The organism is Sporotomaculum syntrophicum, assembly GCF_009932395.1.
Taxonomy (GTDB): domain Bacteria; phylum Bacillota; class Desulfotomaculia; order Desulfotomaculales; family Desulfallaceae; genus Sporotomaculum; species Sporotomaculum syntrophicum.
On record NZ_LSRS01000003.1, the window covers coordinates 899,484 to 957,154 of the forward strand.

At 44.4% G+C, this 57,671-nt stretch carries 54 protein-coding genes and 2 tRNA genes (1 of these 56 only partly in view); 16 read left to right on the forward strand and 40 right to left on the reverse strand.

Annotated elements, in window-relative coordinates:
• Nucleotides 1-55: 55 nt before the first annotated feature.
• A complete protein-coding gene (locus tag SPSYN_RS09235; protein ID WP_161822152.1) occupies nucleotides 56-739 on the forward strand; it encodes a manganese catalase family protein in 684 nt (227 codons plus the stop codon).
• Nucleotides 740-800: 61 nt separating this feature from the next.
• Here SPSYN_RS09235 and SPSYN_RS09240 read toward each other — a convergent pair whose 3' ends face one another.
• From SPSYN_RS09240 to galU, 7 genes are all read right to left on the reverse strand, one after another.
• On the reverse strand, nucleotides 801-2,723 hold the full coding sequence (locus tag SPSYN_RS09240) for an aconitate hydratase (protein WP_161822153.1): 1,923 nt from the start codon (nucleotides 2,721-2,723) through the stop codon (nucleotides 801-803).
• Nucleotides 2,724-3,017: 294 nt separating this feature from the next.
• A complete protein-coding gene (gene spoVT, locus SPSYN_RS09245; protein WP_161822154.1) occupies nucleotides 3,018-3,551 on the reverse strand; it encodes a stage V sporulation protein T in 534 nt (177 codons plus the stop codon).
• Nucleotides 3,552-4,056: 505 nt separating this feature from the next.
• Entirely contained in the window at nucleotides 4,057-4,803 is a 747-nt protein-coding gene (locus SPSYN_RS09250; protein ID WP_161822155.1) for an NYN domain-containing protein, read from the reverse strand.
• Nucleotides 4,804-4,823: 20 nt separating this feature from the next.
• On the reverse strand, nucleotides 4,824-5,750 hold the full coding sequence (locus SPSYN_RS09255; protein WP_161822156.1) for an LCP family protein: 927 nt from the start codon (nucleotides 5,748-5,750) through the stop codon (nucleotides 4,824-4,826).
• Nucleotides 5,751-5,779: 29 nt separating this feature from the next.
• Nucleotides 5,780-6,823 (reverse strand): GDP-mannose 4,6-dehydratase, encoded by a 1,044-nt coding sequence (locus SPSYN_RS09260; RefSeq protein ID WP_161822157.1) that lies wholly within the window; start codon nucleotides 6,821-6,823, stop codon nucleotides 5,780-5,782.
• Nucleotides 6,824-6,867: 44 nt separating this feature from the next.
• Entirely contained in the window at nucleotides 6,868-8,256 is a 1,389-nt protein-coding gene (locus tag SPSYN_RS09265; RefSeq protein ID WP_161822158.1) for a UDP-glucose dehydrogenase family protein, read from the reverse strand.
• 141 nt (nucleotides 8,257-8,397) lie between these two features.
• A complete protein-coding gene (gene galU, locus SPSYN_RS09270) occupies nucleotides 8,398-9,345 on the reverse strand; it encodes a UTP--glucose-1-phosphate uridylyltransferase GalU (RefSeq protein ID WP_161822159.1) in 948 nt (315 codons plus the stop codon).
• A 519-nt stretch (nucleotides 9,346-9,864) separates the two neighbouring features.
• On the opposite strand from galU, the gene SPSYN_RS09275 reads away from it, so the two are divergent.
• Complete coding sequence (locus tag SPSYN_RS09275) at nucleotides 9,865-10,269, forward strand: 4Fe-4S binding protein (RefSeq protein ID WP_161822160.1); 405 nt, start codon at nucleotides 9,865-9,867, stop codon at nucleotides 10,267-10,269.
• Nucleotides 10,270-10,295: 26 nt separating this feature from the next.
• A complete protein-coding gene (locus SPSYN_RS09280) occupies nucleotides 10,296-12,035 on the forward strand; it encodes an aldehyde ferredoxin oxidoreductase N-terminal domain-containing protein (RefSeq protein ID WP_161822161.1) in 1,740 nt (579 codons plus the stop codon).
• Nucleotides 12,036-12,111: 76 nt separating this feature from the next.
• Here the strand turns inward: SPSYN_RS09280 and SPSYN_RS09285 are convergent, their stop codons facing one another.
• Nucleotides 12,112-12,594 carry a ferritin-like domain-containing protein gene (locus tag SPSYN_RS09285; protein WP_161822162.1) on the reverse strand — a complete coding sequence of 161 codons (483 nt, stop codon included), beginning with the start codon at nucleotides 12,592-12,594 and terminating at the stop codon, nucleotides 12,112-12,114.
• A gap of 61 nt (nucleotides 12,595-12,655) precedes the next feature.
• Nucleotides 12,656-13,648, reverse strand: coding sequence for a UDP-glucose 4-epimerase GalE (gene galE, locus SPSYN_RS09290; protein ID WP_161822163.1), 993 nt, complete (start codon nucleotides 13,646-13,648; stop codon nucleotides 12,656-12,658).
• Nucleotides 13,649-13,887: 239 nt separating this feature from the next.
• Here galE and SPSYN_RS09295 point away from each other — a divergent pair, with 239 nt between their 5' ends.
• Complete coding sequence (locus SPSYN_RS09295; RefSeq protein ID WP_161822164.1) at nucleotides 13,888-14,355, forward strand: (4Fe-4S)-binding protein; 468 nt, start codon at nucleotides 13,888-13,890, stop codon at nucleotides 14,353-14,355.
• Nucleotides 14,356-14,567: 212 nt separating this feature from the next.
• On the opposite strand, the gene cysQ is transcribed toward SPSYN_RS09295, so the two are convergent.
• From cysQ to SPSYN_RS16330, 8 genes are all read right to left on the reverse strand, one after another.
• On the reverse strand, nucleotides 14,568-15,377 hold the full coding sequence (gene cysQ / locus SPSYN_RS09300) for a 3'(2'),5'-bisphosphate nucleotidase CysQ (protein WP_243152980.1): 810 nt from the start codon (nucleotides 15,375-15,377) through the stop codon (nucleotides 14,568-14,570).
• A 156-nt stretch (nucleotides 15,378-15,533) separates the two neighbouring features.
• On the reverse strand, nucleotides 15,534-15,848 hold the full coding sequence (locus tag SPSYN_RS09305) for a hypothetical protein (protein WP_161822165.1): 315 nt from the start codon (nucleotides 15,846-15,848) through the stop codon (nucleotides 15,534-15,536).
• Nucleotides 15,849-16,403: 555 nt separating this feature from the next.
• Nucleotides 16,404-17,051: an N-acetylmuramoyl-L-alanine amidase gene (locus tag SPSYN_RS09310; RefSeq protein WP_161822166.1), complete on the reverse strand. Its 648-nt coding sequence runs from the start codon at nucleotides 17,049-17,051 to the stop codon at nucleotides 16,404-16,406.
• 256 nt (nucleotides 17,052-17,307) lie between these two features.
• Entirely contained in the window at nucleotides 17,308-18,240 is a 933-nt protein-coding gene (epsC, locus tag SPSYN_RS09315) for a serine O-acetyltransferase EpsC (protein ID WP_161822167.1), read from the reverse strand.
• Nucleotides 18,241-18,314: 74 nt separating this feature from the next.
• Nucleotides 18,315-19,115, reverse strand: coding sequence for a formate dehydrogenase accessory sulfurtransferase FdhD (gene fdhD, locus SPSYN_RS09320; protein WP_161822168.1), 801 nt, complete (start codon nucleotides 19,113-19,115; stop codon nucleotides 18,315-18,317).
• A gap of 474 nt (nucleotides 19,116-19,589) precedes the next feature.
• The gene (locus tag SPSYN_RS09325) at nucleotides 19,590-20,024 is read right to left on the reverse strand and encodes an RrF2 family transcriptional regulator (RefSeq protein ID WP_161822169.1); all 435 of its coding nucleotides are present in this window, start codon (nucleotides 20,022-20,024) and stop codon (nucleotides 19,590-19,592) included.
• A gap of 163 nt (nucleotides 20,025-20,187) precedes the next feature.
• Nucleotides 20,188-20,460 carry an aminotransferase class I/II-fold pyridoxal phosphate-dependent enzyme gene (locus SPSYN_RS16325; protein ID WP_341478867.1) on the reverse strand — a complete coding sequence of 91 codons (273 nt, stop codon included), beginning with the start codon at nucleotides 20,458-20,460 and terminating at the stop codon, nucleotides 20,188-20,190.
• A complete protein-coding gene (locus SPSYN_RS16330) occupies nucleotides 20,436-20,669 on the reverse strand; it encodes a hypothetical protein (RefSeq protein WP_341478868.1) in 234 nt (77 codons plus the stop codon). Before SPSYN_RS16330 ends, SPSYN_RS16325 begins: the two co-directional genes overlap by 25 nt.
• 544 nt (nucleotides 20,670-21,213) lie before the next feature.
• Here SPSYN_RS16330 and SPSYN_RS09335 point away from each other — a divergent pair.
• Both SPSYN_RS09335 and SPSYN_RS09340 read left to right on the forward strand, forming a co-directional pair.
• Nucleotides 21,214-21,870, forward strand: coding sequence for a copper amine oxidase N-terminal domain-containing protein (locus SPSYN_RS09335; RefSeq protein ID WP_161822170.1), 657 nt, complete (start codon nucleotides 21,214-21,216; stop codon nucleotides 21,868-21,870).
• Between the two features lie 201 nt (nucleotides 21,871-22,071).
• The gene (locus tag SPSYN_RS09340; RefSeq protein WP_161822171.1) at nucleotides 22,072-22,659 is read left to right on the forward strand and encodes a DJ-1/PfpI family protein; all 588 of its coding nucleotides are present in this window, start codon (nucleotides 22,072-22,074) and stop codon (nucleotides 22,657-22,659) included.
• A 488-nt stretch (nucleotides 22,660-23,147) separates the two neighbouring features.
• On the opposite strand, the gene SPSYN_RS09345 is transcribed toward SPSYN_RS09340, so the two are convergent.
• Nucleotides 23,148-23,236 (reverse strand) — tRNA-Leu (locus SPSYN_RS09345).
• 164 nt (nucleotides 23,237-23,400) lie between these two features.
• Here SPSYN_RS09345 and SPSYN_RS09350 point away from each other — a divergent pair.
• Together SPSYN_RS09350 and murI are read left to right on the forward strand one after the other, a co-directional pair.
• Nucleotides 23,401-23,583, forward strand: a complete 183-nt coding sequence (locus SPSYN_RS09350; RefSeq protein ID WP_161822172.1) for a hypothetical protein — start codon at nucleotides 23,401-23,403, stop codon at nucleotides 23,581-23,583.
• Between the two features lie 85 nt (nucleotides 23,584-23,668).
• The gene (gene murI, locus SPSYN_RS09355; RefSeq protein ID WP_161822266.1) at nucleotides 23,669-24,469 is read left to right on the forward strand and encodes a glutamate racemase; all 801 of its coding nucleotides are present in this window, start codon (nucleotides 23,669-23,671) and stop codon (nucleotides 24,467-24,469) included.
• A 42-nt stretch (nucleotides 24,470-24,511) separates the two neighbouring features.
• Here murI and SPSYN_RS09360 read toward each other — a convergent pair whose 3' ends face one another.
• Nucleotides 24,512-25,138 carry a hypothetical protein gene (locus SPSYN_RS09360; RefSeq protein WP_161822173.1) on the reverse strand — a complete coding sequence of 209 codons (627 nt, stop codon included), beginning with the start codon at nucleotides 25,136-25,138 and terminating at the stop codon, nucleotides 24,512-24,514.
• 123 nt (nucleotides 25,139-25,261) lie between these two features.
• Between SPSYN_RS09360 and SPSYN_RS09365 the strand changes: the two genes are divergently transcribed.
• The 3 genes from SPSYN_RS09365 (at nucleotide 25,262) to SPSYN_RS09375 (ending at nucleotide 27,090) form a co-directional block, all read left to right on the forward strand.
• Nucleotides 25,262-26,209: a serine hydrolase gene (locus tag SPSYN_RS09365; protein ID WP_161822174.1), complete on the forward strand. Its 948-nt coding sequence runs from the start codon at nucleotides 25,262-25,264 to the stop codon at nucleotides 26,207-26,209.
• A 6-nt stretch (nucleotides 26,210-26,215) separates the two neighbouring features.
• Nucleotides 26,216-26,290: transfer RNA gene (locus SPSYN_RS09370), tRNA-Ala, on the forward strand.
• Nucleotides 26,291-26,544: 254 nt separating this feature from the next.
• Complete coding sequence (locus tag SPSYN_RS09375; RefSeq protein ID WP_202623773.1) at nucleotides 26,545-27,090, forward strand: pyruvate kinase alpha/beta domain-containing protein; 546 nt, start codon at nucleotides 26,545-26,547, stop codon at nucleotides 27,088-27,090.
• Between the two features lie 79 nt (nucleotides 27,091-27,169).
• Here SPSYN_RS09375 and fni read toward each other — a convergent pair whose 3' ends face one another.
• Both fni and SPSYN_RS09385 read right to left on the reverse strand, forming a co-directional pair.
• A complete protein-coding gene (gene fni / locus SPSYN_RS09380) occupies nucleotides 27,170-28,219 on the reverse strand; it encodes a type 2 isopentenyl-diphosphate Delta-isomerase (RefSeq protein ID WP_161822268.1) in 1,050 nt (349 codons plus the stop codon).
• Nucleotides 28,220-28,235: 16 nt separating this feature from the next.
• Entirely contained in the window at nucleotides 28,236-28,760 is a 525-nt protein-coding gene (locus SPSYN_RS09385) for a ferredoxin domain-containing protein (RefSeq protein ID WP_243152982.1), read from the reverse strand.
• Between the two features lie 297 nt (nucleotides 28,761-29,057).
• Here SPSYN_RS09385 and SPSYN_RS09390 point away from each other — a divergent pair, with 297 nt between their 5' ends.
• The 3 genes from SPSYN_RS09390 (at nucleotide 29,058) to SPSYN_RS09400 (ending at nucleotide 31,116) form a co-directional block, all read left to right on the forward strand.
• Nucleotides 29,058-29,663, forward strand: coding sequence for a GNAT family N-acetyltransferase (locus SPSYN_RS09390; RefSeq protein WP_161822175.1), 606 nt, complete (start codon nucleotides 29,058-29,060; stop codon nucleotides 29,661-29,663).
• Between the two features lie 412 nt (nucleotides 29,664-30,075).
• On the forward strand, nucleotides 30,076-30,351 hold the full coding sequence (locus SPSYN_RS09395) for a transcriptional regulator (protein ID WP_161822176.1): 276 nt from the start codon (nucleotides 30,076-30,078) through the stop codon (nucleotides 30,349-30,351).
• Nucleotides 30,352-30,435: 84 nt separating this feature from the next.
• Nucleotides 30,436-31,116, forward strand: a complete 681-nt coding sequence (locus SPSYN_RS09400; RefSeq protein ID WP_161822177.1) for a Crp/Fnr family transcriptional regulator — start codon at nucleotides 30,436-30,438, stop codon at nucleotides 31,114-31,116.
• 10 nt (nucleotides 31,117-31,126) lie between these two features.
• Here the strand turns inward: SPSYN_RS09400 and SPSYN_RS09405 are convergent, their stop codons facing one another.
• The 8 genes from SPSYN_RS09405 to SPSYN_RS09440 all read right to left on the reverse strand — a co-directional run bounded on the left by SPSYN_RS09405 (nucleotide 31,127) and on the right by SPSYN_RS09440 (nucleotide 39,560).
• Entirely contained in the window at nucleotides 31,127-31,753 is a 627-nt protein-coding gene (locus tag SPSYN_RS09405) for an NUDIX hydrolase (RefSeq protein ID WP_161822178.1), read from the reverse strand.
• A 257-nt stretch (nucleotides 31,754-32,010) separates the two neighbouring features.
• On the reverse strand, nucleotides 32,011-33,798 hold the full coding sequence (locus SPSYN_RS09410) for an adenine deaminase C-terminal domain-containing protein (RefSeq protein WP_243153001.1): 1,788 nt from the start codon (nucleotides 33,796-33,798) through the stop codon (nucleotides 32,011-32,013).
• Nucleotides 33,799-33,923: 125 nt separating this feature from the next.
• Complete coding sequence (gene had, locus SPSYN_RS09415) at nucleotides 33,924-35,003, reverse strand: 6-hydroxycyclohex-1-ene-1-carbonyl-CoA dehydrogenase (protein ID WP_161822180.1); 1,080 nt, start codon at nucleotides 35,001-35,003, stop codon at nucleotides 33,924-33,926.
• A gap of 32 nt (nucleotides 35,004-35,035) precedes the next feature.
• Complete coding sequence (locus tag SPSYN_RS09420) at nucleotides 35,036-35,800, reverse strand: enoyl-CoA hydratase/isomerase family protein (RefSeq protein ID WP_161822181.1); 765 nt, start codon at nucleotides 35,798-35,800, stop codon at nucleotides 35,036-35,038.
• A 142-nt stretch (nucleotides 35,801-35,942) separates the two neighbouring features.
• The gene (oah, locus tag SPSYN_RS09425) at nucleotides 35,943-37,073 is read right to left on the reverse strand and encodes a 6-oxocyclohex-1-ene-1-carbonyl-CoA hydratase (protein WP_161822182.1); all 1,131 of its coding nucleotides are present in this window, start codon (nucleotides 37,071-37,073) and stop codon (nucleotides 35,943-35,945) included.
• A 125-nt stretch (nucleotides 37,074-37,198) separates the two neighbouring features.
• A complete protein-coding gene (locus SPSYN_RS09430) occupies nucleotides 37,199-37,609 on the reverse strand; it encodes a Zn-ribbon domain-containing OB-fold protein (RefSeq protein WP_161822183.1) in 411 nt (136 codons plus the stop codon).
• 5 nt (nucleotides 37,610-37,614) lie between these two features.
• Nucleotides 37,615-38,772 (reverse strand): thiolase C-terminal domain-containing protein, encoded by a 1,158-nt coding sequence (locus SPSYN_RS09435; RefSeq protein WP_161822184.1) that lies wholly within the window; start codon nucleotides 38,770-38,772, stop codon nucleotides 37,615-37,617.
• A gap of 41 nt (nucleotides 38,773-38,813) precedes the next feature.
• Nucleotides 38,814-39,560 carry an SDR family NAD(P)-dependent oxidoreductase gene (locus SPSYN_RS09440; protein WP_161822185.1) on the reverse strand — a complete coding sequence of 249 codons (747 nt, stop codon included), beginning with the start codon at nucleotides 39,558-39,560 and terminating at the stop codon, nucleotides 38,814-38,816.
• Nucleotides 39,561-40,655: 1,095 nt separating this feature from the next.
• On the opposite strand from SPSYN_RS09440, the gene SPSYN_RS09445 reads away from it, so the two are divergent.
• Together SPSYN_RS09445 and SPSYN_RS09450 are read left to right on the forward strand one after the other, a co-directional pair.
• Entirely contained in the window at nucleotides 40,656-41,324 is a 669-nt protein-coding gene (locus tag SPSYN_RS09445; protein WP_161822186.1) for a response regulator transcription factor, read from the forward strand.
• 226 nt (nucleotides 41,325-41,550) lie between these two features.
• Nucleotides 41,551-43,347: a sigma 54-interacting transcriptional regulator gene (locus SPSYN_RS09450; RefSeq protein ID WP_243152983.1), complete on the forward strand. Its 1,797-nt coding sequence runs from the start codon at nucleotides 41,551-41,553 to the stop codon at nucleotides 43,345-43,347.
• 164 nt (nucleotides 43,348-43,511) lie between these two features.
• Here the strand turns inward: SPSYN_RS09450 and SPSYN_RS09455 are convergent, their stop codons facing one another.
• From SPSYN_RS09455 to SPSYN_RS09505, 11 genes are all read right to left on the reverse strand, one after another.
• Nucleotides 43,512-44,132, reverse strand: a complete 621-nt coding sequence (locus tag SPSYN_RS09455) for a 2Fe-2S iron-sulfur cluster-binding protein (RefSeq protein WP_161822187.1) — start codon at nucleotides 44,130-44,132, stop codon at nucleotides 43,512-43,514.
• Nucleotides 44,133-44,164: 32 nt separating this feature from the next.
• Nucleotides 44,165-45,850: a (2Fe-2S) ferredoxin domain-containing protein gene (locus SPSYN_RS09460; protein ID WP_161822188.1), complete on the reverse strand. Its 1,686-nt coding sequence runs from the start codon at nucleotides 45,848-45,850 to the stop codon at nucleotides 44,165-44,167.
• Between the two features lie 9 nt (nucleotides 45,851-45,859).
• Entirely contained in the window at nucleotides 45,860-46,312 is a 453-nt protein-coding gene (locus SPSYN_RS09465) for an NADH-quinone oxidoreductase subunit NuoE family protein (protein ID WP_161822189.1), read from the reverse strand.
• Nucleotides 46,313-46,364: 52 nt separating this feature from the next.
• A complete protein-coding gene (locus SPSYN_RS09470) occupies nucleotides 46,365-47,057 on the reverse strand; it encodes a hydrogenase iron-sulfur subunit (RefSeq protein WP_161822190.1) in 693 nt (230 codons plus the stop codon).
• 193 nt (nucleotides 47,058-47,250) lie between these two features.
• Nucleotides 47,251-50,346, reverse strand: coding sequence for a CoB--CoM heterodisulfide reductase iron-sulfur subunit A family protein (locus tag SPSYN_RS09475; protein WP_161822191.1), 3,096 nt, complete (start codon nucleotides 50,344-50,346; stop codon nucleotides 47,251-47,253).
• Nucleotides 50,347-50,400: 54 nt separating this feature from the next.
• Nucleotides 50,401-50,625 (reverse strand): formate dehydrogenase accessory sulfurtransferase FdhD, encoded by a 225-nt coding sequence (locus SPSYN_RS09480; protein ID WP_243152984.1) that lies wholly within the window; start codon nucleotides 50,623-50,625, stop codon nucleotides 50,401-50,403.
• A gap of 219 nt (nucleotides 50,626-50,844) precedes the next feature.
• Nucleotides 50,845-51,996: a (Fe-S)-binding protein gene (locus SPSYN_RS09485; RefSeq protein WP_161822192.1), complete on the reverse strand. Its 1,152-nt coding sequence runs from the start codon at nucleotides 51,994-51,996 to the stop codon at nucleotides 50,845-50,847.
• A 31-nt stretch (nucleotides 51,997-52,027) separates the two neighbouring features.
• On the reverse strand, nucleotides 52,028-52,576 hold the full coding sequence (locus SPSYN_RS09490; protein ID WP_341478869.1) for a 4Fe-4S dicluster domain-containing protein: 549 nt from the start codon (nucleotides 52,574-52,576) through the stop codon (nucleotides 52,028-52,030).
• Complete coding sequence (locus tag SPSYN_RS09495) at nucleotides 52,570-54,537, reverse strand: aldehyde ferredoxin oxidoreductase N-terminal domain-containing protein (protein WP_161822193.1); 1,968 nt, start codon at nucleotides 54,535-54,537, stop codon at nucleotides 52,570-52,572. Before SPSYN_RS09495 ends, SPSYN_RS09490 begins: the two co-directional genes overlap by 7 nt.
• A gap of 666 nt (nucleotides 54,538-55,203) precedes the next feature.
• Nucleotides 55,204-57,267: a molybdopterin-containing oxidoreductase family protein gene (locus tag SPSYN_RS09500; RefSeq protein ID WP_243152985.1), complete on the reverse strand. Its 2,064-nt coding sequence runs from the start codon at nucleotides 57,265-57,267 to the stop codon at nucleotides 55,204-55,206.
• Between the two features lie 322 nt (nucleotides 57,268-57,589).
• Nucleotides 57,590-57,671 carry the 3' end of a hypothetical protein gene (locus tag SPSYN_RS09505; protein ID WP_161822194.1) on the reverse strand. It continues 179 nt past the right edge of the window, so the window shows 82 of its 261 coding nt (coding positions 180-261); its start codon lies beyond the right edge, outside the window — the gene reads right to left on this strand; it ends in the stop codon at nucleotides 57,590-57,592.

Consider the following 57,671-nt stretch of genomic DNA (forward strand, 5'->3'; position numbering starts at 1 on the left):
TATATATCACTTGGCTATGGCATACTAAACTAAACATTATAGAGAGGTGATTGCTATGTTTAAACACGATAAAAACCTATTAGAAATGGTACGGGTAGAGCGGCCTAACCCACAATATGCCACCATGCTGCAGGAACAGCTAGGTGGTTCCAATGGCGAATTAAAAGCCGCCATGCAGTATATTTCACAAAGCTTCCGTATCAAAGACCCTGAAATCAAGGATTTATTCCTGGATATCGCCAGTGAGGAATTAAGTCATATGGAAATGGTAGCTTCATCCGTAAACCTGTTAAACGGTCACGATATTGACGCCGGTGGAAGCCAGCCAAGTGGAAACATCGAAGCCAATGTCTTAACCGGCCTGGCGCCTTATTTAACTAATGGCTCAGGGGTTCCCTTCAGCGCAGCTTATGTCAATGTAACCGGAGATTTACCGGCCGACATCTTGTCCAATATCGCCGCCGAACAGCGAGCCAAGGTGGTTTACGAATACTTACACCGGCAAATCAACGATAAGTATGTGCGGCAAATGATTGACTTCTTGTTAAACCGCGAGGAAGCCCATAACACCATGTTCCGGCAGGCCTTCCAAAAAATCCAGGCCACTGGTTCCAATAGAGACTGGGGCGTAGATGAAGATGCCCGGCTGTACTTTAACTTGTCCTCGCCGGGAGTTAATCACTTCAGCGTAAGCAACCCGCAAGCACCCAGCTTTCAAAGCTCCAATTCAACTCAATAAGCCCCAAATATGCTCAGTAAAAATCTGCACTCACGCGCCCTTCGGGGCATTTTTTTACGTTTTATACCTGCTCCTTAACGTATTTCAGCAGTCCACCGGCCAGCATAATCTCGATTTGACGCTCGGATAGGCTGTGTTTTACCGGATAAGCCTTGTCTCTGGTGAGGTTCCGTACTGTAAGCGTATTGGTGACCAGACCCTGCCGAACATCCTCAAGCAACAGCACATCACCGGGGTCAATAGTGTCATAATCCTCATCATTAACAAAGGTAAGGGGCAGCAGGCCAAAATTCACCAGATTCTGCATGTGAATCCGGGCAAAGGATTTAACCAGCACCGTCTTAATACCCAGGTACAGCGGTGCCAGCGCAGCGTGCTCCCGGCTGGAGCCCTGCCCGTAATTTAAACCGCCCACGATAATACCACCTCCGGCGGCCAGTGCCCGCTCGGCAAAAGTGGCATCCACCCGTTCGAAGGCGTGCATAGAAATAGCCGGGATGTTGGAGCGCAACGCCATAATATTAGCACCGGCAGGCATAATATGATCAGTGGTGATGTTGTCCCCAACCTTCAGCAGTACCTCGCCCTTTATTTCCCCGGGCAATGAACTGGCCACAGGCAACGGCTGGATGTTGGGTCCACGTACTATACTCACATCTTCCCTGTTAGCCGGCGGCACAATTATCATCCGGTCATCCACCGGGAACTTTTCCGGCATCTCAACCTTAATCGGCTCGCCCAGATCACGGGGGTCGGTGATGACACCGGTCAGGGCTGCTGCAGCTGCAGCTTCACAGCTCACCAGGTAGATTTTGGCGTCCACGGTACCGCTGCGCCCTTCAAAATTACGGTTGCAGGTACGCAAGGACACGCCCGCAGAACAGGGAGATTGACCCACACCAACGCACGGTCCGCAGGCACACTCTAACATCCTCGCTCCCGCAGCCACCAGGTCGGTCAGTGCACCGTTGGCCGCTAAACTCACCAGCACCTGCCGCGAGCCAGGCGCAATCACCAGGCTCACCCCGGGATGCACTGTTTTCCCTTTGAGAATAGCTGCCACGCGCATTAAATCGGTATAGGATGAGTTGGTGCAACTGCCGATAAACACCTGGTCCACTTTCCGGCCGGCCACATCGGCAATTTTAACTACATTATCCGGCATATGCGGCAGTGCAATCAACGGCTCCAGCTCACTCAGGTTAATTTCCAGCACTTCATCATACTCAGCATCCGGGTCTGGTCCCAGGGCCACAAAATCACCGGCCCGCTCCTGGGCGGCCAGGAACCTGGCGGTAACCTCATCGCTGGGGAAGATGGACGAAGTCGCCCCTAGCTCCGCGCCCATATTGGTAATCGTTGCCCTGTCAGGCACACTAAGATATGACACCCCCTCCCCAGTATACTCCATTACCTTACCCACCCCGCCTTTAACAGTGAGCAGCCTGAGCACTTCCAGGATAATATCCTTGGCGGTCACCCAGGGAGCCGGCTTACCATACAGGTGTATATTGACCACCTGGGGCATACTTACATAAAAAGGGTAACCGGCCATAGCCGTGGCCACATCCAGCCCGCCTGCCCCGATGGCCAGCATACCCAGGCCGCCGCTGGTGGGGGTATGGCTGTCCGAACCCAGCAAGGTTTTGCCCGGCACCCCAAAACGCTCCAGGTGTACCTGATGGCAAATGCCATTGCCCATGCGGGAGAATTTGACCCCGAATTTAGCGGCGGCGCTTTGTAAAAACCTATGGTCATCCGCGTTTTCATAACTCACTTGTAAGGTATTATGATCCACATAGCTGACTGAAAGCTCGGTCCGCACAGCAGGAATACCGATAGCCTCAAATTCAAGGTAAGCCATAGTTCCCGTAGCATCCTGAGTGAGGGTCTGGTCTATCTTCAACGCAATTTCCTGCCCTGGTATCATCTCACCCTCCGCCAGGTGAGCTGCAATAATTTTCCTGGTCATATTTTGGCCCATTTTGCCCACTCCCTTTCTTGTCACGCCGTATATAATCTAAAAAGCAGCACTTTAATCAATTAACATTAATTTAAAATAATTCATTCACTTAACAGCCAGCCTGGTACAATAATGCTGCTGCTAGCGACAAAGAAATATCCATATTAATGTTCCACATTGACCCTCAAAATCCTTTCGTCAGATAGCCCTTCCTTACCGGAAAAACAGGCCTACAGCAGGCATAAAAAAACATAAAAAAAACCGGGCTATGACAACCCGGCTAAGCCAAATCGCATCTCCAAATTGAAATATCATTTAATCCTTCATTTGTTTGGCCAGGAAAACCGCTGCGGTTTCAGCCAGCTTATTTTCCAGATTGCCCATTTGCACATCATCATTAGTGGTAATAATAACGGCACCAATAGCATGGTCATTCGTCACGATGGGAGCAATCACACTGCTTTTAAAAATTACCCGCTCGTCTTCAGTTAAACTGTGTTCCTCCTGCAAGGTCTTCGCTTGAGCGCTTTGGATAATATCTTCCAGTACAGTCCCGATTGGCTTCTTTAGTAAATCCTTTTTAAAACCGCCGGAAACAGCAATAATTTCATCACGGTCAGCAATACAGACAATATAACCGATGGCCTCATGCAGAGAATCGGCATATTCCTTGGCATACTGACCCAAATCGGTAATGGGTGAGTATTTTTTTAATATTACCTCCCCTTCCCTGTCTACATAGATTTCCAGTGGCTCACCGTCTTTAATCCTCATCGTGCGCCTGATTTCTTTGGGAATTACAACCCGGCCTAAGTCATCTATCCTTCTGACGATTCCAGTAGCTTTCATATTATCCTCCTTTAGATTGATATTATATATTTCGCATGACAGTAGAGTAGATTTTCCGATATAAACTTATCATTAGTAGAAAAATATGAAAGTATGTGAGTAAAAAGAATCCATTCCTTAAAATCCCATAATTAACCACCTGCTGTATATCTGTCTAACTTCCATTATACATAATTCTTCTTAATATAGGAAACTTTTAGAAAAAACGACGTTAGATGATTTCCTTCAAAGCTTCTGTTATTTACTTCTCTCCTGTGTTGATATATGATTTAAAAGGAGTATAGATTGGAAGCCAGAAAATTATTCCTGAGGGTATCAATAATTTGCATTATTCTGGTTTTCATTGTGGTTCCGATGGTCCTTTCCTGATTACCCACCCATAACCTCTTTTATAGCCGGACGGTCACTGCTATTTTTTATATAAAATATGAACATGCACAAAAGGGTTCCAGGCTTAATTTAGCCTAGAACCCTTTTGTGCATTATAATGTGCGCACCTGGCTGCCTACCTGTTCTTGATATAAGTATGCGTTATATGGGGATGACTGGACTTTCGCGACTGAATTTGAAATTGCTTTAAGGACGAGATTAGTGGGGTAAGTTTGGCAAACCCATAATTCCTGGTATCGAAATCCGGATAACGTTTATTCAACTTCTTCCCTACTTCGCCTAAAAATGCCCAGCCATTATCGTCTGAAGTTTCGGTGACAATTACCCGGATAGTTTCAATCAGTTCATCGATACTGGCCATGCCTTCTTGCACATCTTCCAATTTTTCTGCTTTCTTAACTTTAGCTTCATAAGCAGTGGCCGTTACTGAAGCCAAGACCTCCAAATATTTAAATTTTTCACAAGCCGATATAAAAGGTGTCGGCGTCTTCTTCTCGCCCATACCAATTACATACATACCGGCTTCCCGTAAGCGGGCAGCAAGCCTGGTGAAATCACTATCGCTGGAAACAATGCAAAAACCATCAACGTTTCCTGAATACAGTATATCCATCGCATCAATAATCAAGGCCGAATCAGTTGCATTTTTACCTATGGTATAGCTGTACTGCTGAATCGGGGTGATGGAATAGTTCAGCAGTACCTTTTTCCAGGAAGACAGCCTGGGTGTCGTCCAATCCCCGTATATCCGCTTATATGTAGGTATCCCGTGGTTAGAGATCTCAGCAATTATATATTTGATATACCTGTCCGACACATTATCAGCATCAATTAAAACCGCAATTTTCTTATCACTTTCCATATGCTATCCTTTCCTGGACCCTACCGGGCTCGGGCATCACTCAATATAAAATCATGCAGTTGTTGTTTTGTGGCGGCAAGGTCAGATTGCAAGTAATAGACCCCGGCTATATTAGCATTTTGCCAGTACCCATCCTGGGGAAACCTTTCATGCTCCAGGATGTTAACCTGTTGCGTAAAACAACTCATACCCAGATTAAGTATGGCCGTTTTAGTCATGCTTGTTTCCACGTACGGTAGTATCCGGGCAACATAATTAGGTAAACTAGTTAAACCATTTTTTTGCACCTTATTAAATACAGCGGCCAGTACTTCCTTTTGCCTATCAATGCGCACAAAATCATTATCAAATTTGCGATTACTGACATAGGCCAAAACTTGTTCGCCGTCCAATAATTGCTTCCCACTTTTAGTTATGTACTTTGACCGGTCATCCATATAATCATTGATAATTTCTCTTTCCTCATCCTGCACATCAATAGTAATACCGCCTAACGCGTCAACAGCCTCCTTTAAGGTGCGAAAGTCAACGGTAACAAAATCACTGATGCTCGTATTAAAATTTTGATTAATCGTTTTTAAGGCTAACTGGGGGCCGCCATAAGCATAAGCATGATTAATCTTATCCTCACCATGGCCTTCGATAGGGACAATTAAATCCCTCATTATCGACGACATCTTTATGGTTTGCTGAGCAAAATCAATTGTACAGATAATAATAGTATCAGAACGGCCATTTTGTGCTCGCTGGTACCTGTCTAAGCCAAACAGCGCTATATTGACAATACCCTCCTGCTTGGGCAGGTTAGTTCCATCGGCTGTTTTTATCCCTAAGGCCTTATCTGTTTTATTTATCCGAACATGATCAATTTTATTGATTAAACTATAGGCAAAAGCAGAAGGGATTATTATAAATAATAAGACCAACAAAGCAGCTTTTTTAAACATAAAGTCATACTCCATTATTTTAATCCACATTAATAAGCGTAATAACTTGTAAACCATTCAGCAAACCTGAGCAGCCCTTCCTCAATACTGGTGCTGGGTTTGAAACCAAAATCCCGTTCCAACTTGGCAGTGTCTGCGCAGGTCCTGAGCACATCTCCGGGCTGCATGGGCAGAAATAATTTGTCCGCCGCTATGTTTCTCCCGGTGGTTTGAGCCAATGCCTTTTCCAGGGTTTTAATGAAATACATCAACTGCTCGGGGTTATTATTGCCGATATTATATACCTTGTGTCGCACGCCGGCTTTAGCAGGGGGGTTACCCAGTATCCTTACCACACCGGTAATGATATCATCGATATAGGTAAAGTCCCGGTACATTTCACCGTGGTTAAAAACAGTAATAGGTTCGCCCTTCATAATCTTCCGACTAAAGGAGAAATAGGCCATATCAGGGCGGCCAAGCGGCCCGTAAACAGTAAAAAACCTTAAACCAGTAGCGGGTATCTGGTAAAGATGGCTATAAGTGTAAGCCATCAGCTCATTAGATTTTTTTGTAGCGGCATAAAGGGAGATCGGGTGATCAACACAATCCTCCTCTGCAAAGGGTACTTTTTTATTGGCCCCGTAAACAGAGCTGGAAGAGGCATAGACCAGGTGTTCAACACCCTGTGCCCCGGTATAGGAATGCCGGCAGGCTTCCAGAATGTTAAAAAAACCGATGATATTGCTCTGTATATAAACACCGGGATTTTCAATACTGTAGCGCACCCCTGCCTGGGCTGCCAGGTTAACTACAATCTGGGGCTTGTATAAGTTAAATATAGTATTTACAAACTCCTGGTCCGCAATATCACCCTTGAGAAAGGTAAACAGGCTACTGTTTTCCGTCTGTGTAAGACTATCCAGCCTGGCCTGTTTTAAGGAGACCTCATAATAGTCGTTGAGATTATCTACACCAATCACCCGGCAGCCCGTTGCAAGCAAGCATTTGGCCAGCCAAAAGCCGATAAACCCTGCTGCCCCGGTAATTAGATAGGTCTTGGTTGTATCTAATTCCCTGTAATCCGCTCTCATCTAAAAAGCCTGCTCCTTTAAGCTTATATTACCCGGCACATTTGTTAAGCAATGATCTGGCGATGACCTGATTTCCTCGCACTGCCGGTTTTAACATCTTTGCTTACCACTGCCGCACGGCCAATAGAATAATACTCCACTCCCGCGTCCTGCATCTCGGTAATTTCGTAAATATTCCTGCCATCATAGACCAATGGCGTGCGCATCAGCGCAACATAGTCTGCCGGTTGCACAGCTTTAATCTCATCCCACTCGGTAAATATAAAGCAGACGTTAGCACCGATTAACCCTTCTTCCGGCCGGTCTACATACTTAATATTATACTCACCTTCCGGGTACATCTGACTGAAATTAGCTCGTCCCACAGGGTCATAAGCGTAAACTTTTGCCCCACGCTCCAATAGCAAAGGGATATTGGCCAGGGACGGGGCTTCCCGCAAATCGTCTGTTCCAGGCTTGAATGTCAGTCCCAGTACCGCCACTTTCAAGCCATCAAAAGTGATCAGCCGGTTGGATGCTTTCTTATAAAGAAGGGTCTTCTGATCATTATTTACTTCTACGGCAGCATGAACTGTCCGCAGGTTATAGCCATGTTGCCTAGCCAGGTAGGCCAGCGCCTTGGTATCCTTGGGGAAGCAGCTGCCCCCGTATCCAATACCCGCACTTAAAAATTTGCTGCCAATTCGCTCATCGAAGGACATGCCCCGGGCTACGTCCTGAATATCTGCACCTACCAGCTCACAAAGGTTGGCAATATCATTCATATAGGATATTTTCAGCGCAAGAAAATCATTAGAGGCATATTTGATCATCTCAGCCGACCGCCTGCTGACCGAAACAATGGGCAGATTAAAAGGTTCGTATATCTTCATCAGCATGGCTTCAGCCCACCGGCTTTCTGTGCCGATAATAATTCTAGCTGCCTCCAGGGTATCCCGTACCGCCGTGCCCTGAGCTAGAAATTCGGGATTGCTGGCCACCTCTACTATAACATCATGCACCAGGAAATCATGAATAAACTGCTCCACTTTATCATTCGTACCTACCGGGACGGTTGATTTTACCACCACCAGGCAATCCTTTTCGATGGCTTCGGCAATTTGCCTGGCCACAGTGGCAATATGAGACAAGTTAGCGGAACCGTCGGGCTGCTCAGGGGTGCCGACACCAATAAAGATCGCGTCGGCATCTTTGTAAGCCCGTACGTGATCAGTAGTAAAAGTTAACCTGCCTGCAGCGTAATTTTTCCGCATCAACTCTTCTAAGTCAGCTTCATATATGGGAGAGATGCCCTGTTTGAGCATATCAATTTTATCTTTGTCGATATCCACACAGGTAACCTGGTGACCAACTTCAGCAAAACACACGCCGGCCACCAATCCTACATAACCTGTACCGGCCACAGAAATTTTAAAGCTCTGGGGGAGCTGCATTACACTATACCTCGCTTTAACTAGATTTGTATATATACAAAAATAGCGTTTAGTTGCTCTACCCAATACGAACTTAAGCCGTCTTAACAGCTTATAGTGATAATTACATTAGAAATCTTTTCAATGAAAAAATAAAGATTTTCAAAGAATCCTGCCTAGCATCAAAGCCTCGCCCCTTACCCTGGCTGCAGCTGCCTCCTGCCCCCATCCGGTTTCCCTAGCCACAACCTTCATTATGTACCCCAAAAACTCCTCTCTCAAATCTTCCCTCCGCAAAGCCATTTCAACTGTAGCTTCTAAAAAGCCCAGCTTGTTTCCCACGTCATACCTTATACCCTGAAAATTATAGGCATACATAATCTCTTGCTGAGCCAGCTCTTTCAAAGCATCAGTAAGCTGAATCTCGCCACCTATACCCGGTTCGGTATGCTCCAGAATGTCAAAAATGCCTGGATTGATGATATACCTGCCTAAGATAGCCATATGGGATGGGGCTTCTTCCTGTGCCGGTTTTTCCACTAACCCTTTGACCTGATAAACCCGGTCGGCAATTAACGTACCATCAACAATTCCATATTTGCTGACTTCTTGTGGAGCTACTTCCTGTACACCCAGAATAGAAGCCGGGTATTGCTCATATACATCAAGCATCTGTTTTAAACAAGGTTGTTCAGTATGGCTATTATGTACGATATCATCTCCCAGGAGTACCGCAAAAGGCTCGTTGCCAATAAATGTACGAGCGCAATAGATGGCATGTCCCAGGCCATTGGGGTCTTTCTGTCTAATATAATGAATATCCACCATCTCAGATACGTTCCTAACTATTTCAAGTAAATCATGTTTATTCTTTCTTTCCAGTTCCAGTTCAAGTGCAACCGAGCGGTCAAAATGATCCTCAATAGCTCTTTTACATTTCCCGGTAACAATTAAAATTTCAGTAATACCTGAAGCAATCGCTTCTTCAATAATATATTGAATCGTAGGCTTATCTACAATGGGCAACATTTCCTTAGGCATCGCTTTGGTCGCCGGTAAAAAACGAGTACCTAAACCAGCTGCCGGTATAACTGCCTTACGTACTTTCATGATCTAACCCTCCTTATTTCCTGACGCTGTCTTTCTGCAATTTTTTTCTAAAACTACAATATAGTAATAATTAATTAAAGTGAGCATGCTCCTTATGGTATTGTTTCGGTTACTTAATTGGTTGGATTGCACCGGCCTGAGAAGATAAATGAAAAATCATTCTATTTACCTTAAGCACAAGTTACTGTTAAGACCAGCTAAAAAATCACCTAGTTCTTTTGTGCTTATGACTATATTATATCAGATTTTCAACGGTTAAATTAAAGTTTAGATGCAATATTTTCCGGTTTCGCCCAGCTTACTGCCAGCCAGGCTAACCATAAATTTGCTCAAGTAAAAAGTACCTAAAGTATAGGCAAAGTGCTATAATGTTTAATAATAGATTATTCATTAAACTCTTTAAATTTTTAAAATAACCCTTTTGCTAAAAGTTCGTAGCTGCGCTGTCCGGTATCGTAAAAAAAGTTAGGGTGCATAATTAGCCCACCTTTATAAACTTTTATACAGGGGAGGAAACAAATGCCGAAATTACTGCGTGCAGACCAAATGAAAAAATGTATCGGCTGCTATTCCTGCATGCTAGCCTGTGCACGTACGCTGCAGCATGATTTTTCACCCCGCAAAGCTGCGATCCAAATTAGAAGTGTCGGTGGCTTACAGAGCAGACTCGTGGTTGATATCTGCCGCGGCTGCACAGATCCCCCCTGCGCTCTAGTCTGTAATTGCAATGCCTTGACCCCCCGCCGGGGTGGCGGAGTGCGTTTTTATAAGGATAGATGTATCGGGTGTGAAAAATGCGTGGAAGCCTGTATAGTGGGTGCGATCCGCTTTGACGAAGACAATAAACAGCCGATCATCTGCATCCAATGCGGTACCTGTGTGAAATATTGTCCCCATGAAGTTCTTTCCATGCACGAGGTCTAACGCCAATATAGCAAGGGGGTCTTTAAATGACCAGAACATCCTCTATCAGAATACTGGATATAAATCTAACTGATAAAAAATTTCAAGTAAAGGAAAGGGAAGATCTGGCACCATTTTTAGGCGGCACGGGGTTAGCCACCAAATTGTATGCCGAATATGTAGCTTACGATAAACCACCACTGGCTCAAGAACAACCCATCATAATAACGTGCGGACCACTGTCAGCAATCTTCCCGATGGCCACCAAAGCAGTAGCCACGTTCCGCTCCCCGCTGACCGGCGAATGGGGAGAAAGCCACGCCGGTATGCGTATTGCTTTTGCCATGCGCTTTGCCGGTTTCCGGGCTATCATTATTCACGGCCGGGCAGAGCGCCCTGTTTATTTAAGCATTGGGCCTAACCGGGTCGACTTTAAGGATGGCACGCCCCTGTGGGGGATGCCCACAGATGAAACCGGGCGTATTCTACGCCAAATTTCACCCGGGCAGGGCTTTCGCAGCTGCCTGCGCATCGGGCCGGCAGGAGAAAACCTGGTGGCCTTTGCCAATGTTAACGTGGACACTTACCGGCATTTCGGGCGCCTGGGCTTGGGAGCAGTATTCGGTTCCAAGCAGCTTAAGGCAGCCGTCATATACGGTGGCAACTCCGAACCCATCCCCGACCCCAAGCAATACCGGGAAGTTTACGATACCATTTATCACCTAGCCGTAAACACCGATATTATGGAAAAATACCACGGCCTGGGCACTTCCGGAAATATCGCCGCCTTGAGCGCCCTGGGAGCACTGCCCACAGAGAATTTACAAAAAAATACCTTTGAAGGGAGCCAGGCTATCTCCGGGGAAGCCTTTGCCCGGGACACCCTGGTACGTAAAGTTGCCTGTACAGGCTGCCCGGTGGGCTGCATCCACATCGGTGTTAGGCGCAAACTGTTTGCCGAAGGGCACGAGTATGAATCAACTTATATAGCTTACGATTATGAGCCAATTTACGCCCTGGGCACTATGCTGGGTATATCTACTCAGGAGCAAATTTTTGATTTAATTGACTATGTAGAACAGTCCGGCATGGACGTCATGTCTACCGGTGTGCTGCTGGCCTGGCTGACGGAAGCTTATCAAAAGAATATTGTAACAAAAGAAGCACTTGGTATTGAACCTGCGTTTAACAACGTAGATAATTACATGAAGATAATGGACAACATAGTCAGTCAGCCCAACGAACTCTACCGCTTGCTGGCGCGCGGCACCAACCAGGCGGCGCAGAAACTGGGCGGGTTGGACTACGCGCTCACCTTAGGCAACCATGAAATGGCCGGTTATCACACCGGTTATGGCAACCTGGTTGGTCTAGCCTTAGGACCACGTCATTCCCACCTGGATAATAGCGGCTACTCCTTTGATCAGAAGGCATTGCGCAACAACTTAAGCCGAGAACAAGTCGTTCGGGAAATTATAGCCGAGGAAAAATGGCGCAATGTGCTGAATAGCCTCTGTGTTTGTCTTTTCGCTAGAGAAGTTTACACCAGGGAAAATATCTGCGCAGCCCTCGCCTGCGTACGCATCAACATGACCGGCGAGGGGCTGGAAAAACTAGGTGACGAGGTATTTCGCTTGAAAAACCAAATCCGGCTACAGCTGGGCTACAACCCGGGTAATTTAAACTTTGCCAACCGCTTTTTCGAAACCCCTGCTATGGGCCAGGAGCTAGACCGGGAAATCCTGGCTGACATGATCAATATGTACCGCAGCCAGGCTGGGATATAACTCGCTAAAAAAACAGCATTCCCTACCTGGTTAACCCCGGCAGGGAATTACTTTTAAAGTTGCAGTATTAAGTTACTTAAAACAGCCCACCCGTAGCAATTTTACGAATGTGCTGTTTTTCCTGATCAATAATTTTGCCGATGATGTCTTTGCCCGAAGCATCCACCACATTGTATAGTTCCTGGAAAATCAAGATGGAGTCTTTTTCAAATTGCATAGCAACCGCCAGGGCTTCCCTTACTGTTGTGACACCTGCGGCCAATTTGTCAACATTGTCATGATTAAACACATGGTTGTCAATCAACGCATGCATATAGTTGCTATATTCATTCACATAGCTTTCATTAGGAACGAACTCCTGTCCTAGACCAATACCCAGCGCTTCAAAGTCGATGATATGCTGTTTTTCTTCCGATGCCAGGGCGGTAAACATCTCTTTGATTTCTGGGTCGCCAACCTTGTCTACAGCAATTTCATAAAATTTCTGCCCTTGCTGCTCAACGGCTACCGCTAGTTTAACAATCTCTTCACCGCTGAAATTAATCACGCTCCATGCCATAGCTATTCACCTCTTATTTAATTAAATTATTATTTAGTACATTATAGCATGTAATAATAAGTTAAACCATACTTTTCTCAAATCGCCAGGCATCACGACACATTTCGGCCAAACCTCGCCTAGCGGCCCAGTTAAGCTCCCGTCTGGCCTTGGAGGCATCAGCATAGCACTCGGCAATATCGCCAGGCCGTCGGTCCACTATGACATAGGGCACGTCAATGCCATTCACTTCCGCAAAGGTCTTGACCAGCTGCAAAACCGAAGTTCCCTGGCCAGTACCCAGGTTATAAATATGCACCCCCGCGGTTAAATGATTAAGTGCCGCCACATGCCCCTCCGCCAAATCCATCACATGGATATAATCCCTGACCCCGGTCCCATCCACGGTTGGGTAATCGCCGCCGAACACCCTTAACTTCTCAAGCTTGCCCTTGGCCACCTGGGTTACATAGGGCATCAGGTTATTGGGGACCCCGGTGGGCGCTTCACCAATCAAGCCGCTCTCGTGAGCCCCCACCGGGTTGAAATACCTTAACAAAGCCACGGACAACTTTGGATTTGCCCCGGCCGCATCAGTTAAGATGCGCTCGCTCATAGCTTTCGTTGCTCCATAAGGATTAGTGGCGGGTAGCAAGTCCATCGTCTCGATAAAAGGCACCTCATTCTCACCATACACAGTGGCCGACGAACTGAAAACAAACCGGTTGACACTGTATTTCTGACAGGCCATTGCCAACACCATTGTGCTGACCAGGTTATTATAATAATAAACCAGGGGTTTGGCCACAGATTCCCCCACCGCCTTAAAGCCAGCAAAATGAATAATCCCGTCAATTGAATGGTTTGCCATGATTTGCTCCACCGCTGTTGCAACCGTCACATCTACCTGGTAAAAGGGAACGTCGTGCCCCGTGATTTGTTTGATCCGGTCGATCGTCTCAGCCTTGCTGTTGCTCAGGTTGTCCACCGCTATCACAGTATGCCCCGCTTCCAGCAGAGCTACACAAGTATGGGAGCCGATAAACCCGGCCCCTCCGGTAACCAGTATATTCATATGTAAAATCAACCTCTCTGGTACATATACAGCTAATATTTCTCAAAGCCTGTATCTATTATATGCCGATTAGCTGTCCCCGTGTAGCTATATTATCGTTTGACCGACAAATTCACACTACCACACCATTTAACTAATTAGTCCTGACTGGGCCAAATTGCGGGGGCTTTGGAATAAGTTTGAAAAATAAATTGCTCCGTGTTACAATAATTTAAAGAAGTTAGGAAGGGATTGGTTAGATGAAAGAGTACCGCTATGAGAATGAGCAGCTGACCGTTCACTGGTATCCTGAATTGTGCTCGCACCCTGGCATCTGCCTGAGGACTTTACCGCAGGTTTTCGACGTAGATAAAAGCCCCTGGATTAATATTAATGCAGCTGAGCCGGAGGACATCATCAGTTGCATAGACAAATGCCCCTCGGGTGCCCTGAGATATTCCCTGCCGAAGGGTTCACGGGTAAACCCCCATAAAGCCACCGGTGTGGGCAGCCTCAATTATGAACAAGCCAACCCGGCCATAGTCAAGATCCGGGTAGTCGCCAACGGCCCCTTGCTTATCGAGGGCTCGGCTGTAGCAATAAATTTTGATGGAAAAACGCTTAAGGAAGGCGCTAAAATGGTGCTGTGCCGCTGCGGCTTGTCTGCAAACCGTCCCTTTTGTGATGGAGAGCATCACAAGCAAGGCTGGCAGGTGGATCAGAAATAACACGGCTAACAAAGCCCAGGCGTCTCTTTAATCATACTGCTAGCCGTATAGCTCTTCATGCTATCGTTGCCTTGCCACTAATCCCGGCCGGAAGTATTCGAATTAAGCGTATGGGTTCATGCAAAGTATTGGTTTTACTGATACGATGAGAAACATATAAATACCACCTAGTTAGCTCAATAGAGCCCCAGGGTAATTTTTTTGCCTGCAGACTAAACCCAGATATTTTCTTTTCTATTGACCATATAAAAACCCTTTTCCTGTAGGTGATGCTTACGGTTATAAAGCATTTCAGAACCGTCCATCTGCCTGCAGATACCTCCTGCTGCTTCAACAATACATTGCATTGCTGCAGTATCCCATTCAGCTGTCACACCAAAGCGATAATAGACATCCGCCTTTCCTTCTGCTACCATACAGCCCTTTAGTGAGCTCCCTACCTGGATAACCTCACTGATTAATGATCTATGTTGAGCAATGAGCTCCTCTTCTTTGGCCGAGGAGTGAGACTCACTGCCCACCCAGATCAGCTCATTTAATTTATTTGTAACGCTCAGCTTCTTGACTGCACCGGTGGCCAAGTCTTTTAAGTAGGCCCCATCACCCTTGGCAGCGTAATACATCTGCTGCATAACCGGAGCATAGATGACTCCTAAAACTGATCTATTCTTATATGTAAGGGCAATGCTCACCGTGAATTGACCATTCCGCTTAACAAATTCCTTGGTACCATCTAGTGGGTCCACAAGGAAGCAATAGTCATTCATCAATCTAGTTAGATCATCTTTTGCTTCTTCAGAAAGAATTGCATACTTGGGGAAGTATTTCTTTAACCCCTTAGTAATCATATCGTTGGCCGTTTGATCTGCTATGGTTACAGGCGAATTATCCTCTTTGCTTTGAACAGCAAAATCAGTTGCATAAATTCCCATGATTGCCTGACCTGCCTGGGTGGCCAAATTTTTTAATATGTTCAGTACAATGCCATTAGTATATTTTACATAACCCCAGTCCATGCTCATGTATATATTACCACCTTGCAGATCATCCAGCATTTACTGCAGACGCTTTAATTGTGTTTCCTACCGTTTTGCCCGGGATACCACCCAATGAAGTCATTCTGCAGGTAGGGCGGCTTTGTTGCCTGGTAAGCGACGACCAAATCATTTTCGGTTAAGTTAGGACATGCATTCGCTTTCACCAACAGGTTCGTTGGTGGTACCCAAAAATCCTCGCCCTTTAATGTAGTAGACATTAATTGGTTTTTCGTTTCGTAGGACATCAATGACAGTCTGCAGCATGCACGCAGGAAGATGCATTCTAATAATATCGCCATCGACAAAATCTGATTCAATAACAGCATTGGGATCATAAAACCGGAGCAAAGCAATCGTATTGCCCGACTCATCACTTAACTGAATCTGAGCTCGATTTTTTTGGAAACCTTCAGCGCCGCCGTAAAATAAAATGCTGTAATTTGCGACTCTTGCCATCTTCGATATCCTCCTTTATATATTTTACCCGTACCGGTCCGGCAATTGCTACTGCCTGTACTTATTCTTCTTCTGCCATTCTTCAAAGTCCCGATTTTTCAGAAAAGCTTTGCCACTGCATTGCTACTTCCATATAATAACAGGCTCTCTGCCAGTGTAATATCAAAATTTGAGGTCTTGATTTGTTTGTCAATGCCGTTAATATTAATAACCGTGGGGATTCCTATCGTCCTGGCATAGTTTCCCTTTGATTCGGAGATATGCTGCTTATCATGGGCGTCAATCATAGTATCGACCAAGTCAATCAAAAATCTACTGGATTTTTAATCTTTTTTTTTGCATTGTTTTGAATACTTCTCTTAAATTGGGTTCAATCAACTTAAAACCAATTGGCCAGAGTAGATTGATGGTGCTACAATAACGTACACCTTCCCGCTTTATCCGCGAGTTTGACGGGCTTAAAATATACAGCGGAATGCTCATACTTAATGACCCTGTAGCTTGTATTTGTTTTTTTCAGGGAATTGGTTTTTGCTTTATTAGCAACACCTCCAATTAATTAATTACAATGTTTACTGTCCTGGTAACCTGATCCCAATGGATATCCGCATTTAATAAATTGGCTACATCACGCAATTGCACCCAGTTACCCGATAGAAAAGCCTGGGCACGCCCATCCACAACACGCAGCGGCTCCTCAACTTCCAGAAGCCTTCCGTTCAGCATTAATTTCACAACATGTGGGTCAGGCTTGGGCGCATTCCCAAGGAGGATTTGCAGGCGTTCCCAGGGAAACTTGCTGCCCGGGCACTCCGTGGGGTTAACATCACGATGACTTTGAATTTTTAGCTTACCGTATTTACTCTCCAGATACTTAATAAGCCATACCAATGAGTCCAACTGCGCCAGGGAAGGTTCCCATCTGGAGAAATTACCCACCAGGCAGATACCAATACTATCGCTGTTGTTGGATTCCGCGTGTGCACCCACTGTGTTTTCCGGGCGACCGCGCTGAATTTCTCCACTGCCCATAACGACAAAGTGATAACCAATGCCAGCCCAGCCCCTGGATAAATGCCAGCGATGTATGGTGGCAGCATCCTCATCGCCCTGACTGTCTGAATGATGGAGCATAATTCGCCTGGTGGCAACTCGCTGAACCAATGCGCTATTAAAATTGTGGTTAATTTCGGTAATGTTCATTTATCCCTACCCCCTGTAGGTATTCTATTCAACAGCTTTTCGATTGGTTAATCAAATACTTGTTATCAACAAATACACTGACTGCTGAAATTTGTTGTTTAGATTTAATAACATGTCCATGATGCTATAATTATATAATTAGCTGAGCTGAATAGCAATAATCTTATGAATATTGTAAATACAAAGAAAATTAGAAGAAGGCAAAAAAAAAGTAATGCACCCACCATATCGTGAGTGCATTGCTAACGCGGGTTGACTAAATATCCAATTCCATATATTCCGGGCTTGATTCATCAGGAGACAAGCCCTTAAACATTAATTCCGGGATTTTGATGCTTACCTTGGTGCCGGCGGGTACTGATTTAGTTAAAAAGACATTACTGCCGATGGTTGCGCCCTTGCCAATGACGGTATTACCACCCAGGATGGAAGTACCGGAATAGACAGTAACATTGTCTTCAATGGTCGGGTGACGCTTTACACCGCGCAAATTCTGGCCTTCCCGGGGGGATAAAGCACCCAGGGTAACTCCCTGGTATATTTTCACGTTATCGCCAATGGTGGTGGTTTCACCAATTACTACTCCTGTGCCATGGTCAATGAAAAAGTATTTGCCTATAGTGGCGCCGGGGTGGATATCAATTCCGGTTACGTTATGGGCGTATTCGGTCATGATTCTGGGAATAAGCGGAACAGATAACAGATGTAGTTCATGAGCCATCCGATAAACACTAATGGCAAATATTCCAGGGTAGGCCAAAATGATTTCATGTTTATCCACAGCCGCGGGATCCCCATCAAAGGCCGCCTGTACATCCAGTTCTATAGTACTGCGCAGTTCCGGTATAGTACTTAAAAACTTATAAATAATCTCATCGGCCTGGTCGGCAATACTGCCTACCGCGTTAAGGTTAGGCCGGTGTTCCAAAGCTAAGATTATTTGCTCGTGCAGTTGCTCATGCAGGTGCATAAGCAGGTCGCCGATGTGGTATTGAATAGCTGTGGTCACTAAATGCCGCTGCCCGTAATATTCTGGGAACAGCAGTTCCCGGAGCATCAGGATGATTCTTATGATGGCGTCTCGTTTGGGCTGAGCAAAAGACTTCAGCGCCTCCTGCGGTTCTACCCGGTAACCGGCTACGATGGATTCAACCAGGTTATTGATTTTTTGTGGGTCAAGTTTGCTCATATTTACACCTTCATGTTGTTATCATAAAATCAGGATGGCAGGCAAAGTGCACCGCCGGTAGATTAAATTTTCTTTTATAAAGTTGTCTGTTGTTCTAACCGCTCCGGGTGGGTAAACACTGCCAGGTGATTTTCTTTAACCTGACCAACCAGAGCAATACCCAGATCCTCGGCCAGCAAGATGGCGTTCTTAGTCGGGGCATGCCGCGAAACCACAATGGGGACCTCCATTTTGGCTGCCTTGAGTAACATCTCGGAGGAGATACGGCCGGTGATCAGCAGCATTTTATCTCTGGTGGATATCCCCTTTAGGATACATTCGCCCTGAATTTTATTTAAGGTATTATGCCGTCCGATATCCTCAGCTACAACCAGCAGGTTGGCGGTATCGGTTAAAGCTGAAGTGTGAACGCCGCCACTGACCTTATAGAGTTCCATCTTCTCCAGAAGCTCCTGCATAAGGACAAGAACTTGCTCCGGTGCAACCTTTAGACTAGAATTAATTTTTTGTCCTTCGGGTCCCTGAGTCTTATAAATTGAGCTGCCGCTGCACCCGAGTTTTCGCAACGTGGGCAGTGCAAAATCCGGGTTGTTCAACATTACATCTGCCAATGCATCCTCCGGGCTTACCCGGATGCTCGCCAAGTCATCGGTCCCGGTGATGATTCCCTCCGCATATAAATACCCGTAAGTCAGGCAATCCAGTTTGTCCGGTGTGCATAGAATGGTGACCAGCGCCTGCTTGTTAACATATATGGTGAATTCCATCTCGCATGGCACATGCACTGAAACGCTGGTCCATGACCCGTTACCATAGCGATTGCTAACTACTTCCGCCACCACTCCTTTAATCTCCGGTCCAACCTTGTTGGGCATGTTTTTATTCCCCCTTTCCTTTAGCTAACCTTAAATAGCATTAACCTCTGTCTTAACTTTAATATATCATTAACGCAGTAAAATATCTGAAAAAAATTCTTAAAATAAATATATACAATCCCGATGGACTAAGTCAAGTATCGATTGATATAAAATTACTCAGAAACCGTACCTCACCAGAATACTAACTAGTAAAGCCGAATGATTGCTTTTTATAAAACAAATTATAAATGTATTAAAGCCTGCACCGCCCAATGGGCTTTGCCGCTATGTGACGCCTGCCGGGTCGGTAGATTACCTCACCGGGGAAGGGGTTATTCAGTGTTTATTTGATGCAATGCTTGGAGGCAGGAGTAATAGAATGTTTAACCAAGTTGAGCATACACTCTAAAGGTAATCAAAACCGGGGCACGCTAGCAGCTGCACCTTATAATCCTGATTGCATTGTATCGGCCGGGCTATATCCGGTCCATTTTAGCGCTGGCCGGGCTCGCTGGATGCGGTGCCTCGAGCCAAATCGGCCAGGGTATATGAGTCCAGAACTTCAGCAATGGAATCCCTTACTTCGCTCCATAAACTCCTGGTGGTACAATTTTCAAAGCGCTCGCATGCTTCAGGATTAGTTTCGCTAACACATTCAACAGGGGCAATCGGCCCTTCTAAGGCCCGGATAATATCCCCGGCAGTAATGTTTTCAGGTTTTTTCACGAGCATATAGCCACCTTGAAAGCCTCGGATACTTTTTACCAGTCCAGCTCTTTTTAGGGGAATCATCAGCTGTTCCAGATAGCGCTCAGAGACGCCTTGACGTTCAGCTATGCTATGTGTAGCGATTGGTCCCTCATCTGTGCTCTGAGCCAAGTCAATCATTGCCCGCAGTCCATATCTCCCTTTAGTAGATAATTTCAATTGCAGCATCTCCCATCAACGTTCTATACTGTAATTTATATTAGCTAAAAACATATTTAATCGTTTTTTATAGCCGTGATATTTTTCCTGATGGCTCCTGAACGGTTATACTGGTTATGCTCTTTAGTTTAATATACATAAACCCGATAGAGGAAATCAAGTATTAACCGGTTACAGACAACTGCGCAAATTCGGGTTTTATACTGGCAAAGACAGTGTGCTTATAGCCCGGATAAATAAAATCGGCGTGAATTTCATCAGCCACCACGGTTACCCCGTGCCGGAGACAGATATCACCCAGCCGGGTAATCTCCTCCTCCGTCCAAACCCTGCCTACTGGATTATGCGGGCTGCACAGTATAAATAATTTCACGTGCTTGGAGATGATTTGATGCTCAAAATCCTCATAGTTTATCGTATACCGGTTCCCTTCCATAAAACCAGTTTATTTACCACCAGGCAACGCTTATTAGACAAAACAGACCCGGCAAAGGGATAGTACACAGGCTGCTGGATAATTACGCCGTCACCCACCTGGGTCAAAGCTCGGATCGCGGTGCAGATAGCATTAACGACTCCTGGTGTATTCACCAGCCAGTCCGGCTGCACTGGCCAGGCATGACTCTGCCAAAACCAGTTCTGCAACGCTTCCCAATAATCCTGCCCGCTTTCAGAATAGCCAAAGATGCCGTGCCGTCATATCTCAATTAAGGCATTAATAACAAAAGACGGTGTTCTGAAGTCCATATCGGCTACCCAAAGCGGCAGTATATCCTCAGGCGCACCACTTGGCGTTAAAGTCATATTTGATACAATCGGTGTTTTTGCGGTCAATAATTTCGTCAAAATTATATTAACAGATCATCAACAAGTCTCCTATCTGCAATATCAATACAAATATCCATTTTAGCACCATGTTTTCCACTACAAGATATGTTAAAATCCTGCCGTTGTCAACTTAGCCCAAGACAGAGATAAATTGTTGATGAAAAAAAGGCTATATTGTATAATAATTAAGTATTTGATCATATTGTCCGAAATAGGAAAAGGGGGTTAAAACCAAGTGTTAGACCGCAGGATTACAAAATGGATCGGCGTGCTTATGTTCCTGACGTTGTTTGGTTGGCAGTTTTATTTTCTAAAAGACGACGTGGCGGAAGCCGGGTGAGCATCCTCCAAGACACCGGTGGTGAAAACAGATGAAGCAACGGAACTTTCCGGCGATGCAGCCACGCTAAATGGACAAATGACTGAGTGCTATGGAGAAATCAAAGAGTATGGTTTTTATTTTGGCACAGAACTGACCAAGACAGACCAGAAAATAATCGTCGGCGAAAAAGAGTATGTCGCCAAGCCCTTTAGTAAGAGGATTGACCAGCTTAAGCCCGGTACGTATTTCTATAAGGCGTTCGCCACGAATGCTACAGACACTGGTTATGGCCCCCTGATGGAGTTTACCATTAAACAAACAAGCGGAGATAACAATACTGCACCTGATGGCATAAAGGTTAAATTAGATGACCAGCTGCTAACCTTTGATGTGCAGCCCTCTATCTCTAACGGCCGCACCTTAGTACCGCTTCGCGGCATTTTCGAGGCCCTGGGTGCTAACGTAAGCTGGGATGGTGCTGCCCGCAAAATTATTGCCACCAGGGGCGATTTGGAAATCACGCTGGTCATTAATGGTGCGGCTAACATAAACGGTGTCATAGCCCCGCTTGATGAGCCGGCCAGGATAGTAAGCGGCAGAACACTTGTACCACTGCGGTTTGTTTCTGAAGCTATGCAGTGCAAGGTTGATTGGAATGGCGCGGCTCAGACCGTCACCATAACCAGTATACCCTAAACTGGCTGCCAGTGCCCGAACGGCGTTATGCAAAATTGTTAAATCTCTACCAAGCCTTAACCAAAAATAGACAGGCCGCCTCCTGCTATGTATTATCAGTGAGGCGGCTTTTGGTACGCATATTCATAATATCAAGGATCCTAACAAGCCAATTAAATAACTAATTTTCGATATTGATAGTATTTCAAAGGAAGTGGGACTATGAAAGCCAAAAAAATTCTTATGTTAGTGGGAGACTTTGTAGAAGATTATGAGGTAATGGTACCTTTCCAGTCTTTACTCATGCTGGGGTATGAGGTAGACGCTGCTTGTCCCGGCAAAAAGGCCGGTGATAAGGTTAAAACTGCTGTACACGATTTTGAGGGAGATCAGACCTACTCAGAAAAACCCGGTCATAATTTTGTTCTTAATATTGATTTTGACAAAGTTAATGAAGACAACTATATTGGTTTAATTATTCCCGGTGGCCGGGCACCCGAGTATATTCGGCTAGATTCCAGGGTTATTGAAATTGTAAAAAACTTCGATGCTAATAAGAAGCCCATCGGGGCCATCTGTCACGGGCCACAAGTTCTATTAGCTGCCGGGGTAATTCAACAGGGAGTATTTACTGCCTACCCTGCATGTAAGCCCGATATTTTATGTGCAGGTGGTACATGGGGGGAAGTTAATGAAACCTTCAGTAACGCTTATGTGAACGGTCACATTGTCACTGCCCCTGCCTGGCCTGCTCATCCTTCTTTTATTCAGGCCTTTGTAAAACTTCTTGGTGCAGAAATTAAAATATAATCCTGTAAGTTTCAAGTAAGGCTGAAGCCTGTATTTTTATTAAATATAAGTGGTACTTCTATATACCTTTAGGCCCAACCAGGAAATCATCCACCAGAGGTAGCTGTTATCGTTAATAACCTGTTAAAGTTAAATAAATCGGGTAATTTAGCGGAGTTGGAAAAGTTTATCGATGCTGAGGAGATTGTGGTTCCTGTGAGGTTATCACCGTCTCAATACTTAGGCTTCCGTATCGTTTGTAGGAGATAAGTAAAAACATTCTTTTCGGGGCTTTCAATTAAATTATATTTTGATACAATGACCATGTTAGTGGGGACGCCTCTTGTACTTCTGTTAACGTGTTAAGCACACCCAAAGAGGCGTCTTTTTCTTTTCTGTTTTAATGGTTCATTATATATGGTAATTTTCGGTCAGGCAATAAGCCCAAACTCATAAAAAAGAACAACCCCGGAGCCTCTGACGAGGGTCCGGGGAGTTATGAAATGGGTTGGTGCCGGAGACCGGAATCGAACCGGTACGATCATTGCTGATCGAGGGATTTTAAGTCCCTTGCGTCTGCCAGTTCCGCCACTCCGGCAGCTCAGTAGCATATATTATTATATTTTATGTTCAGCCAGATGTCAATTAGAATATTTCCCCGGAAAATGTGTTTCTAATTAAATAAAATTACTGTAGAAGGAAAGTTATGCTGAGTGTTAAATATAAATATCATAATGGAAGTGGAAAAAAGGAGTGAACACTTTGCCCAAAATACTGGCTGCCCTTACAGCTATCATCACTATTACTACCGTCGTGCTGGGGCTCGCTGCTTACCTTGGTGTTGACGGCGCAGCAAAGTACCACCTAATCGCCGGACTGCTGGCCCTGGTAGCGGTACTGATCGCCACCCACCTTCTATACCATGGCAAATTGGGTAGAAAATAACTCAATAACAGGCTAAATATTGCATACTACTGGTTATAATGATATCCTGAGATGGAATATATTAAAGGATGGAGGTGAGGCAACCTTGCCCAACCCGAATCCCATTGGGATTTTTGATTCGGGTGTGGGAGGTATATCGGTGTTGAAGGAAATTCGTCTCCTGATGCCTGGTGAAGACATTCTTTATTATGCCGATTCCGCCCATTGTCCATATGGAGCACAACCGCCGGAATACATTCGCCTGCGGACAACTGCCATCACTCGCTTTTTAATCGACGCCGGAGCTAAATTAATTGTCGCGGCCTGCAACACGGCATCTATAGCCAGCTTAGATTACCTGCGCCATGAGTTTCAGATACCCATTGTGGGCATGGAGCCCGCTATAAAACCAGCCGCCAAGATAACCCGCAACGGTAAAATAGGCGTGCTAGCCACCGGGGTGACCCTTAACGGCGACCGGTTTAATTCCCTGTTAACACGTTTCGCTGATAATATAGAAGTTATCAATGTGCCCTGCCCGGGTCTAGTGGAACAAGTGGAAACGGGGCAGTTGGACACCCCGGAGACGGCTGAGTTGCTGAGCAATTTTTTACAACCGCTCATCACCGGGGATGTGGATACGGTAGTACTGGGTTGCACGCACTACCCCTTCCTGCGCCCACTGGTGGAAGCGATCATGGGAACCGGGGTAACGGTTATTGATACCGGATGCGCCGTGGCCAAAAGGGTTTACCAAGTGCTGCAGGAGGAAGACCTGCTGGCGGATACTCCCCCCGGGAAAGCCACAGAAACTTTTTATACTAGCGGCGATGCAGACCTGGTCAGACAGGTCATCAGGCATTTATGGCAGCACCCTAATATATCAGTCGAGTACATAGCGTTATAAGCCCCGGTTATTCTTAACCAGGGCTTTTTATAATCCTATCTTTTATTCAATTATTTCTCCCTCAACGTCGATTGTATCCCCCAACCAGTTCTCATAACTATTTTTCTCATAATAATCTGCAGCAAGGCGTCCGATTTGCCGGCAAACAAAATAATTCACTGAACCCGAGATGACCGCACCCAAGAACGGGATTATTTTTAGAACTGTTCGCTGAGAGGCCCGTATACCCAGTGAGATCAGCAGATCACGAGCGAGACGGGTAAAAAACTGGTTTTCCATCTGCTGCATCGCCAGCTTGCTAATGGTCTTGCTGGCCGCATCAGAGCCCAAAGCGGAAGCCATGACCCATAACGCCTCCCGGGACACCCCGGGCAAATACAGATCACGTCCGTATACGGCAGACATTTCCAGCACCATTTCCGCGGTGAAATACCCCACAGCAGTCATATCTAGCACAGTGCCCCCCACCAGCGTAACCAGCGTGCCAATAACCGGCAGTGCCGCCGGGAGAGCAGTAACTGCGCCACTGACCGCGCAAAGTCTGCTTTTTTGGACGATAATCAGCTCACATAGCTCCCGGTTTGATTTATCTGGATGCTCCTTACGCAGTTTTTCCACTCTGCGGCGCACTTCTTCTTTGTTTACCATCATTAAGGGATTAAATATCATATTTTAGCACCATACTTTAATATACATATTTAAGCCTGGAGATACTTAACAGCTGGACAATTTTTACATTATATGGTAATTTATTAATATATTCCAGATTTTTTCAGGAGGCATTATCTTAGTTTGAAAAAAGTCGTTTTCTATGTGCTGTTATCAGTTTTTCTGTTATCCAGCGCTTCAGCAATTAGTGAGCCGTTTAAAAAAAATATGCAAGCTTCTACTGACTATGAACCACTGCAAAGGCATATTACCGGCTATCTAGCTCAGCAACCCGGTGTCTACGGGCTTTATTTCGTTGATCTGGAATCCGGTCAGGAATTTGGCTATCACTCCCAAACGATCTTTCATGCCGCCAGTACTTTTAAGATACCCATGAACCTCTATCTATACCGCGCAGCGGAACACGGCCAAATAGAACTTTCAGAACAACTGCTTTTTACTGAAACACACATGGAAGGGGGCACCGGCATTTTAAAGAGCCACACGCCCGGAGGCAGCTACAGCATAGCCCAGCTGGCCGACTACTCCATATTGTACAGCGATAATGTAGCCACCAATATCTTATTGACCCGTCTGGGCAAGGAAAACGTCAAAGAGTACATGCGTTCCCTTGGTGGCCAGGTAGTGGACAATGAGCAAAATATTACTTGCCCCTATGATTTGGCGTTATATATGCAGGAAGTCATACAACTAGCCAAAAAGCCGTCAGGAGAAAAGCTATTGGACAACCTGTTTGACAACCTGCTCAAAGACCGCATTCCAGCTCCCCTACCGCCAGGAATTAAAGTAGCTAATAAAATAGGCACCTGGCCGCCAACTAACACATACAACGACGCTGCTTATGTTGTTCACCCGGATAAGCCGTATATACTGGTCATAACCAGCGAAAACACCCCCGGTTACAGTGCGGCGCGGGAAGTAATTCGGCACCTTTCAGAACTGGTCTACCATTATCAATCCAATGGGACGGTACCGGCAAGTTTAAAGCAACCGGGTACCGCTCACGCAACTGGTGTATGTTACCCCTTGCTAGCCGGAGGATTTTATGCTATGATAAATTTTGTTCAATAAATATTAGGGCGTGTAGCTCAGTGGGAGAGCACTGCGTTCGCAACGCAGGGGTCGGGGGTTCGAATCCCCTCTCGTCCACCAAAAGGCCGACAGGCCTTTATTTTTATCTCCATCATATCACAACTATAGCCCAAGATCAGCTGCCCTATTTTGCCACTCGTTTTTTATATAGCGCATCCCCTAAAAATAAACATACGCTAACTCTATTCTTCTAAATCTTTGGTACTCCTCCTTATTCTAACGATCTACAAGAGCGTCGCTCTTTGCCATTACCCCTTTCTTGCTAAATCTATCATATTATTTTAAAATGAACAAAAATACTAAGGGGGGTTATTATGTACTGGGAAAATAAAGGGCCCAGTAACACAGCTGCTACAATTCAAGCTGCACTGGACCGGGCTGGGGAATTAAATATCCAAAATATTGTGGTAGCCTCCAGCAGCGGGGAGACTGCCCGCAAATTGATTGGCTGTGGTCGCCGGGTGATCTGTGTCACCTATCATGCAGGTTACAACACCCCCGGCAGCAGGAGTATGAGCGAGGAAACGATAGCCGAGCTGCAACAGCATGACATCCAGGTACTGTGCACCACCCACCTGCTGGCGGGAGTGGACCGGGCTATCCGTAACAAATTCGGGGGCGTTTACCCGGCTGAGATCATGGCCCAGACACTCCGCATGCTGGGCCAGGGGGTTAAGGTATGTGTGGAAATCAGCGGTATGGCCCTCGATGCCGGCTTGATTCCCTTTGGGGAAGAGATCGTGGCCATCGGCGGTTCCGCCAAAGGAGCCGATACTGCAGCCGTTATTGTACCTGCCCATTCTGACCATTTCTTTGACTCTAAAGTTAAGGAAATTATCTGCAAACCCAGGCATTTTTAGGAACATCAAAGGCAGTTGCCATAGTAAACGTTGTGCAACTGCCTCTTTTTGTCTTCCAGGACAACCTGCAAGTGTCAAATTATCGCCTGGCATAACGGTTTATATCGATGCCCCGGCGTTCAAGCCATTCAGCAACTAAACCGGTAATTACCAGGGGCTTTTGAGATAGCTCGACAGGCTTCTGCGCTCCTACAAGCATCATCACCCGGCGCAAGTTAGTAATGAACTCAGTGATATATACAACCAGGCCTTCCGGACCCTCTTGCATTAATACCCGCAGCAATGGTCCAGCCATCGCCACCAGTGTAGCCCCGGCAGTTAGCGCCTTAACTGCTTCTTCAGCCGTGCGCAGCCCGCCCGAAGCAACTATAGAAATCCCCATTCCGGCATTTAACGCCTCCAACAAACTGATTGCCGTAGGCAGCCCCCATTTCTCCAGGGGGATGTTGATTTCACCGGCGCGTTTTCCTTCGATAGCAGTAAAATTAGTACCTCCATAACCTCCAATATCCAGATAACGCACACCGGCCTTAGCCAGGGCGGCTACTGTCTCCAACGCCATGCCACAGCCTATTTCTTTTACTAGCACCGGCACCGGTAGATTATGCACCAACTGTTTAATATTTGCCAGGCAGCCGCTGAAATTTGCTTCCCCCTCGCGCATCGTCAATTCCTGGCTTACATTAAGATAAAGCTGGATTCCATCGGCCTCAACCATATCAACAGCAGCCAAGGCTTCTTCAAGGGTACAAAAAGCGCTCAGATTTGCCAGCAGCAGACCCCGGGGATTTTCCTCCCGGGCGATAGTAAATGTATCGCGCACCATCGGGTCTTCCAGCGCGGCTCGTTGCGAACCCACAGCCATGCCAATTCCTGTTGCGGCTGCCGCTCTAGCCAGCTCCCGGTTTATTACGCGCACCTCGGCATGCCCTCCGGTCAGGGCATTAATCATTAGCGGGGCGCTTAATTGTTTACCCATGAAGCTGCAGGAAGTGTCCAACTGATCCCAATTTAGTTCAGGTAGCGCGTTATGTACCAGGCGCAGGTCGGCAAAACCGGATTGGCCTAATACCTCAGGCATTTCCACAGCGTATTTAATATGTTCAAGCTTACGCGTTTGTCTAGTAATATGTTGCGCCTCCCAATTATTTTACCGGACGGTCAAAATATATATTTTTACCAGTGGCAGATATGGGAATGGCACAAACAAGAGCACCCTGGACAAATCCCATCCTTCTAGCCACCGCAGCCGGGCGATACATCACCCGGTTATCAGCATTGAGCAGCCCCGCTGTTTTCGCCGCTGAACCAACGGCGATACCCAGATCAACTACCCGCCAGGCACAAAGCGGGCCTTCAAATTCCGGCCCCTGCCGGCTTGCCAATTGAGTACATGTATCATGACCGCAGGCACCGCAATTAAGGCCAAGCGGCTCGTTCTCCCGCAAAGACACCAATAATACAGCATCAGAACGCCGAATGTTTTCCGCATCCCGGTCAAAATTAATTCTGCCGGTTGCTTTTCCGAATCTATCCATTTCATCGGCTAACTGAAGCAGGTCGTCACCTACCAGCACCTGGATGTCCAGGTAATCCTGTCCCAAGCCCTTGGGCGCCGTCCTGGCTGCTAGCGCCATAAGCTCAGCAACCGTCTGCATTATGCAAAACAATTAATCACCCCCACATGCCTAAGTAACATATTGTTATATCATACCACATGCTGGTCGATACTACACATACATTCTACCTTGAAAAAGGTTATTAATTAGTTTCACAATTAAATTATGTTTTATGTTTTTAAAAAATAATTTGCAAGGCAGCAGGAATTTTGAAGCTTATTCAGAATATTTTAAAATATATCTTGACAACAATCATTATTATTGAATATTATAATTTTGTAAGTTAAACAGTAAAGACCCATGAAGTCTGTCAAATATTTATAAACTAAGCGAAAAGCGGTGGTGTCAATGGCTAAAGAGGTATTGACTAACAATGGACCTGTAATAATTGAAGGTCCTGTTACTAAAGAGCATCTGGTTTCATTGGATGTAAACCGGAATTTAAACAACTTTAGGCATCCCAAGCGGCAAAAAGAGGCTATGATTTTGATAGCTGGGCATCCCGCAGGATTAGTATATATTGCCCGCTCTGGTCAGGAAATAATCGGCTATGTTTTATTTCATCACCCCTACAAATACAGTCGGTGGAGCAAGCACCCGCGCATTCTTGAGTTGGGTGCGATTGAGGTTAGCTCAGAATGGCAGCAAAAGGGTATTGCCAAAGCGTTATTACAGGAAGCATTTAAAAATCCGGTATTAGAAGAGTATGTACTAATTACCACCGAGTTTTATTGGCACTGGGATTTGAAAACCAGCGCCCTGGGACTATGGGAGTACCAGAGTATGATTAAACGTCTTTATGGAACAGTGGGCTTTAAGCGGCGGCATACTGATGATCCTGAAATACTGGAGCATTCAGCCAACATGCTAATGGTGCGCATTGGAAAAAATGTAAGTAAAAATCACATCGAAATGCTTAGCGAGCTTACTTACCAAAATTCCATTATCATGTAAATAATGGGTTTTAAACAAAGGCTTAATTAGTGCTAATGACTTGGTGAAATGGTAGCCTTTATCTTTTGCTTTTAAGTTAACCGAATATTCCCACAAAATATAGCCTGCTGTTCCTATTTTTCATTCGCCATGATATTTATATCCCTGCAGCAAAGTTTGGTCTTCAATCCCAGTAAATGATAGTTTTGCGCTATGCGATTAAACAGCACGATATTTTTTTCACACCTACTGCTTTGTCCCATACCACATGTGCACAGAGCAGTCTAATTAAGTTTGCCCATTTTATTCGAAAAGAAAGTTACCTAGCTATAAAAACCTGGTCGTTTGACCCGGTTTTTTTGACTTATTAATCAAGCAAAAAATGCACATACTATAGCTAAATAACAACTGTTAACAGGAGGTTAAGAGTTACATGATATCTACTACAAGCCTGGCCGATTTTTTGGTTAAAGCGAATGAAAGACTGCCCAAGGAGGCGGAAAGAGTACTTCAAACACTGTTAGAACAAGGCAACATGAATAAAGAGGATCTTTCATTAACGGCCCGAGTTAAAAGGGCTGTACTAGATCATATTATTATGCAGTTATATGCTCTAGGACTGGTTGAGATATCTACCGAAGGGAAAAGTAAAATCTGCAGCGCTACTAACTTAGGTGACGAATTTATTAACTTGGTCAGAGCCGGATAAATTTCCGGCTTTTTTCATCCGTCCCTCAGGCTAGCAAACATGATATAATTACAGATACAATATTTTAGTGTAAGGAGCATAGCAATGGCGGGAAATATTGAAATACTGCAAAGCATTCCCTTATTTACCCTGCTTAACAAGCAACAGCTGGAAGAGGTAGAGAAATCGATTATAGAACGCAACTATCAAAAAGGTCGGATTATTTTCATGGAAGGTGAGCCTGGAGAAGCGATATTTTTTATTAAGTCCGGCCGGGTCAAGGTAACCAAGCAAGCTAAAGATGGCCGGGAGCACATCTTGCATTTTATTTACCCCGGGGAAGTATTTGCAGAAGTGATCCTATTCGATGAAGGCAACTACCCGGCTACCGCGGAGGTAGTCGAGGATTGCACGGTGGGCTTGATTAGAAACGCGGATATGGAAAGAATAATTGGCAATCACCCGGACATGGCTCTAGCTTTACTTAAAATAATGGCCCGGCGACTGCGTATCGCCCAGAACCAGCTGGTCGAGTTGGCCTTAATGGATACCACTCGCCGCGCTGCCAGCATGCTGCTATTCCTGGCCGGTGAACAAGGTATTAAAACAGACCGGGGTACTGTTATTAACATCTCATTGACTAATCAGGATCTGGCCAACCTGATCGGCACATCCCGTGAAACAGCAAATCGCATATTGAATGATTTCAAAAGACAAAAGGCTATCGATATAAAAAAAAGCCAGGTTACCATACTGGATAAGTATAGATTGCGGACCTGGATTTAAGCCAGATAAACTATTCTTTGGTAATAATACTTAAAAAGTTATGGAGTATTAAGGCAGTCATGCCCCAAATAAAATAGTTTTGATATTCATAAATGTAAGCAGGTAATGACCAGCGCTTAGTCCATCCCCCCCTGTATTTTTCCGGAACCCGGTCGATGGGAAAATCAGGGCTGTAGCGGGTTGCTACTTCTAAGCTGCTTACTTGCGGAGGATTTGCCTGCAGAAAAGATAGGGGCACCGTAAAAATTTTATCCACTTCAGACCGGTTGGGCTCAATATGCTCCGGTGACAATATCCGTCCCACGAAGGGATGTACTAGTACCCCGAAAGGAGTAATTAACCTGTCCAGCGAGCCAATAGGCACTATATCTTCAAATGAGAGTCCTAGTTCCTCCGAAGCCTCCCGCAGAGCAGCAGAGCCCGGCCGGCTAGACTCGATTTCCTCCACATGCCCGCCAGGAAAACAAATTTCACCAGGCTGCCTACTCAGGTTCATAGAGCGCACCTCAAACAGCAGCTCTAAACCGCTGGCACCCTGAACCAGCGGCAGCAATACCTCCGATACCAGGTAATGGTCCTTAATCATTAGATCCGGTTTATTGCTCATTAATTTTTTTCTTATTTTGTCTTCGGTCATCAACTATTCTCCTGATGCACCATGCTTAATTTTATGTACACATTTAACTTTACTGATTTATTTTTTATTGTCAATAGCTGCTCAAACACTCAATATACTGCTTTAAATCAGACAACTTGCCCTAATTTTATGGTGACTTTTTAATTTTTACCGACCCCTTCATAGTAAGATTTAGCTACCCATGAAATTATGACAAAAGGGTGTGCAAGCCAGTATGCACACCCTTTCCTTGAGCCAAAATGACTTTCCTTAAATTATCATGAAAATAATATCTTTTTACTGCGCACATCGTAAAGTCCCGAGGGTGTCATTCTGATAAAGGGAACTCCGGTGTGGGCCATGAAATCCATCGTGATCAATGGCCCTGAGTGGGCGCCCCGCTCTATAAGGTAATCCTCAATTACCCTTTGCGCTCTATCCAAACTGCCCACGTCTTGATCTGACATAATGCCGCCAATCACCATGGGGCATTCAGCTCTGATGACACCACCATCCACCAGAACAAGCCCACCGCCTATTTCCAACAACCGGTTAAAGGCCAGGGCCATATCGGCATCATTATTACCGATTACAAATGGTGCGTGGTGGTCATGTGAGGTACTGCTGGCCAAAGCTCCGATTGATGCCCCGTAACCTTTCATAAAGGCAGAGACAAGCCTATTTCTGCTTATGTGCACCATGCTAATTTTAAGTATATCTTCGCCCTCAGTCATAATCTGTCCGGACTTTACCGGTAAATTGGCATAGTCCAATTTGGTAATGGTACGGTTAATGATTTTAACCACCGGCACTTTCACATTTTCCCCATCCGCTGCGGTAGCCTTTACAGCAAAATGCTCCGGGGTAACTGCAAAAGTAGGAACCCGACCAGGGCGCCAGTTTTCAATAGACAGCTTGGGTAAGTTTAAAGGTAGTTCTTGGAGCAGTTTTCCATTCTCAGCTACTATCTCACCATTCACCATCACTTTTACCGGATCCGGTAATATCGGGCTTTCTAAAAATAATATATCGGCAAATCGCGAAGGCCCGATCCCTCCAATTATTTGGTCAACCCCCATGTACTGGGCGGCGTTTATAGTAGCCATTTGTATGGCCGTTACCGGGGGTATGCCGTACTTAATGGCATCTTCAACTAGATATTTCATATAGCCCTTGGTTAAAATATCACGCGGGCTAAACCAGTCCGGTGTCATCATCAACCATCTGGTATCAAACTCCGGATCCAGGGTAATAACCTTAGATAGCTTTTCCATATCGCTGAGAATAGACCCGTGTCTAAACATAGCGTGTACACCAAGACTAACTCGATGATGTATATCTTCAGCACTAATCGACTCATGGCAAGAAGTTATACCAACGTTAACCAAGGCATTAAGTGTATCCGGTGAACAACCTGCACCGTGGCCCTCAATGCGCTTATTTATACCGCGTGCATAAGCAAGCTTACTTAATAGCGTTTCATCAAGATCAAGAGCCCTGACCCAGGCCACAATCTCACTCACGGCAATTGCCCTGGGGTGATTGAGAAAACTGATGAACTCCTCCATGGTTAAGCATTCTTCGCCTTCGATGTTGGGGAGAATTGGATTTGCTGCACAGATACAATAAAAGAATTTCAACGGCAGGTGCTCAGTCATATCCATCATACCTTGAACACCTTTAGCTCTTAATGCTCCGGTTATTGACGTAGTATCCGTTAAAATGGTCGTTGTGCCATGAGGCAGTATCTCATTGGTCAAAGCTATAGGGTTAGCGCCAAAATCGGTGTGCTCGTGAGGGCCAATATAGCCCGGTGCCAAATACAGACCCGTGGCATCTATAACTTCTGTTGCCTCACCCACCATGTTACTTGATGTACCCACGTAGGCAATTCTACTGTTCTTAATCGCTACATTTATTCCAGTCTGTATTTTACCTGTATAAACATTTATTAAATTGGCATTAGTAATAATTTTATCGGCGTAAACTTTGCCCAGGGGCACTTGAATTAATTCCTGATACTCTTTTATGTCCAGGTTATAGAAACCACCCTGAGAACTCATCATCAAGCACCTGATTTCCTAAATATATTATTGATAAACAAGCGAGAAGAAACAGACCCCCGTTATAATTTATACCGGGGGTCTGCTCTAATCTAAAATTTTACACAGCCAATGAATTAAGCCAATGCTTATTCAAAGTCCGGTACTAACACAATTCTCTGTGTCAGCTTGCCCGAATGTGCATCTTCAAACGCCTGTAAAATTTGACTCATGGGACGATATTCTACAAACGGCTTAACCTGGATTTTGCCAGCCAAGACATAATCCATAACATCCTTATAATACTTGGGCAGGCAACCCCATGTCCCCATAATTTCAGCATCGAAAGCCATTAACTTGGAGAGCATGTAGTCAACCTTCTGCATGCCATAGCCAACTACCATCATCCGGCCAACAAAGGAGAGCATATCCAGAGCAATTTCCTGACCAGCTTTGCTGCCTGTGCACTCAAAGATCTTCCAACCGGCAGTAGGTAATTTCTTTTCTTTACAATAAGCCTTAAATTCAGCAACAACCTCTTTATTGGTCTTGTCCTGAGTGCTAATCGCCTTGGTGGCACCAAAATTAAGAGAACGATCTAATTTCTCTTGGTTTCTGGCAATGGCTATAACTTCTTTAGCCCCCAGCACTGAACAAATCTGTGTCATGTAAACACCGATACCACCGGTAGCACCGGTAACGATGCACAGATCTCCTTCTTTTACTTCAGCCTTCATAGCTGCCTGATAAGGAGAAGTAACTGCATCAGCGACTACTGACAACATTTTTAATTCAAAATCACCACGATCCTCCACTACGGTGAGATCAGCGGCTGGTACGGGAATATGACTGGAAAAACCGCCATAGATACCCAGGCTGTTACCAGGCATTTTTTGTTTTAAACAACGATTGCCGCGGCCAGAAGCACAAATATCACAATTATTACAGGGCATAACAGCAGGAATAATAACTTCTTTGCCAACCAGATTTTCAAAATCTTTACCGGCCTTAACAACTACGCCACTTATTTCGTGACCAAGTGTCAACGGTGGTTTTTGCACTGTAGGTACGCCATCATAAAAATAGCCTACGTCAGTATGGCACACGCCACAGCCAGCTACTTCAACCAATACTTCGCCATCAGCCAATTCCGGCACAGGGATCTGGGTCTTTTCAAGTTTACCAGGTTCTACCATTTGCCAGGTATTTATCATGGTCGGTACTGCCATTTACGAAAACCTCCCTAAAATTTTAAAATATTTTATTTACCCTGCCATACCGGTTTACGTTTTTCCATAAAGGCATTTAAGCCTTCCTTCGCATCAGCGGTAGGCATTAATTCATTCAGGTAAATATCATCTATGGCTTTAAGTCCTTCAATAAAGCCCTTATTCAATCCTGCCTTCATGGCCTTTTTGGTATACGCCAATACTACAGGACTCAGAGACATGAACTTTTTACAAAATTCCTTTACACCTTCAGCAAAGTTATCAGCAGGTAAAACAGCGTTCACCAATCCAAGCTTATCAGCCCTGGCAGCATCAATAACTTCGCCGCTCAATATCAATTCATATGCGTGCGGCATAGACGTTAATCTGGGGAGCATATAGGAAGCCAGGGGTGGAAAAACGCCAACCTGAATTTCCGGCTGCCCCAGCTTAGCTTTTTCCGAAGCAACAACCATGTCGGCAAAAAGCACTAATTCATAGCCGCCACCCAAAGCCGCACCATTAACGGCGCACACAATAGGCTTATCATTGTCATACATATTATGAAAAATACTATCAAAAACTTCAATCATTCTATCAACTTTATCGGGTGTATGATCAGCAACATCTACACCGGCTGAAAAAGCTTTCCCAGCTGCATCCAACAGAATTATATTTCCAGTTTGCCCTTTTGCCCACACAAAAGCGTCGGCCAATTCCTCCATCATGGGAATAGTTAATACGTTAAGTGGCGGGTTATCCAGAGTTATTGTAATTAATCCATCTGCGTTATTTGTTTTTATAAATTTGTAACTCATACTATACCCCCAAGTCTAATAACAGACCATCTGCGCTGTTAAATAATGGCTGCCTAAGATAATAACAGGCGGAGAGGCTAAGCCCCGCCTCTCCACCTATATTATTTTAGCAGATATAAAGCTTCCGCTCGAAGCTATGGAATTATTTACGTGGAGCCATAACTGCATCGATCAGCTCTTGATCAAACGGATGTGCTTCAGCAAGCAGCTGACGATACTTAATAAAGTCAATGGTGTCTTTACCGGTCAATTTCTTGGTAGAGAAAGCGTTGAAGCCAAGGTAAGCTTCACTGCTCATATTGGTGCCGAGCCAATGACGGTATGCCAGTTTGTTCATATCCCAGAAGAATTTTTTCTTCTGTCTCATCATATCAATGGACATCTGCAAGCAGTTGGGGAACAGATTTGTCAGAGTCCAAATTAGTTTTTCAACTTCGCCATCCAGCATGGAGAAGTCAACCTCAGCACTCTTGATAATCTCTTTAGCCTTGGCTGCAGCTTCGCCGGTTACGTTTTCACCGTAAACAATTTCGCCATTGTCAACGAATTTGTCGGTGATTACCTGTGGGTTGCGGATAAACTCGCCATTCACTTTAAGTACGGGAACAGCCTTGGTGATTAAGCCCTTCCAAACCATCTTGTAGGCGCTCCATACTTCGCAGGAGATACAATTCCACATAGCATTCTCCATGCTCATATTCCAGTGGAGGAAGTCTGTGCTGCCGCCAACCGGTGCGGAGCCATGTCTGGGACCAGCTTGACCAAATACGGCCAAGTCGGAAGCAATAGCGATGTCGCAAGCCATACCGATTTCTTGACCACCGGCTACACGCATGCCGTTTACGCGGCAGATAACCGGTTTTTTGCAATCTAGCAGACCATCAACCATTCCGTTGAACAGGTCCATGTACTGCATATATTCACTGGGGTTGCTGCTGTAGTATTCAGCATACTCTACAGTGTTACCACCAGTACAGAACGCTTTGTCGCCAACAGAGGTGAAGATCATAGCCGCAACGGACCTGTCCGCAGAAGCCTTAGCAGCACCAGCGATAACGCCCTTAACCATTTCAGTGGTGTAGGAACCATACTGTGAAGGGTTGTTCAGAATAACCCACGCTGTGTAAAGGCCAGGAACCTCTTCACCAGTTTTAGGATTTTTAATAGGTCTTTTTTCATAAATTACGCAAGGTGCTTCGGTACCAAAATGTTCATCACCAAAAAGCTCATGATTCTTTACATCGGTTTGGCGGGGCCATTTATTCAGATCCATTAGTCATCCTCCTATTAAATAATTTTTTTAAGAGATCTTCCTTTAGTAAGCATTATTCCAACATTGTGCTGGTATTAGTCATGCCAGCTTTTACCACCCCCTCATTTAAGGTAGTAAAAACGTTGTTATGCTTTAATGAATTCGTATGACAACTGACCGTCATCGTATTGTATGGTTCTAACGGCCACTTTCATGCCAATTTCTACTTCTTCTTCCGGGATACTGCCATCAAGCCGGCCAAAAACCTGTACGCCGTCAAATGCGGCCATACCAGTGGTATAAGGTACGTCCTTCTCAAAACCGGTAGGTGCAAAACCTTGTCTGGTAAAGGTTACCAAAGTACCCACACCATCGATTGGGAACCAATCCATATCGTTACTCAGGCATTGGTCACAATCTGCCCGGGGAGGAAAGAACTTTGCCCCACAGGATTTGCATTGTGTGCCTCTTACTTCGCCCTTTTCAAGGTAATCAACAAAAGCATCGACCTTGGTCTGGGAAGCAAAACTTTTACGTCCGAATTTTTTAAAACTCATATTTTCTACCTCCCCAGAATGGTTACGTTAGCGTAAAGCCCTACGCCGCCAACATTATGAATTAACCCGATTTCAGGTTGTCCCGGAACCTGCATGGGACCGGCTTCATCACGGAGTTGCAGTACAATGGTACGTACCTGCGAACCACCGGTAGCACCGATCGGATGACCCTTGGATAGCAAACCGCCATCAACGTTCACAGGAATTTTGCCGTCAATTAGATTCTGTCCTTCGCGGACAATTTCCACACCTTTACCGGGTTCGGCGAACCCAAGAGCCTCATAAGCCAACAATTCAGCTATTGTGAAGCAGTCATGTACTTCCGCTACCTTAACATCCTGGGGCTTAATACCAGCCATAGCATACGCATCTTGAGCAGCCTTCATAGCGGCTGTTAAGCCGTAACAATTGCCACGGCCAGTTAGCGTTACGCTGGCTGAGCCTGAACCCAATCCCATAAACCAAACAGGTTTTTTGCATAATTCTTTAGCTCTGTCCGCACTAGCAACGATTACACAAGAAGAACCGTCGGCATTGGCACAGCAGTCAAACTTTTTCAGCGGGCTGGTCACAACCGGGGCATTCAAACATTCATCTACGGAAAGCACTTTACGATATACGGCTCTGTCGTTGATCGCACCGTATGTGGTGGATTTAGCCCTGATCATGGCCAGGTCTTTTTCGGTACTGCCATACTGTTTAAAATGAGCTGCAGCGTGCATGGCGTAATAAGCGGGCATCATGGTGCCAAATGGTGATTCCCACTGAATGTCGGAGCCACGGCCCATTCTCTCTTGAGAATCAGCTGAGGTAATTTCCGACATTTTTTGAAAACCGACAACGGCAACGATATCATGTAAACCAGATTTGACCATACTATAGGCTACTCTCAGACCAGAAGTGCTGGATGAACACACTGATTCGATGGCAAATGTCGGTGCGGGAACAAATCCGAGGTACTCGGCAATTACCCCAGCGGGACTACGCTGTAAATCGTATTCCGGAGCTGAGCAAATAACCGAGGCACTAATATCCTTAGCAGTTATGCCTGCGTCTTGTGCGGCTTCTTTCCACGCATCAAAAGCCAGCTCTCTGATCGAACCCGGATATTCCCTAACAAATGTACTTTGGCCAACGCCAATAATGGCTACATCTTTGGACATATATGAACCTCCCCGAGATAGAAACTTTTTCGGTTGGCAAATTATATCATAACCATGCCGCCGTCTATACAGAGGGTCTGGCCGGTTATATAAGCTGAGTCATCGGATGCAAAGAATACTACCGTCGGGGCAACCTCTTCAGGTTCACAGAACCTACCCAGCGGTATGCGTTCTAAATATTTAGGAGCTAACTTAGGATCAGTTGAAATTTTTCTAGTCATTGGTGTTATCACCATGGGTGCTATTACATTGACCCTGATATTAAACTTCGCCAGTTCTTTAGCACAGGATTTAGTCAACGCAGTAACACCGCCCTTGGAGGCAGTGTAGTTTACCTGACCGATGGTGCCAATCAGACCTGCGGAAGAGGTAATGTTAAGTATTGAACCGCTCTTCTGCTCCATCATTGGCTTGGCTACAGCCTGTATACAGTTAAACGTACCTGTAAGATTAATCCTAATTACATCGTCCCATTGCTGTGGAGTCATTTTCCATAACATTGCGGGTATGCTGACCCCTGCGTTGTTGAAGAGAAAATCTACCTTACCGAATTTGGCAATGGTATCATCTACCATCTTTTGCACCTGGTCACGATCTCCTACATCAACAGCTAATGCTAGATACTGAGCACCAGCGTCCCTAAGATTCTGACAGATCTCGCTGTCCTCGTTAATGCTGCGGCTAACAACAACCACCGCTGCACCTTCCTTGGCCAGGCCCAGCGCCACTCCTTCTCCTATCCCCTGGCGTGCACCTGTAACTATGGCAACTTTCCCCTGCAGTCTCATTTCTAATACATCCCCCCCTTTTAGAATTGGAATATGCGACACTCCACCTAACTGAACCGGTGGGAAAACAAACTGCAAAAAAGCCTGCCGCAATTTTTTTTCCTAATGAACACAAGAGACTGGACAGCATGAATATGCCATTGAATTATGTCCAAGATATTCAATTCACAAGTTCATGTACAAATCCAGTTACTCCAAATGTCGGTTTCAAGATTAACCTAGATGGGCAATAAGTTAAAGAATTTTATTTTAACATTACCGGTGTAGTCTAAAATATAAGGATATGTGCTTTGCACATAGCTACATCAGTTATGCAAAAATAGCAGACAGTTGTTTTTTGTCTTTAAAAATACTTGCGTCCTTACCGGCACCTAGTTTCTATTTACCGACATACCTATAGTGTTTGTCCATAAATATACTATAAGGCAATTAGGAATTTTCCAAAATCACTTAAAAGCATGGATACAAGGTTACTTGCGGGTGAAACTAGTGTTAATCCCATTTGGGTAATCCCAATAGCATTAGCCGCATGCATACCCTGCCCGACTTTATTATGTCTAATCTACAGGAGATTTGTCTGTCATGGTCATTTCTAGCCGTTGCTCACCTATACCTACCGCAAAGGCAATCACCCAGATCGATTTCATATAATACACCCGTTACAATTTGATCCAAGCCCTAATTGAAGCTTATTCTTATACTAACCCATATTCTCAAATATATCCTTAGCTCACACAATTTTTGCTTATTATATCACCTTAAAGCTTATTTATAGCTATAAGGTGATATAATTTTGTACTACACCGCCTCAAGAATTACTAATAAGGGTGAAACAGGGATTAACCTTTTTAGGCTATTTGAATATTGACAGAGTTACCAACAAGAATTAAAATCTATATTATAGAAGTTTGTAAAAATATAATAATAAAAATCACCCATAGAGTGATGTTACAGTTTATATGGTTAATTAATATAACCAAAGTAATTTTTATTTTAAAACGTGAAATTTTTCACCCAAAGAAAAGCTATAATAAAGCACGCAACTAACAGTGTGCAAAACACCTGCAGATCTCGTGAAAAAGGAGGAAACGCATAGTGTCCCAGATTAGGATTATGATCGTAGACGATCACCCAATGATTAGGGAAGGCCTAGCTACCATGTTGGCAACATGTGATGATATAAACATTGTCGGTGCATGCGAAAGCGGAGATGAGGCAAATATACATGCTCCCCAAATGCAGCCCGATATTATCCTTATGGATATCAAAATGAAAGGCACTAATGGTATAGACGCTGCAAAGCAGATATTAAAAAACTTACCACAAGTTAAGATTATCTTCCTAACTGTTTTTGAAGATGCGGAATTTATGCGTCAAGCTCTTCAGGTCGGAGCTGTTGGTTACATATTAAAAAACGTCACAAAAGAAAAATTAATCGAATCCATACGACGGGCACATAGGGGAGAAACAATAATCGATCCTACTGTATTTAATACCATAGTAAATGACTATATTAAGCTATCCAATTTAGCCGAGGAAACAGAAGAGGATGCCCCGCCAAAATTAGATTTTACTCCCCGGGAAAAAGAGATACTTTACCACTTAACTATGGGTATGACTAATAAAGAAATTTCAGCAACAACCCATCTAGCAGTCGACACAATAAAAACTCACCTGCGTAACATCTTCCGAAAAATGTCTGTCAAAAATAGATCTCAAGCTATTAATCACGGGATTAAGTATTTTAACTCCCACATCCAATAGTAATCTAGAGGAAGACTTTTGTGATGAGCTTTAATCAACATATTATTGCATTATTTTCTTAAATACGACATAATTATTATAATATTCGCAACCGTTAATTGCAAGGTATGTTTAGATATTTTTATAATCAATGGCAAAGAAGTTTCTAGCTATAGAATTTAGTTCTTGATTAATTTTATATTCCGCCAGCGCAATTAAAAATTCAACAGAAATAAGGTGGAAACAGGTGAATATACCAAACGCTATTATTACCGAGCAATTCATTAAGCATACAGAAGCCATTATGGATTGCACACAAAATGGTATACTTGCCATTGACACAACTAAAACAGTTATAAATTGTAATAATGCTACCGGACAATTGCTAGGAAGAAATCCACAGGATCTTATCGGCAAGCCATTACGAGAAGTTATTGATACATGCAATAGTTCCATATCCCGGGTTATTGAGACTGGCCAACCTGAATTTAGTACACCAATTAATATAAATGGTCGTAGCATAATTGTTCATTACACGCCTTTGTATATGAGAAATAAAATTACAGGAGCTGTGGCTATATTCCAGAATATTTCGGATTCCGATCAAGTAATATCAGAACTTGAATGTTTACGTCATCAATATAATCAACTAGAAACCTTTATTGACTCGTCTTTTGACGGAATTATGATTGCAGATACTCATGGACAGGTTATTAAAGTAAATAAGGCTCATACCCGGCTGACTGGTTTGAATAAGTGCAGTTTTATTGGTAAGTACATCAATGATTTGTTTAACCAAGGTATTTTCAAGTACGAGTCGTTAACTGGTAAATGTCTGCAGGAAGGCCATACTGTAACTGGCCTTCAATATATCAATCCAACTAAAAAGGATTTAATAGTCACAGCTAGTCCAGTATTTAACAGCGACGGCAGTATGGCCGGCGTGATCGCAAATTTACGAGATCTTACTGAGCTGAGTCAGCTTAAAGATAAATGTAAGATGTCACAGGTACGAACTAAACGTGGGCATATTGAATTATCCAATATATTAAAAGAAAAATTACGTCAGGATAAAATTGTTGCTGCCAGCCCGGAAATGATTAAAGTTTTAAACATGTCAGAAAGGGTAGCCCGGACAGACACTACCATATTGCTTACTGGCGAATCTGGAGCAGGGAAAGAAATTGTTGCCAGGATAATTCACCATGCCAGCGAGAGAGCAAAAGGCAACTTTATTCAAATTAATTGTGGTGCCATACCGGAAAATCTCTTAGAGGCTGAGCTTTTTGGTTACGAGGAAGGAGCTTTTACCGGAGCCCGTAGACAGGGTAAAGCCGGTCTTTTTGAACTGGCTAACAACGGCTCTATAATGCTCGATGAAATTGCAGAAATGCCAATAAACCTTCAGGTGAAATTGCTTCGCGTATTGCAGGAGCAGGAAACTTTTCGTGTAGGCGGCACCACCACCATAAAGCTTAATGCCCGGGTAATCGCTGCAACAAATAAAGATTTATGGGACTGTGTAAAGCAGGGAACTTTTCGCGAGGACCTTTTTTACCGTCTCAACGTAGTTCCGATAAATGTACCGCCCCTACGGCAGCGCCAAGACGATATTATTCCCTTAGTGATGAACTATTTAAACTGTTTTCAAGAGAAATATCATGTTAATAAGTGCTTTGATCCTGAGGCTTTATCTCTATTAGAAGCATACCAGTGGCCTGGTAATGTTAGAGAGTTGAAAAATGTTATTGAACGTCTGGTTATATTATGTGAAGGCAATATAATTTCTAGTCAGTTAGTGGCAGAGCATCTTAATCGAAACCAAAAGCTAACGCTGGAACCAGTAGTTGTGAATGGTTTGCTTCCTCTTAAAGATGCTCAGGAAAAACTAGAAAGGGCTCTCCTGCAGTTGGCTTTAGATAAGTTCAAAACCACCAGAAAAGCAGCTCAGGCCCTTGGAATAGCACATTCGAGTGTAGTACGAAAACTAGCCCGGCACGATATGAAACCAGTTCAGCTATGGACCACATATATAGACAGTTGATTTAGCCGAAGTAATAACAAAAATAAGACTGTTGCTGTATTACAGATTTTAAAAAAGCAATAAAAAAAGTACTGGAGGGATTAAAATATGCTACCTCCAGTACTTTTTACTTTCACTTGATTAATGTAATTAGATTTCTGTCTTACAAGATTATAAACTCTTGTTTATTCCTCCACTGTTGGTCCCATTGGAGCTGAAGGAAACGCCAGCGCTTTAGTTAATACAAAGACTCCTTGTAGATACTCTGTAGGGCAAAGCGGGAAACATTCTGTACAGCTCCAACACTCCTTGGCAGCTATTTCAGGAATAAATTGTATTTCACGCGATGGTCCCTTATTAACAAAACAAATAGCGTTTTTCTTTTTAATCTCAGCACAGTATCTTACACATAGACCACATTGAATACAAAATGAAGGTTCTTTTTCAAAACGGTTTTTGTCTGCTCCATATTCTTCTGCATATTCCTGCATCTTCAAACCCCTGGCCACTGGAGCATGAGCCAGCAGTAGCTCCAAAATCATTTTACGAATTTTATCTACCTTTTCCGTCCTGGTTCTGACGATCAAATCCTTTTCCACTGGATAAAGGCAGGCAGCAACGAGATTGGTCCGACCACGCACTTCTACTTCCACTGTGCAAAGGCGGCAAGCACCATAAGGCTCTAATGTCTCGAGGTAGCACAGTGTCGGAATCGATATTCCAGCTTTTTGAGCAGCATCTAAAACGGTCATCCCTTCTTCTGCTGCAACTTCTATTCCGTCAATCTGCATAATAATTTCACTCATATTTCTTTGCTCCCTTTAGGTTATAGTTCTCGCTAGTTCAGCTCTTTGCAGGCATTAGCCGGGCAGCGCTTCTCGTTTATATGAGCCTCAAACTCATCTCTAAAGTATTTCAACATACTAATTAACGGTTTTTGGATACTCCTGCCTAACGAACAAAGAGCCGCTTCGCCAACTACCCCGGATATTTCCTCCAAAAGCTTGATATCTCCCTCTTTTCCTTCACCTTGGGTCATATTGGTAAGAATCTTAAGCATTTGCCTCATGCCTTCACGACATGGTACACATTTGCCGCAAGATTCACCAGCTAAAAAGTCAAGGAATAACCTTGCCATTTCAACCATACATGTATCTTCATCCAGTACCAGCATATCGCCAGCGCCCAACGAAGCACCTAGTTTTGACAGCTCATCAAAATCAAGAGGGGTGTCGATGAGACTTTCGGGAATGGTACCTCCCATTGGTCCTCCAAAATGTATCGCTTTAAGTTTCTTTCCGTTTGGAATTCCACCGCCAAAGTCGAAGACAATTTCTCTGAGTGAAGTACCCATGGGAACCTCTACGACTCCTGAGTTTACTATATTACCTGATAGGGATATAAGTTTTGTTCCTTTGCTCCGCTCGGTCCCGATACTGCTGTACCACTCATACCCATTACTAATTATCTGAGGTACGTTGGCCCAAGTTTCTACGTTGTTCAGGTTACTGGGCCGATCCCAAATACCAGTTACAGAAGTACGGATATATTTTGGTCTTGGTTCAGGTGGCATCCCTTCAATGGACTTCATTAATGCGCTGGATTCACCTGAAACGAAAATCCCTACATCAAGATGTACATCAACATTAAAGCTGAAGCCGGAACCAAGAATATTGTCACCTAAAAACCCGTATTCTTTAGCCTGGGCGAGTGCTAGATCAAGATTCTTCCTTAGCACAGGAGTATCATGACGGGTGTAAATAAAGCCTTGGTGAGAGCCAATGGCATATGCACCGATAATCAAGCCTTCCAGTATTAGATGTGGGTTCCCGGTAAATAAAGCTCTGTCCATAAACGCACCGGGCTCTCCTTCGTGAGCGTTGACAATAACATACTTATCTACTCCCGGTTGAGCATTGCGGGTGGTTTCCCACTTCGAACCAGCAGGGAATCCACCGCCGCCTCGGCCGCGTAAATTGGCTTTCTTTATTTCATCGAGAACACCTTCGGGGCTCATTTCAAAAAGCGCTTTGGATAACGCTGAATAACCACCCACTGCCAAGTAGTCCTCAATACTCTTGGGATTAATCTTCGGGCTATTACCAATTAGCAATCTCGACTGGTTCTTGTAGAAAGGTATTTCAGATTGATGTGCTGCTTTTGTACCGGTGTCGGAATCAGTATAGATTAATCGGTCAATCACTTGCTTACCTAGTATAGTCTGAGATATAATCTCCGGTACATCTTCCGGTGTTACTTCCAAATAACATATTTCCTCAGGATAGATAACAACGATCGGCCCTTTTTCACAAAATCCATGACAGCCGGTTGCTATAAGATCAACTTTTGCATCCAACGACTGTTTTTTGATTTCTTCTTCAAAAGCGCTGAGCACTTCAGCATTGCCTGAACCAAGACAGGCAATTCCCGCACATACGGAAATACAAGGCTTATCAGGATCTTTTTGTGCTAATATTCCTTTCCTGAGTTCTTCCAACTCCGCAGCTGAATTTATTCGTGGCATAACGTTCCCTCACTCATATTTTTTTAACGCTTCTGCTATCTCGGCAGGCGCCGTCTTACCGTGAGTCTTTCCATCGATTTCTACCAGCGGACCTAAAGAACAGCAACCCTGGCAGTTTACGGTTTCCAGGCTGAACTTCATATCGGGGTCCGTTTCGCCGGGTTTAATTCCAGTTATTTTTTGCACCTCTTCGAGAACTTGCTGCGCACCTCGAACCTGACAGGCAGTGCCCGTACATATATTAACTTGATAACGTCCTTTAGGAGTCAAACTAAATGTTTTATAAATGGTAGCTATGCGCAGTACCCGGCTTAAGGGCACCTCTAATTTTTCACTGACCTTTACTAATACTTCTCTCGGAAGCCAATGATTCTCTTCCTGTATCTCCATCATTACTTTGATCAGTGCACCTGGTTGGCCCTGGTGTTCGTTTAAAATCTGCTCAATTTTATCGTTATTCATAGCGACTGTTCTGACCTCCTTCTTTCCCCTAGACCGCCGTCTTCCTTTCACCTTAGACGAGAGCAAAGCGTTTTTGGCTTTCCTCGTATTTGACTAATCCTTGCATTGCTGAATTATTAAGTTGTCTTGAAACTTCAGACGAGGTTATACCTAAATTCACCGCCATTTCACCCGGGGCGAGTGGTTTTTCACGCAGCAGTGAAATAATTTGGTCTAGGGTTAGTTTGTCTCCAATTAATTCATTGAATATTTTTTCAAACTCTTTACTAGCATAGAATTCTTCATATTGTTCTACAGTTTCAAAACGCACTTTCAGTCTCTCATTTTGTACTACTCTAATGTAGGGGATTAATTCTGTAACTGCCTGAAGTTTCAACTTAAGTGCGTCTTGGTTAATTCCCTCAGATTGCCCTAGTAATCCTAAGTTTCTCATCGTTTGGCTGAATTCATTCATAGCTTCGGCAAAACGCAGCCCTTCACCGGCAGATACATGTTCTAATTTTATTCTCTCGGGATTTAGCCCAATGTGTGCAAGTATTTTTTTACTCAACATCACCATATTAAGTGCATCATAATTTCCATGCGTAACATAATGACAGTCTCCAAGGTGACAAGTGCCGACAAACACACCGTCATTTCCATTTGCAAAAGCACGGAAAATAAAGGACATGTCAACACGACCGGAGCACATCATACGGATAAGCCTAATGTAAGTAGCATATTGTTGTCTGGAAACTCCAGACAAATCTGCAGCACCGTATGCTCACCAGTTGCATACGAAACCTAAAATTCTTGGTTTAGAATCAGTTCCTGTAGCCACTCTTATTCCACCTCTTTAGTTAGTAATCTCAGCATCGTTTTTTTTGGGAGCATTTCCTTTGGGGACATACCTCCATGGGAGGTGTGTCCCCTTTCCTTATAACTTCAACATATCAACACTACAGGGCGTCTGCAGTTGCTGCGTCAATTTGGCTATATACCTGTTCAAACGTATAATGTTTCAGTGAAATAGCCCCTGTTGGACACTTGGCGTTACAGAGACCGTCTCCTTTACAGAGCACAGAATTAACCGTGGCTTTCTTGCCATGTGGTGTCTCATGAAATGATATAGCTCCATACGCACAGGCTGCAATACATGCTCCACACGAAATACAAATACTCTCATTGACACTGGCAACAGAACCTGAAGCAACGACTGTATCATTTGATAGAAGTGTTAAAACACGACCGGCAGCGCCATATGCTTGGCTAATCGTTTCAGAGAGAAGCTTGGGATAATGGGCTATCCCACACAAGTAAACACCATCTGCAGCAAAATCTACAGGTCTTAATTTGACGTGGGCTTCCGAGTAGAAACCATCCGGACTCAAAGATACTTTAAATAAAGCGGCTACATCTTTGCTGTCTTCAGCGGGAACAACCGCAGCAGCCAGAACCACTGCATCAGCATCTAGTTCAAGCTTTGTACCTAAAATAGGATCGGTCACAGTAACTTTCAATACGGACTTGCCGTCATCATTTTCACCATCTTCTACTTCAGGTAGATCTTCAGGCTCATAACGGATGAACCGGATATCCTTATCGGCCGCTTCTCGGTAATAATCTTCTTTATAGCCATAGGTTCTAATATCTCTGAACAGAATGTAAATATCCATCTCCGGGTTTATTTCTTTAAGCTTAAGTGCATTTTTGATTGACTCGCTGCAGCATATCCGACTGCAGTAATTTCTATCTTCATTTCTGCAACCTACGCATTGAATCATAACCAAACTCTCGGAGTTAAGCAGCTTTTCATCTTCTTTAGAAATTTGCTCTTCTAACTCCAGATGAGTCATTACACGATCATCTTCACCATATAGATATTCAGTTGGTTTATATACTTCGGCACCGGTAGCGATAACCGTAGCTCCATGTTTAATTTCGCTAACTATACCTTTTGATTCAATTTTGGTAACAAAATTACCTATATAGCCAGACGCATCAATGACTTTTGCATCAGTCTTTACATGGATATAGGGGTTCATATAAATCTTTTGAATTAGCTCGTTCAAATAGCCCTGAACATCGAGTCCTTCTAAGGTATAATGCAATTTCCTAGCTATTCCGCCCAATACTTTTTCCTTTTCTAAGAGGTATACATGGTGTCCCTGCTTGGCAATAGAAAGAGCACTGGTCATACCAGCTACGCCGCCACCAACTACTAACGCTGCCTTGTTGACAGGCAGATCAAATTCCTGCAGTGGCTCTAAATGGGAAACTCGCGCCACCGCCATGCGGATTAAATCCTTAGCCTTTTGGGTCGCCAATTCTTGCTCCTTCGAGTGTACCCAGGAACAATGTTCTCTAATATTGGCAAATTCAAAGTAATATTGATTAATTCCGGCTTCTCTAAGAGTGTCCCTAAATAGCGGCTCGTGTGTTCTGGGGGTACAAGCCGCGACTACCACGCGGTTAAGACCTTTTTCAATGATTGAATTAGTTATATGCTTGGCCGCATCTGTAGAACATATAAAAAGGTTGTCTTCGGAGTGCACTACGTTAGGTAAGGTTAAGGCATAATCAACTGCCGAAGGAACATTTACTATTCTTCCGATATTAGCCCCACAATGGCATACAAAGACTCCAATTCTTGGCTCTTCTTGGGAAACATCTCTTTCCATAGGATATTCTCTTGCTTTGGCCAAGTCACCTCTCCGGAAATTAAGCATTTCACCACACTGGGAGCCTGCCCCGCAAGCAGTCACAACCGACTCGGGAATATCTAAAGGACCCTGGAAGGCTCCACTAATGAATATCCCCGGACGAGTGGTTTCCATTGGATTTACTGGATTTGTTTTGCAGAACCCATGCTCATTAAGCTCAATTCCGAACTTATCGGCCAAGCTCTGAGCATCAGCAGGTGGAGTCAATCCAACAGATAATACTACCATATCAAATTCTTCTTCTTTTACACCTTCATCGTTAGTAGCATATCTTATTGTGACATTCTTGGTTACCGGGTCTTCTCTCATTATTGATGCATAACCTCTAATAAACCGAACACCGGGAAGCTTCTCTGTCCTCTGGTAGAAACGCTCAAAATCTTTACCATAGGAACGAATATCATTATGGAATATCGTACATTCGGCATCTGCATCATGATCTTTAGTCAAAATAACATGCTTCTGGGCATAGGTACAGCAAACTGCAGAGCAATAACTGTTACCGCCGGGGATAACCTGTCTTGAACCGACGCATTGAATCCAAGCTATTTTATGAGGATGCTTTTTGTCTGTAGCACGAAGGATTTCACCTTCGTAAGGCCCGGTGGAACATAATAAACGTTCATAATCCAAACTGGTAACTACATTTTCAAATTCACCGTATCGATATTCTTCGCGCAATTTGGGGTCATAGGGTTCAAAACCCGGCGCTAGAATTATCGAACCTACTTTAACTTCTACTTTTTCAGGTACTTGATTAAAATTAATGGCTCCATTCTTACATACGCCCTGGCACACAGTACATGTCTTGTCCTTCAGGTAGCGACAGCTTTCATCAATATAAGTCACCAGGGGAACTGCTTGAGCAAAATAAATATGAATAGCCTTGTTATTCGATATATCTTGGTTAAACTTATCGGGGTAAGTTACCGGGCAATATTCCACACATGTGGTACAGCCAGTACAGATGGTTTCATCAATATACCTCGGCTTTTTAATTAGCGTAACGGTGAAATCTCCTGCTTCCCCTTCTACTTCTTTGACTTCTGTATAGGTCATGATTTCTATATTGGGATGCCTGTTACATTCAACAAACTTAGGCGATTCAATACACATGGAGCAGTCATTAGTGGGAAAGGTTTTGTCCAACTGGGCCATATGGCCGCCAATGCTTGGTGCTTTGTCTACCAGGTATACTTTAAATCCTGCAGTGGCAAGATCTAGAGCACCCTGAATACCACTAATCCCTCCACCGACAATCATAACATCCCCTAAATCACTGTCTGCACAATTAACAAGCTTTCCCCCAATGCTTTCAATTTCTTTTTCCATATCTATCAATCCTCATCAGTTTTTATTTACCCGTACTATCGGGGGTTGGCCGGGTCAGCCAAACTTAATCTGTTGAACAGCCAAGCCGCTCCGGGTGGGTAACACCGCCAAGCGTTCACCGCGCACCTGTCCAACCATGGCAATGCACGTATCACGGGCAGCCAAAATGGCGTTCTTCGTCAGCCCATGCCGCGAACCATCAACCAGATCAGGACCTAAGGCATACATCTTTGCTGCTTTGCACAGCATCTCGGACGATATGCGACCGATGATCAGCAATAGTTCAACTTTAATGACCTGTTCAACCTCACATCGGCCAGCAACTCCTCCTCACTCACTCGTATGCTCACCACGTAACCAATGTCCATATAGCTTCTAAAACTTAATAATCATATCTGTTAGGTGAACACAGGATGGTAACTAGCGCCCTGAAATTACATGATTTATGAATACCTTTCGCTAGACAGGATTGCTCCTACGCAAATATATCTTTCCCACTTAGATAACTTCCGCGAGAACCTCGGTAAGGTCCTTAATCTCAATGGCGTTATCAAAGTTCATATTTACTCTTGCATCCTCAAAGTTAGTGACACAGTACGGACAGGTGGTAACCAACTCCTGGGCTCCAAGGGCAACGGCTTGTTCTAATCTTAGGTTAACGAATCGATCAGCCATGAGAGTATCCACCCAAATTCTGCCGCCTCCCATGCCGCAGCAGAGACTGTTTACCCGATTTTCCTCAAACTCAACCAGTTCTAGTCCCGGTATATTCTTTAACACGTCACGCGGCTCGTCATAAATGTGATTGTGCCGACCTAGGTAACAGGGATCATGATAGATAATTTTCTTCGCATATTCTTTATTAATCTGAAGCCTGCCTTCTTTAATTAGTTGGCAGATAAACTCGGAGATATGCACTATCTCAAAGTTTACATTAAACTCAGGATATTCGTTCTTAAATGTATGGTAGCAGTGGGGGGAAGATACTACTATTTTCTTTACCCCGTGCTCGATCCAACTTTTAATGTTGGCTTTGGCCAGTTCTTTAAACATTTCTTCGTTACCGGTCTTACGAATGCTTTCTCCGCAGCAGTTCTCCTCTTCGCCCAGGATACCATAATCCACACCTGCCGCATTGAGTACTTTCGCTGTGGCGGCTGCAACCTTCTTTAACCGCGGATCATAGCACAAGTAGCAGCCGGGGAAATATAATGCTTCCATACCTTCTTCGAAGGTTTTCACATTCAAGCCCTTAGCCCAGTCGGCCCGATTGGCTCGCGGTTCGCCAAAGGGGTTACCTTCTGCGCCTAGACCGGCGGTTACTGCACGCACAGGTTTGATATGTTCGGGGAATACGCCGTACCCCGTAGCCATCCTGCGCACGGCCATCATATCTTGGATCTGTTTAACTTCCCTGGGGCATACTTCCTGGCATCTACCGCAGGTGGTGCATCGCCAGATCTCTTCATTTTCAATTTCAGTCAAGCCAAAGGTAGCCTGTCGGATTAGCTTGCGCATACTGAAATTTCTTACCCTGTTCCAGGGGCAGACAGAATCGCATTTGCCACATTGAAAGCAATACTTGACTGGGTCTCCGCCGTACTCTTTTATCTCTAAGATAATATCTTTGATGGGGGTTTCAGTCTGCACGACTTTTTAATCCCTCCTTTCACATTGTGTTTTAGCCTTTCTGTGACAACCTATTAAAGGTATCTGCTATCTTTTGAGCTCCAAATTTGTCTAACAATGCCCTCATTCCTATTTCCATCTCGTCCATCTTCACTTCTTCTTTTTCTTCTTCTTCAACTTCCACTTCCTCGAATGTCAAACAGCCTTGTGGACAAAACTGAACACACATGGGCTCTTTTTCGTCTCCACACAAATCGCATTGGAGAGGAAGACCGGAATCGGGGTCGAAAAACATTTCCCTGGTCGGGCAGATAGTCCCACAGAAGCTGCACTCGCTGTATTGCTTTCCTTTAATAGTATAAACGCGTCTGCCGTCACATCCGGCTTTAGCATAATCAGTGGCACGAATGGGAACATATTCATCATTAAATTGATCCATAACTACGCGAATCCTAGACCTGGCCGGATTCATTGCGCTGTACTTCGGCGTAGCATGATATGCTGAGCAGGCCATCTCACAACCGCGGCAGCCATTGCATTTATCAAGATCAACTCTAATTGTTCTAACTATTTTTTTTACTTTTTCACCCACAATTAGCACCCCCCTGACTTTTGTTCTGCGGCTTTTGCCGCTTCTTGCTCTGGAGTACCTTCGTTAGGATCCAAGATCCCCAACTGAATCAATTCGTCTGCTACATAGTCTAAGCCAACTCTATGCAACTCTTCTTTAGTAGGAATAGCATCCTTAGTCCATCCTCTGAAGCTATAGTAGGCATCAAGCAGCTTTTCTTCAAGCTCAGGGTCTCTTACCGCCCAGTGATCCTTAGGTGGATCATCATCGACTCTTCTCATGCCTAATCTATTATTAATGCATCTGACCAAATCACGGTTCCTGCGGCAGATTTCCCAAAGTCCCTCTTTATCAATATCCATACCTGTCGCAAGATGAATTATTTGTGGCACGTTATTGAAGGAATATGCAACCTGACCGCCAAACTGCCCTCTAAATGATGAGACAAAACCACAAAGCCCGGTTGAGTCATCAACATAATGCATGGCCTCATTCCAGTCCACAAGTGCACAAGTATCTTCAATAGATATCTGATCACGCTTTTCCCAGTTCATGAACATATCTTTAAATTTCTGATATGGGGCTGCGTCCCATCTATCGACAAATTCTTTCCTCTTTACCGGATCCTTAATTGGGTCCTGAGGGAATGAGCCTTCAATCTGGGTAATAGCCATCTTCTCACCGGTGGCTATCATGATGTAATAAGCAGGGTTCAGTTTGCCCAACTTAATAGGTAACTGTTCCATTTTCTTAACGGTATTGTGTTCAAATGATTCAGCTCCGGGAATCATGCGGGACGCCCACCAAGAACCGTTAGCTAGTATGTCGCCAATTCCTTCTCGATGAACAATTTTTTCCAACAAGTACTTAACTCTATCCCCGGGATCAGTCGGGAAGTTAGGGACGTCCTGGTCAGTTAAAATACCGTTATCGTAAAGTTCAATGCCAAGTGATATAGCTTGTGGTGTAGAGTATGAATCTACTCCCCAATCCAAACATTGACCAAGCATTCCATAAGTATAGTCCAGCTCTTTAAAGGCCGCCATATGATAGGTATCTTTGCCGTAGCATTTATAACCAAATCTTTTCGTGCCCGGCCAGGAAATCACGTTAATGCATCCCTTGGGACAGTTGTAGCAGCCTGCTTGTCTGTCCATGTTGTCATATTTCCAGTGAGTCCATCTATCTTGAAGTTCTTCGCTCCAATAATTTTTAATACGCGTACGCGAATAACCCCAAGCAAAGTTATTGTGGTGGAAACTGTCATCCTCATCGACCGCCATCCAGTCACCGCAACCATTGCTGTCATTAATCCATTTCTTCATTCTCAGACATAACTCAAAGAGTTCTTGCGGATGAGCGATATTAACATCCTTTGTCCCGCGAACAGCAATAGCCTTTAACTTTTTATCACCCATGATTGGGCCAGGTCCGCGAGACGCACTGGAATAACCGTGCTCGACACTAGCCGTAAAAACCTTGTTTTCACCGGCCAGTCCAATACAGGCCACCTGGGCGAAGGGTTCATTCAGCTCTTCTCTAATGATACTTGTAGTTTCCCCGGGGCCTTTCCCTGCGAGATGTGAAGCATCGCGTATTTCCACTCTCTCGTTGTGTATATACAAATAAACCAGTTTGGGAGCTCTGCCGCGAATGATTATTCTGTCGTAACCGGCATATTTAAGTTCCGGACCGAAATGTCCACCCATACATGAATGTCCAAATATGCCCGTCATGGGGTTAATAGTGTTCACACTGGTACGGTTACAGCCGACAACAGGTGTGGCATGCAAAAGACCAGCGCCGAAGATCAGTAAATTATCTTCGCTAAAGGGTTTTGTGTCGGGTTTAACCCTATCCCAGATAATCTTAGCGTTAACACCCTGACCCCCTAGGTGAGTCTCCATTAACTTGGGGTCGGTTTCTACCCGCTCAATGTTGCCGGTAGACAAATCAACTTCTAAATTATACCCTGTCTCAGCGTACCTCATTTTTCAACACCTCTACGTATTTTTTTAGCATCTTTCGGGGTATCTGCGCAGCCATAGTCTTGAAGCTGCGCTGCTGTATTCGCAGTACATAAGAACAAAAACAGCCTATCACTTACTGTAGATTTTTTGCCTCCATTGCTTGGTGTAATAATGCTAGTCGTCAACCCCTTCCTTGATTTAAGCCACGCTTATGTCTGTCTGTAATAATTTCTGCCACAAATTATTCCCAATAATTACCATAATAACATGGCGGTTTCAGTAACTATACCTCCTCCTTTTTATTGGTTTTCATTTGCTGGAAAGCATTGTAAATAAATTTACAATTATTTTGTTTTTAGCTTGTTTAACATCGCATTTCTTTCAGAATCTTTAAAAAATCCTTTTAAAAATCTTGTAAAGTATATTAGCAACTTCTATACCTGCAGAAAGATTTTATTGTTAAACAAAAAAGTTTTTTTCTAACCGCGTTATAGCATCTAATCTTCAAGATTTAAAGCAAAAATCCTACATATTTCAACAAAATATATTGTCTAAAAAACAGACATGTTCAAATGGCAGACAACCTCATCAACATAGCTGACAGAGAAGCAAAGGCTTACAAAATTAAACCATGCCACTTGCGGGGCATGGTTTAATTCTATTGTTGAACTTTAAATTTCTATAATTCTATATAGCTTCAATCTTACAAAGTAAGGATTTAAAATCCGGGTAACCGGTAATGGGATCCCTTGTCTCCATATCAGTTAGCATGTTGACATTAGCTGAGGACCAACCGTGAGGCACAGATACTATACCAGGCATTAACCTCGGTTCTTCCTTAACCCGCATTTTGATGCTTCCATTACGCGTGGAAAGACGAATACGCTCCCCATCCTTAACTCCGTAACGACTGGCAGTTGACGGATGCATTTCTGCAAACGGCTCCGGCTCTTGTGCCCTGAGCTGCGGGACATGCCGCATTTGGGTATGGGTGAACGATTGCCGGCGGGCACCGCTTATCAGAATTAACGGGAATTCTTTGGCCAGTTCGGGGGTGCTTACCGGACTCTGGGCCGGCTCATAATATTTCGGCAGCGGGTCATAACCTGCATCTTCCAGGGTCTTGGAGTATATTTCAATTTTGCCACTGGGTGTACCAATCTTTTTATTCTTGTAAGCGTAGTAATCCTGTTCAGCGAAATACATGCCAATTTCGGCTTCTTTCAACTGTTCAGTTATACCGCTTGGTTCTAATAGTGTATCCATCACTTCTTCGTCTGAATTCCAGGGGAATAAATCACCATGGCCTAAACGACGGGCCAACTGGGTCCAAATCCACCAGTCAGGCTTGGACTCACCTAACGGCTCAATTACTTTCCTGTGGTAACTGGCAAAGGGTTCGCCGTGCACTACGCCATAAACGTAGGATAGTGCATCCTTCTCCATGAAGGTGCAGGCAGGCAGGAATAAATTACCCAGCTCAGCAGTTTCAGTCATAAAGAGGTCGATGCTCATCATGAAATCCATTGATTTAAAGGCTTCGATAAACTTATTTGCTTCAGGGAAGGAAACTACCGGGTTAGCTGCCGCCACGATAGCGCCGCGAACCGGATAGGGCTTGCTTTCCAAAGCTGCCTGCGGGAACAGAGTGGCAATACCATAAGGAGATTTTCTGCCCCAGAAAGAATAGAACAACGGGTATTGATCAGCACCGATCGGCACTTCATCCATCGGTAAACGCAGGTCTGTCATGCGCAAATAGGGTATGGTTACCCATGTGCCCGGCTTATCGATATTACCGGTAACAATCTGTAGAATATTCAGCAACCGGGACAGCTGCAGCCCGTTAACGTGCTGATCCAAAGTGTTGATACCCTGTACAATACAAGCCGGCTTGGACTGGGCATAAATACGTGCTACTGATTTAATGTCGGATGCGGACAACCAAGTAATCTCAGCCGCCCATTCCGGTGTATACTGCTGGACATGCTCTTTTAGTTCTTCAAAACCAATGCAGTAGTTTTCTACAAATTCCTTGTCATATAGGCCTTCGTTGATTATCACATTAAGCATGGCTAACCCAAGTGCTCCGTCAGTTCCTGGACGAATTGCCAGATGGAGACCCAACTCGGCTAATTCTGTCCGTTTGGGGTCAATGGTAATCAGATCAAGCACTCTATTTTCTGCTTTTTTCCTGATATCTTCAGCCAGCATTCCTTTGGAGCCGTCAGGGTTATGACCCCAGAGAACAATACAATGTGCTTCAGCAGGATAATCCATGGGATACCGACCAAAGGTCATCTGACGTGCCATGATTCGGGCTCGATAACAGATATTTTCCACTGATAACAGGTTAGGGGTACCATAAGCCGACTTAAACCTCTGGGCAAATCCAGCCACTTCAATGTTTTCTACGCCCATTGAACCGCAGAAAATTGCCAGCGCTTTAGCGCCATACTTGTCTCTAATTTTGGCAAGTTCATCGGCAGCATAATCCAACGCCTCTTCCCAGCTAACCCGCTGCCAGGTATTGCCTACACGGCGCATTGGGTATTTAATGCGATCCGGTGAATACACAAATTCCGGGAGGTACTCGCCACGGGGGCAGATATAACCTTTGCTCACGGGATGTTCAGGTAATCCCTCAACTTTAACCATTTTGCCGTCTTCCAGCGTCACTTTAATGCCACAGTCCCACACACATGACATGCAGTCGCTTATCACGGTCTTGCGTTCTACCAAAATACTCACTCCTTAACACAATTCATATATCAGCTATTTTATACACCAATATAGCTGTTACTAAAATTTTAAATAGCAACTTCTATACCAGCCGATAAAATTATAACATTCAAATATTAGGCTTATTTTTCAAGGGTATTTTATGTTGCATATTAACAACATCTGATTTTTTTTTAGCGAATACTGTCGGAAAAACATACATGTTCATTTGACCGACAGTTAACAACTGTACAACTTTACTCATAAAAAAACCATGCCGAATTGTGGAGGCACGGTTTTATTTCTTTGCAAGCAGTTGGCTTTACCCTTACCCTTACTGTATATTGTAAATTCACAACTTCTCCTCGTCATCGGGGTGACAGATAAAATATTCCCTCTCCAATAGATCGTGAAACTGTTCTGGTATAGCAACG

What these genes read in the sequence shown, in the direction of transcription:
- SPSYN_RS09235 (WP_161822152.1), top strand. Translation starts at nt 56, where the DNA reads ATGTTTAAACACGATAAAAACCTATTAGAAATGGTACGGGTAGAGCGG.
- SPSYN_RS09240 (WP_161822153.1), bottom strand. Translation starts at nt 2,723, where the DNA reads ATGGGCCAAAATATGACCAGGAAAATTATTGCAGCTCACCTGGCGGAG.
- spoVT (WP_161822154.1), bottom strand. Translation starts at nt 3,551, where the DNA reads ATGAAAGCTACTGGAATCGTCAGAAGGATAGATGACTTAGGCCGGGTT.
- SPSYN_RS09250 (WP_161822155.1), bottom strand. Translation starts at nt 4,803, where the DNA reads ATGGAAAGTGATAAGAAAATTGCGGTTTTAATTGATGCTGATAATGTG.
- SPSYN_RS09255 (WP_161822156.1), bottom strand. Translation starts at nt 5,750, where the DNA reads ATGTTTAAAAAAGCTGCTTTGTTGGTCTTATTATTTATAATAATCCCT.
- SPSYN_RS09260 (WP_161822157.1), bottom strand. Translation starts at nt 6,823, where the DNA reads ATGAGAGCGGATTACAGGGAATTAGATACAACCAAGACCTATCTAATT.
- SPSYN_RS09265 (WP_161822158.1), bottom strand. Translation starts at nt 8,256, where the DNA reads ATGCAGCTCCCCCAGAGCTTTAAAATTTCTGTGGCCGGTACAGGTTAT.
- galU (WP_161822159.1), bottom strand. Translation starts at nt 9,345, where the DNA reads ATGAAAGTACGTAAGGCAGTTATACCGGCAGCTGGTTTAGGTACTCGT.
- SPSYN_RS09275 (WP_161822160.1), top strand. Translation starts at nt 9,865, where the DNA reads ATGCCGAAATTACTGCGTGCAGACCAAATGAAAAAATGTATCGGCTGC.
- SPSYN_RS09280 (WP_161822161.1), top strand. Translation starts at nt 10,296, where the DNA reads ATGACCAGAACATCCTCTATCAGAATACTGGATATAAATCTAACTGAT.
- SPSYN_RS09285 (WP_161822162.1), bottom strand. Translation starts at nt 12,594, where the DNA reads ATGGCATGGAGCGTGATTAATTTCAGCGGTGAAGAGATTGTTAAACTA.
- galE (WP_161822163.1), bottom strand. Translation starts at nt 13,648, where the DNA reads ATGAATATACTGGTTACCGGAGGGGCCGGGTTTATCGGCTCCCATACT.
- SPSYN_RS09295 (WP_161822164.1), top strand. Translation starts at nt 13,888, where the DNA reads ATGAAAGAGTACCGCTATGAGAATGAGCAGCTGACCGTTCACTGGTAT.
- cysQ (WP_243152980.1), bottom strand. Translation starts at nt 15,377, where the DNA reads ATGAGCATGGACTGGGGTTATGTAAAATATACTAATGGCATTGTACTG.
- SPSYN_RS09305 (WP_161822165.1), bottom strand. Translation starts at nt 15,848, where the DNA reads ATGGCAAGAGTCGCAAATTACAGCATTTTATTTTACGGCGGCGCTGAA.
- SPSYN_RS09310 (WP_161822166.1), bottom strand. Translation starts at nt 17,051, where the DNA reads ATGAACATTACCGAAATTAACCACAATTTTAATAGCGCATTGGTTCAG.
- epsC (WP_161822167.1), bottom strand. Translation starts at nt 18,240, where the DNA reads ATGAGCAAACTTGACCCACAAAAAATCAATAACCTGGTTGAATCCATC.
- fdhD (WP_161822168.1), bottom strand. Translation starts at nt 19,115, where the DNA reads ATGCCCAACAAGGTTGGACCGGAGATTAAAGGAGTGGTGGCGGAAGTA.
- SPSYN_RS16325 (WP_341478867.1), bottom strand. Translation starts at nt 20,460, where the DNA reads ATGGAAGGGAACCGGTATACGATAAACTATGAGGATTTTGAGCATCAA.
- SPSYN_RS09340 (WP_161822171.1), top strand. Translation starts at nt 22,072, where the DNA reads ATGAAAGCCAAAAAAATTCTTATGTTAGTGGGAGACTTTGTAGAAGAT.
- SPSYN_RS09360 (WP_161822173.1), bottom strand. Translation starts at nt 25,138, where the DNA reads ATGATATTTAATCCCTTAATGATGGTAAACAAAGAAGAAGTGCGCCGC.
- SPSYN_RS09375 (WP_202623773.1), top strand. Translation starts at nt 26,545, where the DNA reads ATGTACTGGGAAAATAAAGGGCCCAGTAACACAGCTGCTACAATTCAA.
- SPSYN_RS09390 (WP_161822175.1), top strand. Translation starts at nt 29,058, where the DNA reads ATGGCTAAAGAGGTATTGACTAACAATGGACCTGTAATAATTGAAGGT.
- SPSYN_RS09395 (WP_161822176.1), top strand. Translation starts at nt 30,076, where the DNA reads ATGATATCTACTACAAGCCTGGCCGATTTTTTGGTTAAAGCGAATGAA.
- SPSYN_RS09400 (WP_161822177.1), top strand. Translation starts at nt 30,436, where the DNA reads ATGGCGGGAAATATTGAAATACTGCAAAGCATTCCCTTATTTACCCTG.
- SPSYN_RS09405 (WP_161822178.1), bottom strand. Translation starts at nt 31,753, where the DNA reads ATGACCGAAGACAAAATAAGAAAAAAATTAATGAGCAATAAACCGGAT.
- SPSYN_RS09410 (WP_243153001.1), bottom strand. Translation starts at nt 33,798, where the DNA reads ATGATGAGTTCTCAGGGTGGTTTCTATAACCTGGACATAAAAGAGTAT.
- had (WP_161822180.1), bottom strand. Translation starts at nt 35,003, where the DNA reads ATGGCAGTACCGACCATGATAAATACCTGGCAAATGGTAGAACCTGGT.
- SPSYN_RS09420 (WP_161822181.1), bottom strand. Translation starts at nt 35,800, where the DNA reads ATGAGTTACAAATTTATAAAAACAAATAACGCAGATGGATTAATTACA.
- oah (WP_161822182.1), bottom strand. Translation starts at nt 37,073, where the DNA reads ATGGATCTGAATAAATGGCCCCGCCAAACCGATGTAAAGAATCATGAG.
- SPSYN_RS09430 (WP_161822183.1), bottom strand. Translation starts at nt 37,609, where the DNA reads ATGAGTTTTAAAAAATTCGGACGTAAAAGTTTTGCTTCCCAGACCAAG.
- SPSYN_RS09435 (WP_161822184.1), bottom strand. Translation starts at nt 38,772, where the DNA reads ATGTCCAAAGATGTAGCCATTATTGGCGTTGGCCAAAGTACATTTGTT.
- SPSYN_RS09440 (WP_161822185.1), bottom strand. Translation starts at nt 39,560, where the DNA reads ATGAGACTGCAGGGGAAAGTTGCCATAGTTACAGGTGCACGCCAGGGG.
- SPSYN_RS09455 (WP_161822187.1), bottom strand. Translation starts at nt 44,132, where the DNA reads ATGAGTGAAATTATTATGCAGATTGACGGAATAGAAGTTGCAGCAGAA.
- SPSYN_RS09460 (WP_161822188.1), bottom strand. Translation starts at nt 45,850, where the DNA reads ATGCCACGAATAAATTCAGCTGCGGAGTTGGAAGAACTCAGGAAAGGA.
- SPSYN_RS09465 (WP_161822189.1), bottom strand. Translation starts at nt 46,312, where the DNA reads ATGAATAACGATAAAATTGAGCAGATTTTAAACGAACACCAGGGCCAA.
- SPSYN_RS09475 (WP_161822191.1), bottom strand. Translation starts at nt 50,346, where the DNA reads ATGGAAAAAGAAATTGAAAGCATTGGGGGAAAGCTTGTTAATTGTGCA.
- SPSYN_RS09495 (WP_161822193.1), bottom strand. Translation starts at nt 54,537, where the DNA reads ATGAGGTACGCTGAGACAGGGTATAATTTAGAAGTTGATTTGTCTACC.